We start from the raw sequence: 45,875 nt of genomic DNA on the forward strand, positions 1-45,875 counted from the left end.
ATGGAGGACCAGTACGGCGTCGGCGACGAGATCGACACCGGGGTGGCCACCGGCACCGTGCTGGAGGTCGGCCTGCGGGTGACCAAGCTGCGCGGGGCGAACGGCGAGATCTGGTACATCCGCAACGGCGAGGTGAAGCGGATCGCCAACATGAGCCAGGGCTGGGCGACCGCCTCCGTGGACGTGCAGGTCGGGTACAAGGAGGACCTGGTCCGGGTCGAGGACCTGATCCTGGGGACGGCCGAGGCGATGGCCAAGGAGGCCCCGTACGACGAGCTGATCTGGGCCCCGGTGTCGATCCTGGGCGTGGAGTCGGTCGCCCCGGACTCGGTGGTGGTGCGGATCGAGGCCCGGACCGCCCCGGGCAAGGCCCTGTCCGTCTCCCGGGCGCTGCGCCAGCGGCTGAAGGCGACCTTCGACGAGGCCGGGATCAAGGTCAAGGAGGAGACCCCGGCAGCGGCGGCGGCAGCGGCCGCCGCGGCGACCGGCGTGGTGATCGCGCCGGTGCCGGCCCCCGCGACCGAGCAGGCGGCGCCGTCCGCGCTCGCCGACCCGAACTCGGCCCGCTTCAAGGCCACCGAGCCGATCCCCGCGCCGAAGCCGGAGCCGTAGGCCCCGCCTGCGGACACGGACGAGAGCCCCGCCCCCGCCACCGTGGGGGCGGGGCTTCGCGCTGTCCGGTAACGCTTCGGCATCCTCCGGATCCTCCGGTCCACCGGCCATTGACACCCCGCCGAAGCGGCCCTTACGGTCCTTCCCAAGCGACTGGAAAGTTTCCTAACAGTTCACCCCGAGGCCCGCCCGCGGGCCGTCCCGAGCAGCCGAAGGAGGAGGATTCCGGGCATGACCAAGAGCACCGCCAAGGCCCCCCTCGCCGGCACCCCCAGCCTGCTGCGCGCCATCAACGACCGGGCCGCCCTCGAACTCCTGCTGGAGAACGGACCGCTCTCGCGCACCCAGATCGGCACCCTCACCGGGCTGTCCAAGCCCACCGCCTCCCAGCTGCTGGCCCGGTTGGAGGCGGCCGGACTGGTCCTCCCGGTCGGCACCACGGCAGGCGGTCCCGGCCCCAACGCCCGGCTGTACCAGGTGAATCCGGCCGCCGGGTACGTCGCCGGACTGGACGTCACCAACAGCGAGATCCGGGTCGCCGTCGCCGACATCACCGGCACCACGCTGGCCGAGCACGCCGTGCCGACCAAGGGCGTCCCGGCCGCCGGTACGGTGCCGGCCGTCGCCGCCGCGGTGGCCGAGGCCGTCCGGGCCGCCGGCCTGCCCGAGGGCGTCCTGCGCACCGCCGCGATCGGGGTCGGCGGCGCCCCCGACCCGGTCACCGGCAAGCTGCGCTACGCCTCCCACCTGCCGGGCTGGCACTCGCCCCGGCTGGTGGAGGAGCTGACCGAGGCGATCGGCGCTCCGGTGTCGATCGAGAACGACGTGAACCTGGCCGCCGTCGCCGAGCGCTCCTCGGGCGCCGCGGCCGGCTTCGAGGACTTCGTCCTGCTCTGGGCCGGGGCGGGGGTCGGCGCGGCGATCGTGATCGGCGGGCGGCTGCACCGCGGCTTCACCGGTGGCGCCGGTGAGGTCGGCTACATGCCGCTGCCCGACTCGCCGGTCGAGTGGGACGCCCGCCGGCGCAAGTTCGGCGGGTTCCAGGCGCTGGTCGGCGCACCCGCCGTCCGGGCCCTGGCCCGTGAGCACGGGCTCGGCGCGGCCACCGCGCAGGAGTCCATCGCCAAGGCCCTGGCCACCCCCGGCGCCGGCGACGCCTTCCTCACCGAGTTCGCCGGGCGGCTCGCCGTCGGGCTGGCGGTGATCGTCGCCGTCGTCGACCCCCAGCTGGTGGTCCTCTCCGGCGTGGTGCCGAGCGCGGGCGGCGAGCGGCTGCGCGCCCTCGTCGAGGACGAGCTGGCGCGGATCTCCATCGCCCGGCCGGAGGTCCGCAGCACGGCCCTGTCCGGCTCACCGGTGCTGCTCGGCGCCCTGCAACGCGCCCTGTCCGATGCCCGCGAGGCGGTCTTCTCCACCCACTGACGCCACCCACCGACGCCCCCCGACACCGTCCACCGACGCAACCCACTGACGCTCCCCCTGTCACCTCGCCATCCGCACCCACCTCTCCCCCAACCCCCGAACGCGGGACCCGAGGCAACGAGGCCTGCCCGCGCACCCCCAGGAGGATCCCGAAGTGCACGCCACCACCTCCCGCAGAGGCCGCCGCACCGTGGCCGCCGTCGCCGGCAGCGCCGTGCTCGCCCTGCTCGCCTCCGCCTGCACCGGCTCCAGCGACGCGGGCGGCAACGACGATTCGGCCAGTGGCAAGGACGTCACCATCACCTTCTGGCACGGCTGGAGCCAGGACAACGAGATCAAGGCGATCAACGACAACATCGCCGCCTTCGAGAAGTCCCACCCCAACATCCACGTCAAGGCCGTGGACAGCCTCGCGGACGACAAGGTCAACCAGGCCCTGCGGGCCGGCGGCCCCGACGCGCCGGACGTGGTCTCCTCCTTCACCACCAACAACGTCGGCATGTTCTGCTCGACCAAGGCCTTCGTCGACCTCAAGCCGATGCTCCAGAAGAGCGGCATCGACCCGGCCAAGACCTTCCCGGCGACGATGCTCGACTACACCCAGTTCCAGGGCAACCAGTGCTCGCTGCCGCTGCTCGGCGACGCGTACGGCCTCTACTACAACAAGAAGGCCTTCGCCGACGCCGGCATCGCCAACCCGCCGAAGACCTTCAGCGAGTTCGCCGAGGACGCCGCCAGGCTGACCCTCGCCAACGGCGACTCGTACAAGCAGCTCGGCTTCATGCCGCTGTACCACGGCTACGAGTCCACCACCGAGCACTTCCTCGGCCAGTACGGCCCCGGCTACTTCGGCTCCGACGGCAAGTCGAACGTCGCCACCGACCCGAAGGTCTCCGCGATGTTCAAGTGGCAGAAGGGCCTGGTCGACCAGCTCGGCGGCTACGAGAAGCTGGAGAAGTACCGCGCGACCTTCGGCGAGGAGTTCAGCGCCAAGAACCCCTTCCACACCGGCCAGGTCGCGATGATCCTCGACGGCGAGTGGCGCACCGCCTCGCTCGCCAAGGACAAGCCCGACTTCGAGTGGGCGACCGCCGCCTTCCCCGTCCCGGACGACCAGGCCGACACCTACGGCCGCGGCTACCAGACCGGCACCATCGTCGGCATCGCCAGCACCAGCAAGAAGCAGGCCGCCGCCTGGGAGTTCGTCAAGTACCTGACCACGGACACCGACGCGGTGGTCAACTTCGCCAACGGGATCCACAACGTGCCGAGCACCTTCGCCGCGCTCGACTCCCCGAAGCTGGTGAGCGACCAGAACTTCAAGACCTTCCTGGACGTCGCCAAGAACGCCCACTCCGGCACCACCCCGCCGGCCGTCAACGGCAGCGCCTACATCACCACCCTGCAGAACCTCGGCTACGACTACGAGTCCGGCAAGCAGGCCGACCTCCAAGCGGGACTGGCCGCCACGGCCAAGCAGATCGACACCGACATCGCCCAGGCCAAGTAGCCCGCGAACGGTCCACGGAGCTCCCATGTCACTCGCGTTCGGCACCCGCAAGGGGAACAGCGACAAGGCCGACGCGGAACCGACCGGCCCGGCGGCGCCCGCCACGCAGCACCTGCTGCGTCGCAAGCGCCGCCGGGAGGCGGTCCGCACCCTCGCCTTCCTCTCCCCCTGGCTGATCGGGTTCGGCGTCTTCTTCGCCTACCCGCTGATCTCCACCGTCTACTTCTCCTTCACCTCCTACAACGGCTTCGGTGCCCCCACCTTCAGCGGCCTGAAGAACTGGGACTACGTCTTCGACCAGCTGCCGACCTTCTGGCAGGGCCTGCGCAACACCCTGTGGCTGGTCGTCGTGATGGTGACCCTGCGGGTCGCGTTCGGCCTGGGCATCGGGATGCTCATCACCAAGGTCAAGACCGGCGCCGGCTTCTTCCGCACCGCCTTCTACCTGCCGTACCTGGCCCCGCCGGTGGCCGCCACCGTCGCCTTCGCCTTCCTGTTCAACCCCGGCACCGGCCCGGTCAACCAGCTGCTCGGGGAGCTCGGCCTGCCGCAGCCCGGCTGGTTCGCCTCCGAGGACTGGTCCAAGCCCGCGCTCACCCTGCTCGCGATGTGGGGCATCGGCGACCTGATGGTCATCTTCATGGCCTCGCTGCTGGACGTCCCGAGGGAGCAGTACGAGGCGGCCGAACTGGACGGCGCCGGGCCGTTCCAGCGGTTCCGGTACGTCACCCTGCCCAACATCTCGCCGATCATCATGTTCGCGGTGGTGACCGGGGTGATCCAGACCATGCAGTACTACACCCAGGCGATCGTCGCCGGGAAGGTCGCCAGCGGCATCGCGGGAGGCTCCGGCCAGCCGTTCGAGCCCGGCTACCCGGGCGGCTCCACCTGGACCCTGCCGCAGATGGTCTACAACCTCGGCTTCCAGCGCTTCAACTACGGCGCGGCCTGCGTCGTCGCCCTGGTGCTGTTCGCCATCTCGATGGCCGTCACCTCGATCCTGCTCCGCCGCCGGTCCGGCTTCATGGCGAGCGACGACTAGCGGCCTGTGAGGACCTGATCATGACTCTTGGCAACACGCTCACCGACGCCCCGGCCACCGCCGGCCCCTCCCGCCCCTCCCGCCCCGGCGGCCCCGCCGCCCGGGCCGCCCGGCGCCGCGCGGCGCTCAACTGGGTGGCCGTGCACGCACTGGCCATCGCCGCCGCGCTGTTCTTCCTGCTGCCCTTCGTCTTCGTCTTCCTCACCTCGGTGATGTCGGACCAGCAGGCGCTCACCACCGACTACTGGCCGACCAGCTGGAACTGGGGCAACTACGGCAAGGTCTGGGACACCCCCGGCTTCCTCACCTGGTGGCGCAACACCCTGCTGTACGCCGCGCTCGGCACCCTGCTGACCGTCGTGTCCAGCCTCCCGGTGGCCTACGCGCTCGCCAAGTTCCGCTTCCGGGGCCGCAACCTGGCGCTGATGGCGGTCATCGCGATGATGATGCTGCCGCCGCAGGTCACCGTCATCCCGATGTACCTGTTCTGGGCCAAGCAGATGGGCATGAGCGGCTCGCTCTGGCCGCTGATCATCCCGATGGCCTTCGGCGACGCCTTCTCCATCTTCCTGCTGCGCCAGTTCCTGACGACCATCCCCAAGGAGTACATCGAGGCCGCCCGGATGGACGGCTGCGGCGACCTGCGCACCCTGCTGCGGGTGGTCCTGCCGATGGCCAAGCCGGCCATCGCGGCGGTCGCGCTGTTCCAGTTCTTCTACTGCTGGAACGACTACTTCGGCCCGCAGATCTACGCCAGCAACAACCACGAGGCCTGGACCCTCAGTTACGGCCTGGAGTCCTTCAAGGCCGCCCACCACACCAACTGGAACCTCACCATGGCCGCCACCCTGCTGGTGATGGCGCCGGTGATCATCCTCTTCTTCTTCGCTCAGAAGGCCTTCATCGAAGGCGTGACACTGACAGGGGTCAAGGGCTGATGTCCGCACTGAAGTTGGCAATCGTCGGCGGGGGTTCCACGTACACCCCGGAGCTGATCGACGGCTTCGCCCGGCTGCGCGACACCCTGCCGATCGGCGAGCTGGTGCTGATCGACCCGGCCGCCGAGCGCCTGGAGCTGATCGGCGGCCTCGCCCGGCGGATCTTCGCCCGGCAGGGCCACCACGCCACCGTCACGGTGACCACGGACCTGGTGGCGGGCGTCGCGGACGCCGACGCCGTGCTGCTCCAGCTGCGCGTCGGCGGGCAGGCGGCACGCAACCAGGACGAGACCTGGCCGCTGGAGTGCGGCTGCGTCGGACAGGAGACCACTGGCGCCGGCGGTCTCGCCAAGGCGCTGCGCACCGTCCCGGTGGTGCTGGACATCGCCGAGCAGGTGCGCCGGACCAACCCGGACGCCTGGATCGTGGACTTCACCAACCCGGTCGGCATCGTCACCCGGGCCCTGCAGGACGCCGGCCACAAGGCCGTCGGGCTGTGCAACGTCGCGATCGGCTTCCAGCGGAAGTTCGCCGGGCACCTGGGCGTGGACCCGGAGCTGGTCCGGCTCGACCACGTCGGGCTCAACCACCTGACCTGGGAGCGCGGGGTGACCCTGCTGGACGCCCCCGGCGCCGCCGGCGGGCGCGAGGTGCTCCCGGAGCTGCTGTCCTCGCACGGCAAGGAGATCGCCGAGGACCTCCACCTGCCGCAGGCCGTCATCGAGCGGCTCGGTGTGGTGCCCTCCTACTACCTGCGGTACTTCTACCAGCACGACGCGGTGGTGGCAGAGCTGAAGGAGCAGGGCTCGCGGGCCGCCCAGGTGGCCGAGATCGAGCGTCAGCTGCTGGAGCTGTACGCCGACCCGACCCTGGACACCAAGCCCGAGCTGCTCGGCAAGCGCGGCGGCGCCTTCTACTCGGAGGCGGCCGTCCAGCTGATCTCCGCCCTGCTCGGCACCGGCGGCGGGACCTCCGTGCAGGTGGTGAACACCCGCAACGACGGCGTGCTGCCCTTCCTTCCGGACGACGCCGTCATCGAGGTCCCGGCCGAGGTGGACGCGCGGGGCGTGCGCCCGCTGCCGCAACGGCCCGTCGAGCCGCTGTACGCCGGCCTGATCGCCGCCGTCACCTCGTACGAGCACCTCGCCCTCGACGCCGCCCTGCGCGGCGGCCGCGACCGGGTCTTCGACGCCCTGCTCGCCCACCCGCTGGTCGGCCAGATCGAACTCGCCGACCGGCTGACGGACCGCCTGCTCGCCCACAACCGCGAGCACCTCGCCTGGGCCTGATCCGGCCCGCCACGCGCCCGCCCGGCGACCGGAGGAGGTCGCCGGGCGGGCTCCGCGAGGAGACCGTCCACCCCCGGCCGGGGACCATTCGGCCGGGCTCCCCGGCCGGGACCACGGCCGGGCACCCGGCCGACGACCACGGCCCGGGCCACGTACGAGCCGCGGGAACCTGATGACCCACCAGCCCGAACCACTCCTGCCCGGCGTCCTCGCCATCGACGCGGGAAACTCCAAGACCGACGTCGCCCTGATCGGCGCCGACGGCAGCATCCTCGGCACCGCCCGCGGCGGCGGCTTCGCGCCGCAGAAGATCGGCGGCGCGGCGGCGGTCGCCGGCCTCGCCCCGCTGGTCGAGCAGGCCGCCGCCGCGGCCGGGCACCCGTCCTGGAACGGCGTGCTGACCGGCCACGTCAGCGCCTGCCTGGCCAACGCCGACCTGCCGGTCGAGGAGGAGGCCCTGCGGGTGGCGCTGGAGTCCCACCCCTGGGGGGCCAGCAACACCGTCGTCAACGACACCTTCGGCCTGCTGCGGGCCGGCACCGACGGCCCGCGCGGGGTCGCGGTGGTGTGCGGCGCCGGGATCAACTGCGTCGGCCTGCTGCCGGACGGCCGCACCGCCCGCTTCCCCGCCCTCGGCGAGCTCACCGGCGACTGGGGCGGCGGCTCCGGGCTCGCCGTCTCCAGCATGTGGCACGCCGTCCGCGCGGAGGACGGGCGCGGCGGGCCGACCGGGCTCGCCCGGGCCATCGCCGAGCACTTCGGCCTGCCCAGCGCCGGCGACGTCGCCGAGGCCGTCCACCTCGGGCACCTGCCGAACGACCGGCTGCACGAGATCGCCCGGGTGCTGTTCGCCGTCGCGGCCGAGGGCGACGAGGTGGCGCTGGAGCTGATCGACCGCCAGGCCGACGAGATCGTCCGGCTCGCGGTGGTGGCCCTGCGGCGCCTGGACCTGCTGGACTCCCCGACCCCGGTGGTCCTGGGCGGCGGCGTGCTCGCCTCCCGCCAGCCGCTGCTGCTGGACAACCTGACCGCCCGGCTCGCCGCCGCCGCGCCGCTGGCCGAGCCGCGCGTCGTCGTCGCCCCGCCGGTGCTCGGCGCGGCGCTGCTCGGCCTCGACCACCTGGCGGCGGGCGCGCGGGCGCAGGCCCGGGTGCGCGAGGCGTACGAGACGGGCCGGCCGGTGGCGGCCTGACACCCGTTCGACGACCGCCCTTCCCTGCCGGATCCGCACGTCCGGCGGGGAAGGCGACCCGCGGACGGCGCCGGCGGGAACCGCGGACCGGGCTCCGGTCGTGTCAGTCGGGTACCGACAACCGCCGCCGCCCGGGGAGACTTGTGCCATGGCCACGCCCCGTACCCTCCTCGCCGCCGCCCTGCTGGTCTGCGGCGCCGCCGCCGTCCTCACCGGCTGCACGCCCGCCGACTCCGGCTCCACGGTGGCCGCCGCCTCCGCCGCTGCCATGGCCGACGAGGACACGGACGACCTGCTGGACGAGGACGACCTCTTCTACGAGGAGGAAGAGGAGGACGAGGAGTCGTACTCCTCGGCGGCCGGACCCTCCGTGCCCGCCGGCTCCGTCGATCCTTCCGCGGAGCCCTCCGTGGAGCCCTCCGTGGAGCCCTTCACCGGGCCTTCCGCCGACGCCGGGTGCGCCGCCCCCACCCCGCGCCCCGGACACGAGGTCCTCCTCGTCGTCGCCGCCGGCCCGGCCGAACTCACCGCCCGGCCCGCCCGCTTCAGCTGCGGCTCCGCCCGCTACGAGCCGGCCGGCAGCCCCGTCCACTACGGCTTCGCGAGCGCCGGCGTGACCGCGAGCCTGGCCGGCGGCCCGCACGACGACCCGGCCGGGACCGTCCCCCTCGACGCACTGCTCGCCCACATCGGCGACTGCCTGGCCGACCGCGAGCCGGCCGACCCGTACGGCTGCCACGGAAACGCCTACGACGTGGTGCTGGACTCCCACGGCCGGATCATGCGGATCGGCGAGGTCGAGGGCGCCTGACGGCGGTCCGGCGGCGCATACGGTGTAAGGACGCCTCTCGACTGTTGGCATTCGGCTGAGCTACGCGCATCGACCGGCCGTCCGCTGGGGAGTTTTGACGTTCGATACGTCCACGGGGGACTTCCTTGGGGCGGGTCTTACCTTCTGCGTCGTTGACCCGGTCTCGGCGGCGGTGCTTTGCTTCCGGCCGTCGGCGGTAACCCGGCTCGCGATCCCCACTCCACTGACGGTTCCTGGCGAACCGTCGGCACCCGCGCGTTGCCGTCGCCCCGTTCGTCCCCCCACAGTGCCGCCCCGCCGTACCCGGGCGCGGTCGGCACCAGAGAGGAACCCTCACGATGGGCATCTCCCCCACCTCCCGCCGGATGCGGCTGCGGGCCCTGACCGGGCTCAGCGCCCTCGCGCTCGCCGCCGCAGGCTTCGCGGCCGCTCCGGCCGCCCAGGCCGCCCAGGACGACCGGCCGGCCGGCGAGTTCGCCGGGCAGCCGCACCCCTACCGGCACGGCGCGCACCCGGTCAAGGAGGCCGGCCGGTCGGCCGCCGCGCGGACCACCAACCTGAGGTACGGCGGCGGCGTCGACGGCATCGGCGTCACCACCGGCGCGCCGAAGGTCTACCTGGTCTTCTGGGGCTCCCAGTGGGGCTCCCAGGGCACCGACGCGAACGGCTACACCACCCTGTCCGGCGACCCGAAGGGCGAGGCCGTCCGGGCACAGCAGCTGTTCAAGGGCCTCGGCACCAACAGCGAGACCTGGTCCGGCGTCATGACCCAGTACTGCGAGGGCGTCGCCACCGGCGCGACCAGCTGCCCGTCCGGCTCCACCCACGTCGGCTACCCGACCGGCGGCGCGCTGGCCGGCGTCTGGGTCGACGAGTCCGCCGCCGCCCCCGGCCAGGCCACCGGCAACCAGCTGGCCGCCGAGGCCGTCAAGGCCGCCGGCCACTTCGGCAACACCACCGCCGCCTCCAACCGCAACGCGCAGTACGTGGTGCTGTCGCCGACCGGCACCCACCCGGACGGCTTCAACACCCCGAACGGCGGCTTCTGCGCCTGGCACGACTGGAACGGCGACACCACGCTGACCGGCGGCGCCGCCCCCTCCCCGTACGGTGACGTGGCGTTCACCAACGACCCGTACGTGACCGACATGGGCTCCTCCTGCGGCCAGAACTACGTCAACAGCGGCAGCGCGGGCACCCTGGACGGCGTGACCATCGTGTACGGCCACGAGTACTCGGAGACCATCACCGACCAGAACCCGGCGGGCGGCTGGACCGACGCGACCGGGTACGAGAACGCCGACAAGTGCTCCTGGAACGGCGTCGGCGGCACGGGCGGTGCCCAGAACGTGGCGTTCGCGACGGGGTCCTTCGCCATGCAGGGCACCTGGTCGAACGGGGTCAGCGGCTGCCAGGTCTCGCACGCGATCGTCCACTGACGACCGGGTGGGACGGGCGCCGGAGCGGGCCGTGCGGGCCCCGCTCCGGCGCCCGTCCGATCACGGCGCGACCAGCCCGAACTCGTAGGCCTGGATGACCAGGTGGACCCGGTCGCGGGCGGCGAGCTTGGTGAACAGCCGGGCGACGTGGGCCTTGGCGGTGGCCACGCTGATGGTGAGCTCCGCGGCGATCTCGGCGTTGGACAGGCCCCGGCCGACCAGGGTGAGCACCTCGCGCTCGCGCTCGGTGACGGCTTCGGCGACGGGCCGGCGGGGCGGGGCCGCGGGGGCGGCCTCCGGGCGGGCGGCGAACTCGCCGATCAGCCGGCGGGTGATGCCGGGGGCGAGCAGGGCGTCACCGGCGGCGACGATCCGGATGCCGTCCAGGATGGTCTCCAGGGCGAGGTCCTTGACCAGGAAGCCGCTCGCCCCGGCCCGCAGCGCGCCGTAGACGTAGTCGTCGTCGTCGAAGGTGGTGAGGACGAGGACGTGGGTGGACAGGTCCGGGTCGGCGGTGATCCGGCGGGTGGCCTCGATGCCGTCCGCGACCGGGGGCACCTCCCGGCCGCCAGGCTGGGGGCGCATCCGGATGTCCATCACGGCGACGTCGGGGCGCAGTCGGGCGACCAGCTCGACGGCCTCGGCGCCGTCGCCGGCCTCGCCGACCACCTCCAGGTCGGGGGCGTCGGCGATCAGCACCCGCAGGCCGGTGCGGATGAGCGGCTGGTCGTCGACCAGGACGACGCGGATCACGGTCCCACCTCCACGGGGGTCTCGGCGGCGGTGTCGGCCGCAGCCGCGGCCGCGTCGGGGAGTGGCAGCCGGGCGTCGACCAGGAAGCCTCCCCCGGGGCGCGGGCCGGCAGCGAACCCGCCGTGCAGCAGGGCGACCCGCTCGCGCATGCCGGCCAGGCCGTAGCCGGCGCCGCTGCCGGCGCCGTTGGCCGGGGTGCCGCTCGCCGCTCCGACGCCCTGGTCGGCCACCGTGACGGTGAGCTCCCGGGGGCCGTACGCGACGGTGACCCGGCAGTCCCGGGTGCCGGAGTGCTTGACCACGTTGGTGACCGCCTCCTGGACGATCCGGTAGGCGGCGAGGTCCACCTCGGGCGGCAGCGGACGGGCCGTACCGCGCCGGGTGAGCGCCACCCGGACCCCGGCGCCCGCCGCCCGCGCCACCAGCCGGTCCAACTCGCCCAGCCCGGGCATCACTTCGAGCGGTGCCGGCTCCCCCTCGCGCTGCCGCAGCGCGCCGAGCATCCGGCGCAGACCGGCCAGGGTCTCCCGGCTGGTGGCCTCGATCGCCTCCAGGGCGTTGCGGGTCTCGGCGGGCTGGGTGTCCATCACCCGGCTGCCCATACCGGCCTGGATCGCGATGATGCCGATGTTGTGGGCCACCATGTCGTGCAGCTCGCGGGCGATCCGCAGCCGTTCGGCGGTGATGGCCTGCTCGGAGACCCGGTCGCGCAGCGCCTCGGCGTGGACGCGGCCCTGGTGCACGGTGTTGCCGACCAGCCAGGCGATCAGCACGGTGGCGGCGAAGCCCGCGTAGGCGAGCGGGTTGACGGGGTATCCGTTGACGGCGCCCCAGGTCAGCAGTCCGGCGAGGGTGGCGAGCGGCAGCGCCAGGGCGGTGAGCGAGACGCGGCGGGAGCGGGTGGCCGCGCAGTAGCCGACCACCGCGTCGGCGATCAGGAACTGGAGCGGCGCGGTCTCCGGGACGCCCCACATCCCGAGCGCGAACATCCCGCCCGCGAGCGCCACCACGATGGCCAGCAGCGGCAGCCGGACCAGCAGCGTCGCGACCAGGGTGGTGACCACCGCGGTGACCACCAGCGGCATGTCCTCGGGGTTGCCGTGGTAGGTGAACAGGTGGCGCAGCTCCTCCTCGCGGGTGAGGAAGCGGAACCCCACCAGGGCCGCCCACAGCGCCCCCACCCACACGCCCGCGGGCAGGCACCTGAGCAGCGGCGGACGGGGTTCGGTGATCATGACGGCGATGGTAGCCGCGGCCCGCGCGGCGACACATCGGCCCGGGGGCGTAATCCCCGGGGCCACGCGGCCGCCCGCGGTTGTGCCCCGCGGCCCGATGCCCGGACCGGGCGCCGACCGGCAGCGTTGGCCCGGTGATCGAGATCGAACGACTGACCAAGCGGTACGGCGCCACCACGGCCGTCGACCAGTTGACCTTCACCGTCCGGCCGGGCACCGTGACCGGCTTCCTCGGGCCCAACGGTGCCGGCAAGTCCACCACGCTGCGGATGATCCTGGGCCTCGACACCCCCACCGAGGGGGCCGTCACCGTGGCCGGCGCGCCCTTCGCGCGCAGGCCGCGCGGCCTGCGGCACGTCGGCGCGCTGCTGGACGCGGGCGACGTGCACGGCGGGCGCACCGCCCGGGCCCACCTGTCGGCGCTCGCCCGCAGCAACCGCATCCCACTGGGCCGGGTGGACGAGGTGCTGGCGGAGGTCGGCCTCGGCAAGGCGGCCGGGCGGCGGATCGGCGGCTACTCGCTGGGCATGAAGCAGCGTCTGGGCATCGCCGGCGCGCTGCTCGGCGACCCGCCGGTGCTGCTGTTCGACGAGCCGCTGAACGGGCTCGACCCGGAGGGCGTGCTCTGGGTGCGCGGGCTGTTCCGGCGGCTCGCGGACGAGGGGCGGACGGTGTTCGTCTCCAGCCACATGATGGCGGAGATGGAGCACACCGCGGACCGGCTGGTGGTGATCGGGCGCGGCCGGCTGATCGCGGACGAGGGCCTCGCCGAGTTCTCGGCCCGCGACGCGGTCTCCTCGGTGGCCGTACGGGCACCCGAACTCCCGGTGCTGGCCGAGGCCTTGCGCGCCGAGGGAGCCGACGTCGTCCTGACGGAGGAGCGGTTCGGGACCGTGCCGTCCGGGATCGTCACCGGGATGCCGGCCGCTCGGATCGGCGAACTCGCGCTGCGGCACGGTCTGGTGCTGCACGAACTGGCCGACCGGACTTCCTCGTTGGAATCGGCCTTCCTGTCCCTGACCGCCGACAGCATCGAGTACCCGGCTGGAGACGCCCGATGAGCACCGCGACCCTCGATCCCGCCGCCGAACCGGCGCCGCGCTTCCTCGACCTGCTCGCCGCCGAGTGGATCAAACTGCGCTCGCTGCGCTCCACCTCCTGGGTTCTGGTACTGGCCTCGCTGGTGGCGATCGCGGTCAACGTGAACGCCGTCCACACCGACCTGACGTACATCGACCACCCGGCGCCGCGGCTGCCCGGGCAGCCGCCGTACACCTACGACCCGCTGTTCCACGGGCTCGGCAGCATCGCGGGCGACCTGATGGCGGTCGCGGCCGGCACCCTCGGGGCGATCACGGTGTTCGGCGAGTACACCACCGGGCTGATCCGCACCACCTTCGCCGCCGTGCCGGACCGGCGCGGCGTGGTCGCGGCCAAGGTGGTGCTGGTCGGCGGCATCACCGCGCTCGCCGGGATCGTGGTGTCGGCGGTCTCCTTCCTCACCGTCAACGCGATGCTGGCCTCCCGGCACCTCGGGCTCTCCCTCACCGACGAGGGTTGCCTGCGGGCCGTGCTCGGCTACGCGGCGATCGTGCCGGTCTGCGCGCTGATCGGGATGGCGCTGGGCGCGCTGCTGCGGCACGCCACCGCCTCGATCGTCTCGCTGGTGATGCTGCTGCTCGTCCTGCCGATGGTGTTCGGCGGGGATCGCTACCGCTGGCTGAAGGAGATCGGCACCCATCTGCCGACGGCCACCGTGCAGCGGCTCACCATCAACCCCGACTCCGCGACCACGATGGGGAAGTACGCGCCGAGCGTGCTGGACTCGTGGATCACCATGGGGGTGTGGGGGGTGGCCGCGGTGGTGGTGACGGTGGCCGCGGTGCGGCGCCGGGACGTGTGAGGGCCCGCGCCGCCCCGGGCCCCGCGCTATCCGACGCCGAGGCGCCGCGCCGTCGCGGTGGGCAGGTGGTACGGGCGCTCGGGCGGCAGCAGCCGCTGGGCCTTCGCCGCCTGCCCGCCGCGGACCAGCGCGGCGATCCGCTGGACCTGCGGGGTGAGGTCAGTGAGTCCGACCACCCACTCCTCGGCGTAGCTGCGGATCAGCGAGCGGCCGATGCCCACCTGGATGCTGTAGTGGTTCAGCGCGGCCCCGCGCAGCGACCGCTCCGGATCCCACTGCACGTGGACCTCGGCACGGGCCACCTCGTCCGGGTGCGCGGTGGTCAGGACGGCGCGGGAGAGCGCCTCCTCCCAGCCCTCCCGGGTGATCCGGACCGCCAGCACCCTGGTCTGTCCGGGCTTCTGCGCCCAGTTGCTGCGGTGCATCAGCCAGCGGAACGAGGGCTTGATCCACGTCATCCGGTGGAAGCCGAAGGGCGCCGTGAACCGGCCCGCCGCCAGCGCCGCGTCGGCGACGGCCGGCGGGTAGGCCTGGTAGAGCACGATCGTCCGGTCGTCGTGATCGGCACGGACCTCGCGCAGTGCGGTCATCTCGGGACACCCCCTCCCGTCCGGTCACGCTGCCAGCGCGGCCGGTGCGGCGCAACGGGATTTCCGGGAGGCGCGACGGGCGGCGCAGCGGGCGGCGCTGCGGGAGGAGCTGCGCGCCGATCAGCCCGTGCCCGGCCGCGGCGGCGGCCCGCCAGGGTAGGCCCGGATACCGACGGGCCCGGCTCAGGCCGCGGCGGCCTTGGCGCGGAAGGCGCCGAGGGTGGCGGCCGGGACGCCGCAGCCGGGGAGGAAGGAGGCCGCGCCGCCGTGGTGGGTGTGGACGCGGTCGAGGAAGACGGACATGGCCTCGGCCGGGGCCTCCAGGAGGGGCGCGGGGATGGTGAGGTTCCGGCCCCGGGAGTCGGTGACCCGGGAGGTGGTGCGGTCGTTGAGGGCGGTGCGGTGGCGTTCGGCGAGGCCGGCGAAGATCTGCGGGAGGGCGTCGGCGGTGCGGGTGTAGTCGGCGACGATGCGCTCGGCGGGCACGCCGAGGAGGTCCAGCAGGAGAGCGGTCAGCAGGCCGGTGCGGTCCTTGCCGGCGGCGCAGTGCAGCAGGACGGCGCCGGGGCGGACGGTGGCGTCGACGGCGGCGGCCACCGCCTCGGGCGCGGACTCGGCCAGCAGGACGTAGAAGTCGCCCAGGTCGGCGGCCGTGGCCATGGTGCTCATCCGCGCGGTGAGGGCGTCGGTGGCGGGGTTCACCGGGGCGGCGACGACGGATATCCCGGCGGCCGCGGCGGCGGCCCAGTCGTCGGGGTGGGTCTCGCGCGGGTCCCGCAGGTCCACGATGGTGCGGATGTCGCAGCCGCGCAGCTGGGCGACGGTGGCCTCGTCGGCGGCCGGGAACGGCTGGGCGGAGCGGTACAGCACACCGGGACGGACCCGACCGCCCTCGGGGTCGCCGAGGGCGGCGGCGTCACGGAAGTTGACCAGGGACATGCGGGAGGCCTTTCGGTGGAGCCGCACCCGGGAGGCGAACACGCGGAGCGGAGACATCTAGACGTCTAAATGTGTAACCCGTTCCGGGGTCCTCGGGCAAGCCTCGATCGGTGCATCCCTCCATCCCACCCCCGCCGGCGGGCCGCCGCGACCCGGGGCGACCCAGGCGGCCACCGGTGGCACGGACGACCCGGGCGGCAGACGCGGGCTCCGTAGGATCGGGCCCGTGGCGACGAACCCCTCGAGCTCCCCGAACACCCCGGTGTACCGCCGCCTGGCCCGCCGGCTCCAGGAGCGCATCGACGCCGGCACCTACCCGGCCGGCACCCGGCTGCCCAGCGAGTCCGAGCTGAGCGCCGAGTTCGGCGTGAACCGGCTGACCGTGCGGCAGGCGGTGGCGGAGCTGGAGCGGGCCGCCGTGGTGGAGATCCGCCGGGGCGTGGGCACCTTCGTCCGCCCGCCCGCCGTCCGGGTCTCGATCGCCGTGGACCCGCGCAGCCAGCGCTTCGACCTCGGCAGCGTGCTCACCGCGCTGCCGAACGAGGAGGGCACCGACGGCGAGTTCGTGGTGGCCGCTCCGCCCGTCACCGGCTCGCCGCAGGACGCGGAGGCGGCCCGCCAGCTGGGGCGCGCCCCGGCGGAGCTGTCCCGGGTGGACTCGGTGATCCGGCTGGGCGGGCGGGCCCGGGCGGCGAGCAGCTACTGGGTGGCGTTCGGCCCGCTGCCCGCCGAGCTGGTCCGGCCGGGCCGCCGCGGGAACCTGGTGCCGGACCTGGCGCGGGCCGCCGGCGTGGAGCTGGAGTACGACTGGCGGGCCTTCGGCGCGGTCGGCGCGGACCTCGCGGACGCCGAGCTGCTGGGCATCCCGCCGGGCACCGCCCTGCTGGTGCGCGAGGGCGTCAGCTGCACCCCGGACGGCACCCCGGCGCTGTACGTGCGGCGCCGGATCGACGGCAGCAGCGCGCGCTTCGTCCTGCACTTCCGCGACCGGTAGCGCGGCCGGTGGCGCGGCCGGTCGGCGCCCCGGCGCCCCTGATAAATTCAGCGCCGGACGACCAGGCCGCACGGGGGTTGACGGAACACGGTGACCGAGGAGATCGACTACGACATACCCGTCGAGCTGGCCGAGGTCTACCTCGTCCTGCTCGCCGACGTCTCCCGCACCGGGCGGCTGCCGCGCCGCGAGGAGCTGGAGCGCCTGCGCAAGCTCGGCGAGCACTGCGCGGAGGCGGGGTACGGGCTGCGCGAGGTGGTGTCGCACTGTCTGGCCGCGGCCCGGCGGGCCTGGCAGACCCTGCCGGGGACGGCCTCCGCGAGCAGCGTCGGCGAGCTGCGCCGGATGGGCGACGCGGTGCTCTCCGCCACCGACGCCGCGCTGGCCGCGCTCGGCGAGGGCCACGAGCGGGCGCAGCGCCTGGCCGTCCGCCAGGAGGAGGCGGCCCGGCGGGAGTTCGTCGACGACCTGCTGTTCGGCCGCAGCGACCTCGGGCTGCTCGCCGAGCGCGCGGAGCGGTTCGGGCTGCGGCTGGCGGGCTCGTACACGGTGGCGGTCGCGGTGGGCGACGAGCCGTTCGCGGACGTGCATCCGCTGGTGCACCGGGTGGAGCGGGACCTGGCCGGGCGGTTCGGCGATCGGGACGTGCTGCTGGCCGGCAAGGACGGCCGGCTGGTCTGCATCGCCCCGGACTCCGAGCGGGCCGTGCTGGAGGCCTTCGCCGAGCTGACGCTGCGCCCGGGACCCGGCTACCGCCCGGTGCGGCGGGTGGCCACCGGCCGCCGGCACTCGGGGCCCAGCGGGGTGCTGCGCAGTTACGAGGAGGCGCTGGACACGCTGGACTACGCGCACCGGCTGGACCTGCCGGCCCGGCAGCTCCGGGCCGAGGAGCTGCTGGTCTTCCCGGTGCTGATGCGCGACCGGGCGGCCATGGCCGATCTGGTGCGCAGCGTGCTCGGCCCGCTGACCGAGGCGCGCGGCGGCGCCCGTCCGCTGCTGGACACGATCGTGGTGCAGGCGGAGGCCGCGTACGTGAACGCGGAGGCGGCGCGCCGGCTGGGCCTGAGCGTGCGCACGCTGGGCTACCGGCTGGAGCGGATCAAGGCGCTCACCGGGTACGACCCGGCGGACGCGCTCCAGCGCTTCACGCTGGAGACGGCGGCCATGGGGGCGCGGCTGCTGAACTGGCCGGAACAACCGCTGTAGTCCCGCCTCGGCGACGGCCCGCCGCCCTGGGAGCCCGCCGCCGAACACGCGCCGCCGAACACCCGCCGCCACAAACCCGCCGCCGCAAACCCGCCGCCGCAAACCCGCGGGGCGGCGGCGGTGCCGTCCGACGGCCGTTCTGTTGCCGAGTCGTTGCAGTGTCACGCGGACCGTGCGTACCAGGGTGTCAAGAGGGCGTAAAGATTGCCGGATCCTGGCAATGTGCGGCGGGCCGCGGCACTGCCATGATCTCCCCGGCGCCGAAGCGCGGCGCCGGCGGAAAGACGGGGAGCGTGGCCGGGGTGGGGGGATTCTTCGCGGCCGCGCTGGCCTTTCCGACGGCGATGTTCAGCTTCGCGCTGGTGGTGGTGGTCGGGTACTGGTTGCTGATGCTGCTGGGCGGCCTGGTTCCCGGCGCCGTGCACGGGGGGCACGGCGGCGGGCACCACGTGGACGTCGGACACGCGGGGCACACCGGGCACCTCGGACACGGGGGACACGGGGGACACGGGGCCGGGGGGCACGCCGGGCACGGTGCCGGGGGACACGGTGCCGGCGACGGGTCCGACCGGCAGGGGGCCGGCCACCACACGGGCGTGCTGGACGCGCTGGGGCTGGGCGGGGTGCCCGTGACGGTGGCGGTGTCGCTGCTGGTCGCGCTCGCCTGGTTCGTCAGCCTGTCCGGCACCGTCCTCACCTCGGGGGCACCGGCGCGCGGCGGCGTGTTCGTCGTCGCGCTGGTCGCCGCCTGGGCGGGCACCCGGGTGCTCGTCCGGCCGCTGTCGCGGCTGTTCCCGCAGGACCGGCCGGTCACCCGGGGGGACTTCGTCGGCCGGGTCTGCGTGATCCGGACCGGCCGGGTGACGGCCGACTTCGGGCAGGCCGAGGTCACCGCGGAGGACGGCTCCACCGCGACCGTCCAGGTCCGTACGGCGACGCCCGAACCGGCCCTGACGGCCGGGCGGACCGCCCTGATCTTCGACTACGACGCCGAGGGCGAGCACTTCCTGGTGGCGCCCTTCGACCCGCCGCCCGTTTCCTGACCCCGCACCACTTCACCTGCATCCGCTTTCCTCATCACCTCTCTTCGCACCAACTCGCCATCTCGTCAAAGGACTCCGTGATGGACACCATCGCCGTGGGTTTCGGCGTGCTCGTCGCCGTCGTGCTGCTCATCGTGCTCGCCATGCTGCTGTTCGTGGGCCGCCTGTTCCAGAAGGTCGAGCAGGGCAAGGCACTGATCGTCTCCCGGACGAAGAAGGTGGACGTGACCTTCACCGGCGCGGTCGTCCTCCCGGTGCTCCACAAGGCCGAGTTGATGGACATCACCGCGAAGACGGTGGAGATCCACCGGGCCGGCCGGGACGGCCTGATCTGCCGGGACAACATCCGCGCGGACATCCGGATCTCGTTCTTCGTCCGGGTCAACAAGACCGTCGAGGACGTCGTCAAGGTCGCCCAGTCGATCGGCACCGCCCGGGCCAGCGACCCGCAGGCGATCCAGGAGTTCTTCGCCGTCAAGTTCGCCGAGGCGCTCAAGACCGTCGGCAAGCAGCTGGACTTCACCGACCTGTACACCCACCGGCACGAGTTCCGGGACCAGATCATCGCGGTCATCGGCACCGACCTCAACGGCTATACCCTCGAGGACGCGGCCATCGACCACCTGGAACAGACCCCGATGAGCCAGCTGGACTCCGACAACATCCTGGACGCCCAGGGCATCCGCAAGATCACCGAGCTGACGGCGATCGAGCACGTGCGCACCAACGAGTACCAGCGCAACGAGCAGAAGGAGATCACCCGGCAGAACGTGGACGCCCGGGAGGCCGTCCTGGAGCTGGAGCGCCGGCAGGCCGACGCGGAGATCCGCCAGCGCCGGGAGATCGAGACCCTGCGGGCCAAGGAGGACGCGGTGATCGCCCGGGTGCAGGAGGAGGAGCGGCTCAACGCCCAGACCGCCTTCCTGCGCACCGAGGAGCTGCTGGGGGTGCAGCGGGAGAACCAGGCCCGCGAGGTCGCGGTGGCGCAGAAGAACCGCGAGCGGGTGATCGCGGTGGAGAACGAGCGGATCGAGAAGGACCGCCTGCTGGAGGTCGTCGGCCGCGAGCGGGAGACCCAGCTCGCCTCGATCGCCAAGGAGAAGGAGGTCGAGTCCGCCAAGCGCGAGGTCGCCGACGTGGTCCGCGAGCGGGTCGCGGTGGACCGCACCGTCGCCGAGCAGGAGGAGGCCGTCAAGACGCTGCGCGCCACCGAGGAGGCCGAGCGGGTCCGCAAGGCCGTCGTGATCCAGGCCGAGGCCGAGGCGCAGGAGAAGCTCGTCAAGGACATCAAGGCCGCCGAGGCCGCCGAGCAGGCCGCCGCGCACAAGGCCCGCGAGGCGCTGGTGCTGGCCGAGGCCCGGCAGCGGGCCGCCGAGCTGGACGCGGCCGCCAAGATCCGGATGGCCGAGGGCATCCGGGCGGAGGCCGCCGCCGAGGGCCTGGCCCGGGTCCAGGTCCGCGAGCAGGAGGCCGCGGCGGTGGAGAAGGTCGGACGCGCCGAGGCCGTCGTGCAGAGCGAGAAGGCCAAGGCCGCCGCGCTGGAGATCGGCGGCCGGCTGAAGGCCGAGGCCGAGGGCCTGACCGAGAAGGCCGCGGCGATGGCCAAGCTGGACGAGGCCTCGCGCGGGCACGAGGAGTACCGCCTGCGGCTGGCCGCCGAGAAGGACGTCCGGCTGGCCGGGCTGGACACCCAGCGGCAGATCGCCGAGGCCCAGGCGGCGCTGGTCGCGGCCGGGCTGGAGAAGGCGAAGATCGACATCGTCGGCGGGGACTCGGTCTTCTTCGACCGGCTGGTGCAGTCGGTGTCGGCCGGCAAGAGCGTGGACGCCTTCGTCGGCCACTCGCAGACCGCGCAGACCCTGGCCGGGCCCTGGCTGGACGGGCGGGCCAGCTTCACCGAGGACCTCACCAGGGTGCTCTCCTCGGTCTCCACGGCGGACGTGCAGAACCTGACGGTGTCCGCCCTGCTGCTGAAGCTGATCGGCTCGGGCGCCGGCGACCAGGCCGGGCAGCTGCGCCAACTGCTGGAGTCGGCGCGGCAGCTGGGCGTCGCGGAGACCCCGCTCGGGGCGCTGGCCGGCCCGCTCGCCGCGGCCAACGGCTCCAGGTGACCCACCGGGCGACCGGTCGGTCCGCCGATCGCGTGATCCGACCGGTCGACCGAGCCCACTGACCAACCGATCCACCGATCCGACTGAGGAACGTGACCGTGACCGTGGACGCCCTCGACGCCCGGCTCGACGCCGGCACCTACGAGGTCCTGCGCGACCGGCTCGCCCGAGCCGCCGCCGAACTCGCCGACCGGGCCCAGGCGTTGAACGCCCGCCGGGTCGCCGAGTTCGGCGGCGGGGAGCTGCGGCTGGCCGGCACCGGGCGGCTCACCACCACCCGGTCCTGCCTGCCGCGGGACCTCACCGCCGTCGGCGGGCTGCTGCTGCTCGGCACCCAGCCGGTCGAACTCATCGACGGCACCGGGGACTTCGACGACGTCTTCGGCCTGCACCACCCCGACCTCTCCCCCGCGCCCGCCGAGGGCACCCTGCTGGACGACCCGCGGCTGCACCAGGACCTCACCGATCTGCGGCGCTACTTCCGCGACGCCCGCCTGGAGCGGCTGCGCCCGGTGGACGGCCGGCTCCTCGCCGTCTTCCGCACCGGCCCGGCCGCCGCCGACGTCCGGGTGCTGCGCTGGCGCCTGGACGGCGACCTCGCCGACGACGCGCAGCCGTCCTACCTGGACGGGCGCGGCGAACGCGACCACACCCCCGCCGACGGGCAGCAGCTGCCGTGGACCCCCCTCACCCGGGACGACCAGCTGCCCGCCGGCCCCGGCCGCCCGCCCCGCGCCGACCTCGCCGGAGAGCTGCTGGTGGGCGTCGACGGCGGTCGGCTGACCATCGCCGCCCCGGACGGCCGGGAGCTGCACCGCGAGCCGCTCGCCGAGGTGCTCCAGACCCTGGCCGACGCCCGGATCGCCCACGCCCGGCTCGGCACCCTGCTGCTGGTGCGCGTGCGCCCGTACCAGGAGGAGACCGAGCGGCACCTGGTGGTCCACCTGCCCACCGGCACCGTCACCCGGATCGACGCGCTCGGCCAGGCCTGCCTGCGGCTGCCCGCCGACCAGGGCGTGGCCTTCCCCGGCGGCTGCCACCTGGTGGACGGCACCGTGCGCGTCTTCGACCAGCCGGTCGACGGCCTGGTGTACGAGCGCACCGTCCTGTCGCCCAACGGCGAGGACGTGCTGTACGAGTTCCGCTCCCCCGCCGACGGCCGCGCCCTGCTCCAGCCGTACAACAGCGTCCGCCAGGAGGCCGCCGCCCCGCTGCCCTGCCAGGGCTACGCGCTGCTCGCCGACGGCACCCTGATCGCCCTGCGCCCGGCCGAGGACGGGCCGACCAGGCTGCACCCCGTCCAGCTCTGGCAGACCCCGTTCAGCAGCGAGCGGTTCGCCGCGCAACAGCCGCCCGGCAGCGGGCCGTTGGCCCGGATCGGCAACGCCGACCTGGTCCGCGGCCTGGCCGACTGCCTGGCCCTGGCCCGGCTGGCCGCGGCCGGCGCCGACACCCCGGCCGGCCACCAAGCCGTCCTCGCCGCCTGCACCCGCGCCGCCGACCGGCACCACTGGCTCGGCCAGAGCGGCCTCGGCGACCTCGCCGCACCGCTCGCCGAGATCCGCGACACCGCCCGGCAGGTCGTCGCCGAGTACGAGGCCGTCGCCCAGCTCACCGCGCACGCCGCCCGGCAGACCGAGGAGGCCGCCGAGCACGTCGAGGGCCTGCTGCGCACCGCCCGCGGCGAGACCCTGGCCGACGCCGCCGAGTGGGTCGACCGGCTGGCGGGACTGCGCCGCGCCCAGGGCCGCGTCGAGGCGCTGCGCGACCTGCCGCGCGCCGACGCGGAGCGGATCGACGCGCTCGCCGCACACCTCGCCGAGGGCCTGGCCGAGGCCGCCGACCGCGCCGTCGTCCAGCTCGCCGAGCCGACCGCCTTCGAGCCGCACCGGCGGCGCGCCGACGAGCTGGCCGAGCGGTGCGCCGCCATCGCCACCGCCGCCGAGGCCGAGCCGCTGGGCCTGCGACTGGCCGCCCAGAGCGAGGCGTTGCAGACCGTCTCGGAGCTGGTCGGCACCCTCGACCTGGCCGACGCCACCACCCGCACCGCCGTCCTCGACCGACTCGCCGACGTGCTCGGGCTGCTCAACCGGGCCCGGTCCGCGCTGACCGTGCGCCGCCGGGAGCTGCGCACCCGCGAGGCCGCCGCCGAGTTCGCCGCCGAGACCGCCCTGCTCGGCCAGGCCACCACCGCCGCGCTCGCCGCCGCCGACACCCCCGAGGCCTGCGACGAGCAGCTCGGCCGGCTGCTGCTGCGGATCGAGCAGTTGGAGACCCGCTTCGCCGACGCCGACCCGGCCCTCGGCGAGCAGCTCACCGCCCGGCGCACCGACATCCACGACGCGCTCACCGGCCGCCGCCAGCACCTGCTGGAGGAGCGGGCCCGGCGCGCCGACCGGCTGGCCGCCTCCGCCGGGCGCATCCTCGACACCCTGCACCGCCGGCTGGCCGCACTGGACACCGCGGAGGAGATCGAGGCGGCCTTCGCCGCCGACCCCACGGCCGTCAAACTCCGGGATCTGGCCGGGCAGTTGACCGCACTCGGCGACCGGGTCCGGGCCGAGGAGCTGACCGGACGGCTGCGCACGGCGCGCGGCCGCGCCCAGCGGGCCCTGCGCGACCGCGCCGAACTCGCCGGGGACGGCCCCGGCACCCTGCGGCTGGGCCGGCACCTGTTCGCCGTCACCACCCAGCGGCCCGAACTCGCCCTGGTGCCCTGGCGCGGACGCCCCGCCTTCACCCTCACCGGCACCGACTACCGCTCCCCCGTCACCGACCCGGCCTTCGCCGCCACCGAGCGGTACTGGGCCCGGCCGCTGCCTTCGGAGACCCCGCAGCTGTACCGCGCCGAGTACCTCGCCGCGAGCCTGCTGCCGGCCGTCGAGGCAGCGGCGCCGACCACCGACGGCGACCTGCTGGAGTACGTCCGGCGGGCCGCCGAGCAGCGCCCGGACGAGGGCTACCAGCGCGGCGTGCACGACCACGACGCCGCGCTGCTGCTCCGCGCCCTGCTCCGGCTCGGCGCCGAGGCCGGGCTGTTGCGCCACCCGGCGGGCGCCCGGGCGGCCGCGCAGCTGTACTGGGCGCACGGCACCGACGAGCGGCAGCGGCTGCTCTGGCACACCCGGGCCCGCTCGCTGGGCCTCGCCCGGCACGCCTTCGGGGGCGCCCCGGCGCAGCCGGCGCTCGCCGCCCTGGACGCGCTGGCCGCCGAACTCTCCGCCGCCGTGGCCGAGTTCGTCCCGGGCACCGAGCCGTCCGGCCCCTATCTGGTGGCCGAACTGGCCGCCGCCGCACCCAGCTTCGCCCACTCCTCGGGCGCCGCGGCACTGCTCGACAAGTTCCGCGCGGCACCCGAGTCGGCCGGCCTCACCGAGGCGCTGGCCGCACTGCCCGAGGACCCGGAGCTGCTGCCCGTACGACGCCAACTGGCCGCAGCCTGGCTGGAGTCCGGCACCGTCGACGCCGACCCGGGCGACCTCGCCGAGGCCGCCGCCGCGCTGCTCTGCCCGTCCCTGCCACGCCGGCCCGCCGAGGGGTCCGTGGGCGCCCGGATCACCGGGCTGCTCGGCGACCACCCGCGGCTCGCGGGCGGCGCGCTCGACCTCCGCCTGGACGAACTGCTCGCCAGGGTAGGGGAGTTCGAGCGGGTCGAGGTGCCCGGCTACCGGGCCTACCAGCGGCTGCGCGGCGAACTGCTGGCCGCCGAGCACGCCCGGCTGCGACTCGACCAGTACCGGCCCGCCCCGCTCAACGGCTTCGTCCGCAACCGGCTGATCGACCAGGTGTACCTGCCGCTGGTCGGCGACAACCTCGCCAAGCAGCTCGGCACGGCCGAGTCCGGCGGCCCGGTCGACCGCAGCGGCCTGCTGCTGCTGGTCTCCCCGCCCGGCTACGGCAAGACCACCCTGGTCGAGTACCTCGCCGAACGGCTCGGCCTGCTGCTGGTCTCCGTCAGCGGCCCGGCGCTCGGCCACCGGGTCACCTCGCTGGACCCCGCCGAGGCCCCCGACGCCACCTCCCGGCGCGAGGTCGAGAAGCTCAACTTCGCCCTGCACGCGGCCGACAACGTGCTGCTCTACCTGGACGACGTCCAGCACACCTCGCCCGAGTTCCTCCAGCGCTTCATCCCGCTGTGCGACGCCCAGCGCCGGATCGACGGCGTCTGGGACGGCGAGGCCCGCGAGTGGGACCTGCGCGGCAAGCGCTTCGCCGTCGTCATGGCCGCCAACCCGTACACCGAGTCCGGCCGGCTCTTCCGGCTGCCCGACATGCTCGCCAACCGCGCCGACGTGTGGAACCTCGGCGACGCCGTCGCCGGACGCGAGGACCTCTTCGCGCTCAGCTTCGTCGAGAACGCCCTGCCCGCCGGCCCCCACCTGGCCCCGCTCGCCACCGCCGAGCGCGCCGACCTCGACACCCTCCTCGCCCGCGCCGGCGGCCTGCCCGGCGGCACCCTGGCCGGCGCCTGGCCCGCCGCCGAGGTCGACCGGATGACCGCCGTCCTGGCCGGTCTGCTCCACCTGCGCACCACCGTCCTGGCCGTCAACCGCGCCTACCTGGCCTCCGCCGCCCAGGACGACCGCACCCGCACCGAGCCCCCGTTCCTCCTCCAGGGTTCCTACCGCAACATGGCCAAACTCGCCCAGCGCCTCGACCCCGCCCTCACCCGCCCCGAACTCGACGCCCTCCTCACCGACCACTACCGTGCCGAGGCCCAGCCCCTCGGCGCCGACGCCGAAGCCCAGCTCCTGAAGCTGGCGGAACTGCGGGGCGTGCTGACGGAGGAGCAGGCCGCGCGCTGGGCGGAGTTGAAGCGCTCCTGGCGGGAGCGCGGGCGAACCCCCGAACGTCCTTGATCCGAAGGGTGCTCGGGATCGGCCGGTCCCACCGGCCCGATCCGATCACCCGACGATTCCTCCGTTCGGGGAAAACGGCTACGGCGGCGGGTAGTCGGTGCGGGTGGGCGGGTAGTTCGGCCGTATGAGCGCTGAGGGACTCGATCTGGGCGGGTTGCGCAGGGTGTACGGGCGGGCGGGGAGCCGGTGGTTCTACACCCGGGTGGCACGCAACGCGCGGCACTGGGGATGGACGGAGCCGGGGCAGTCGAAGTGGCGGCTGTGGCGGGCGCAGCGGCAGTTGCAGGACGTGCTGGGGCGCAAGCTGGCGCTGCCGGCGGGGGCGCGGGTGCTGGACGCCGGGTGCGGGACGGGGTCCGTCGCACAGGCGATGGCGACGCGGTTCGGGCTGACGGTGACCGGGGTCGACGTCCTGGACTTCCACCTCGCCGAGGCGCGCCGGCTCGGCGCCCGGGCGGGTTCGGACGGGCGGGCCACCTTCCACTGGGGCGACTACCACCGGCTCCCGTTCGGCGACGGGGAGTTCGACGGCGCGTACTCGATGGAGACGCTGGTCCACTCCTACGACCCGGCCCGGGCGCTGGCCGAGTTCCACCGGGTGCTGCGCCCGGGCGGGCGGCTGGTGCTGCTCGGCCCGATCAGCGTCGGACCGCTGGACGAACTGGCGCCGCGCCCACGGGCGTTGATCGAGTCGTTCCTGGAAGCGATGACGATGACCGGCGCCAGGATCTACCACGCCGGCAACCTGTCGCGGCTGCTCGGCGAGGCCGGGTTCGAGGTCGAGGAGGCGCTGGACGCGACGCCGTACTACACGCCCACCTTCGAGGCGGTGCACGCCTACTTCCGGCTGCCGTGGGAGGTGGTGCGCCGCATCGGCGATCCGGCCAAGTGGATCAATCTCCGGTCCACGGTGGAGATGTACGAGGTCCGCGAGCACGTCGCCTGGTACGTTCACACGGCCGTCAAGCCAACGAGGTGAACACTGCGGGCCTCGGTGCGGATCATCGAGCAGGACCGTCCGGTGCCGGCCCACGAGCGGTACCCGGAAGCCCGGGGACGGAGCGCCCCTCGGCCCGCCAGCGCCGTACCAGCTCCGCGTAGATGGGCGTCTCCGGACCGGGCTCCGCGATCGGCGTCACCGGTGCCACGGGTACGACCGGCATCACCGGCATCACCGGCATCACCGCCGTCGGAGGCGTCCACGGCTGTTCCGGCGGCCTGTCCGGGACTCCGCGCAGGATCGTTTCCTCACCCGGCCGTCGCTCCGGTACCGGCAACCTCCCGAATCCACTCACACCCACCCAACGCACCCCGCCCGCGCCGGGACACGGTCACGTCAACCCGGCGCGCGGCAGGTCAACCCCCTGCGGGGCGTGGCCGGGTGCGCGGGAAGTCGGCCCACCCGACTTCCCGCGCACGTCCCGCCCTCCCCGCCGCGGCAGCCTCCCGTTACCGCCGCCGCCCCGCCGCCAGCAGCTCGGGCACGCTGGCGAGCTTCACCCGGGGCCGCCCCTCGACCTCGCCCCGCTCGCGTTCCGCGCGCTCCACGGCCCGCAGCTCCCGCAGTCCCACCGCGTCGGGCCGCCGGTGCCGCACCAGCCGTTCGAAGTCCTTGCGCCCCGCCCCGGGGGCCGGCAGTGCCCGGGCCGCCGCGTCGTCCAGCAGCGCGTCCACGGTCTCCCGCGCGCAGGCCCGGTTGGCGCCGATCCCCCCGGACGGCCCGCGCTTGGCCCAGCCCACCACGTACGTGCCCGGCAGCGGCCGGCCGGTCTCCGGGTCGACGACCCGCCCGTCCCGGTGCGCGACCGTGCCGGTCCGCTCGTCGAACGGCAGCCCGGGCAGCGGTACGCCCCGGTGCCCGATGGAGCGCACCACCAGTCCGGCCCGGAGCACGTCCCTCTCCCCCGTGCCCTCGACCAGGCCGTCCGCCGCCAGGGTGGTCCGCTCGACGGTCAGGGCCTCGACCCGCCCGTCCCCGGACAGCTCGACCGGCGCCGACAGGAACCGCAGCACGATCCGCCGCCCCGGCCCGGGCTCCGCGGCCCCGTCGTACGCCACCAGCGGCAGCCCGGCCAGCAGCGCCGCCCTCGAATCCGTACCGGCCGCCGAGCCCGGACCCGCCCCCGAGCCGCCCCCCGCCGCCTCGATCGCCGCCCGCACCTCCGGGTGGTCCTCCACCACCACCTCGACGCCCGGCAGCTGTCGCAGCGCCAGGAACTCCGCCCTGGTCCACGCCGCCTGCTCGGGCCCGCGCCGGGCCAGCAGCACGACCTCCCGGACCCGGCTGCGGCGCAGCGCGGCCAGCGCGTGGTCGGCGATGTCGGTGGCGGCGAGCCGGTCGGGGTCGGTGAGCAGGACGCGGGCGATGTCCACCGCGACGTTGCCGTTTCCGACCACCACCACGCGCTCGGCCGCCGTCAGGTCCACCACGTCGGCGGGTACGGTCGGTTCGGCGTTGTACCAGCGGACGAAGGCGGTCGCGGGCAGGCTGCCCGGCAGGTCCTCGCCGGGGACGTCGAGCCGCCGGTCGGCGGCCGCGCCGACCGCGTAGACCACCGCGTGGTGGTGCGCGGCGAGTTCCTCGTGGGTGACGTCCGTACCGATCTCCACGTTGAGGTGCATCCGCAGCCGGGGGTCGCGGAAGACACTCGCGAAGCTCTCCGCGATCCGCTTGGTGGACTGGTGGTCGGGCGCGACGCCGTACCGCAGCAGACCGCCGGTGACCGGCAGCCGGTCGATCATGGTGATCTCGGCGCTGGTGCTGCGCAGCAGCTCCTGCGCGGTGTACCCGGCGGAGGGACCGGTGCCGACGACGGCGATCCGCAGCGCGCCGAGCTCGTCCGGCAGGCTGCGCGGGAAGGTGGGCGCGCCCCAGGCGTGGTCGCTGGGGTGGTCGCGGAACCAGTCGCGGTTGAGGTCGCCGAACACGGTGTCGGGCCCGCGCAGCCGGTCGACCGGGAACACCGCGTCGACCGGGCAGGCGTCCGCGCAGGCGCCGCAGTCGATGCACGCCCGCGGGTCGATGTACAGCATGTCGGTGGTGCCGAACTCCGGCTCGTCCGGGGTCGGGTGGATGCAGTTGACCGGGCAGACGGACACGCACGAGGCGTCGTTGCAGCAGGTCTGGGTGATCGCGTAGGCCATGGCCGGAGTGGGGTCCTCGCTGCGCGTGGGGGATGGGAGGGCGTCGTCGCGGCGGTCCGTCAGAGCATGTGGATCCGGCGGTAGACGGCCGCCGAGCGGCTGGTGAGCAGCCCGGTCTCGGCGAGGAAGGCCATCAGGTGCCGGGAGCTGGTGCGCATCATCGCCTTGCGGTGCTCGCTGGCCCGCACCTCGGCGAGCGCCCGCTGCACGTCGAGCCCGGCGGCCTTGTAGACGCCGGGGTGCACCATGCTGGTGACGATGACGTACGCGCCCACGGCGATGCCGGTGGCGGAGGCGCGCCGGCGGGCGGGGCTCGCGTGGCGCATCCGCTCGCGGATCTCCTGCCGGGCGAACTTCATGTGCCGGGACTCCTCGACCACGTGGATCCGGGAGGTGCCGCGGACGATCTCCAGGACGTTCTCGCCGCGCATCCAGTCGCGCTGCATGACGTCGAGCACCTCTTCGGCCACCAGGATGCCGCCGTAGGCGAGTTCGCCCTTGGCGAGCGCCTTGAAGGCGCGGCCGGCCTGGGCGATCAGCTTGTGCGGGCGGTAGGCGGGGACGCCCATCTTGGCGCAGGCCCGGGCGAACATGATCGAGTGGCGGCACTCGTCGGCGATCTCGGTGAGCGCGAACTGGAACTCGGCGCCGGCGGGGTTCTTGAGGTACTGGTCGCGCAGCACCATCTGCTGGAGGATCATCTCGAACCAGATGCCGGTGTTCATGATCGAGCAGACCTCGTGCCGGGTGAGCGTGACCCGCTGCCGCTCGGTCATCTCGTTCCACAGCCGGGTGCCGTAGAGGGTGCTCCACTCCGGGTTGAGGCCGTAGTGCTCCTCCGGGAGGGGGGCGTCCCAGTCGATCTCGGTCGAGGGGTCGTAGGAGAGGGCGGCGGCCGACTCCAGCAGCCGCTTCGAGACGTCGTCGTCGGCCTTGGTGTGGCCGCGCCCCGTCTGCCAGGTGAGAGCCATGGCTGCCTCCAGGTGCCTGTTCCGCGGGCTCCCGCTCACCCGCTTATTAGACGGACAGTACAATAAGAGCCGGTTGCCGAGAACCCCCCGTGCGTCAACTACCCGGCGTGCGGACATGCGGTTCGCGCCTCCCTTTCCGGCACGCTCCGAACTCGCCCCCGCCCCCGCGCGGCTCCGCACCCCGCTCAGGTGCCGCGCCGGTCCTCGGCGTCGAAGGCCGCCAGGGCCCGCGCCCCGGGCTCCAGGGCCCGGCGCAGGGCGGCCAGGACATCGGGCTCCAACCCGCCCACCGCTTCGGCGAGTTCCTCCGTGGCGTCATGGGCGATCTCGGCCGCCACCGCCTCCACCGGGGTGCGGGGCCCCAGTTTGCTGACGGCGGCCGCGGCCCGGGCGGGGGTGAGCAGGGCGGAGGCCTGAACCAGGAGCCAGGCCGGGACGCCGGCCGCGCCCCGGGGCGGCGGGAGGTACGGGCGGGCGCCGTCGTAGCGGTCGTCCTCGGCGAAGGTCTGCTGCTTGACCTTCACCAGCGGGCGGGCCGTGCCCGACTCGTGCCACTCGCCCGCGGGTTTGAGGACGCACCCCTCGGCGAGGTTGTCCGGCAGGTCGGGCAGGCCGAAGAGCGCGGGCACCCGGGTGGGAAAGCGCACCGGCAGGTCGTGCAGGGTGTTCAGGGGGCCGTGCCCGAGCAGGGGCACGCAGGTGAGCCCGACGGCCCGCGCGGCCGTGCGCAGGGTGCGGTCGGCGATCCACCAACGGCCTTCGGGCGTCTCGACGGTGGCGTCGAACGGCAACCAGCGCAGGCCGGGGGCGTACCAGACGCCGGTCTGGACCGGTTCGACCCCGGGGACGGCGGGCACCTCGGGGTGCGGGTAACGGCCGCCGGCCAGTTCGCCGTAGATCGTCACCACCGTGGCGGGACCCCGGGGTTCGCGCACCGCGGCGGCGAACCTGGCCGCCGCGACGGACAGTCCGGGCCAGATCCGGCTCACCCCGAAGAAGCCGTCCAGCCCCTCGTCGTCCAGCAGTTCACGCCGCTTCGCGGCCCGCACCGAGCCGCCCTCGCAGACCACCGCGAAGTGCGCCCCGTGCACCTTCTCGGCCGCGGTCCACTCCCGGCTGCCGGGCCCGCCCGAGCGGCCGCGCGCGGGGATCTTCGGGTAGGGCCGCAGCTCGGGCCCGTCGGACACCGTCTCGAACACCGTCTCGGACACGGACGGAATCCTCGCCGCCGGGCCCGCCGCCTGGCAACAGGGATTCCGGGGGCGGGCGACCGGCGGGGACGGACGAAGAACGGGACGGACGAAGAACGGGGGCGGAGTCGACGGGGACGGGGACGGTCAGAGCCCCCAGCCCGCCCGCAGCCGCGCGAAGGCCTCGTGGAACCCCGGGAAGGTCTTCCGCACGCAGCCCGGGTCGTCGAAGGTGATGCCGGGCGTGCGCAGCGAGGTGACGGCGAAGGACATCACGATCCGGTGGTCGGAGTGGGTGGTGATCCGGGCCGGGCGCGGGGTGCCGGGCCGGATCTCGATCCAGTCGTCCCCGGTGGCCACGGTGATGCCCATCGCGCGCAGGTTGTCGGCGCAGGCCTGGAGCCGGTCGCACTCCTTGACCCGGGTGTTGTGGACGTCCTCGATCCGCACCGGGCCGGTGGCGAACGGGGCGATGGCCGCGAGCGTGGGCATGGTGTCGGAGATGTCCCGCATGTTGACGGTGATCCCGCCGAGCGGGCCGTCGCCGGTCACGGTGGTGAGGTCGTCGCCGATGTCCACCCGGGCGCCCATCCGCCGCAGCACGTCCACGAACCGCAGGTCGCCCTGGAGCGCGTCCCGGCCGAGGCCGGGGACGGTGACCGCGCGGCCGGCCAGCGCGGCCGCGGCGAAGAAGTAGCTGGCCGTGGAGGCGTCCGGCTCGATCGGGTGGTCGGCGGCCCGGTAGCCGCCGGCGGGCACCTCGAACACCTCGCCCGCCGGGGTCCGCTCCCGCTTCACCTCGACCCCGAAGGCGCGCATCATCGCCAGGGTGATGCCGATGTACGGGGCGGAGACCAGCCGGGTGACGGTGATCCGCAGGCCGTCCCGGGTGAGCGGGCCGAGCAGCAGCAGCGCGGTCAGGTACTGCGAGGACTGTCCGGCGTCCAGGGTGAGTTCACCGCCGCGGACGCCGTCGGCGACGACCGTCAGCGGGTGGTGCCCCTCGGCCTCCTCGTGCCGCAGGTCCACGCCCAGCTCGCGCAGCGCCCGGGTGAGCGGGGCGAGCGGACGGCGGCGCATCTGGGCGGAGGCGTCGAAGCGGTAGGTGCCGTGGCCGGCGGCGACGAGGGTGGGCAGGAAGCGCGCGGTGGTGGCACCGTCCCGGCAGTACACCTCGGCCTCCGGCACGGCGGGCCCGGACGGGCGGCCCTCCACCTGCCACGCCTGCGCGGCCCGCCCGATCCGGTACCCGAGGGTCTCCAGCCCCTGCGCGAAGCCTTCGGTGTCGTCCGAGGACAACGGGCGGCGCAGGGTGGTCACGCCCTCGGCGGCGGCGGCCAGGAACAGGGCCCGGGCGGTGATGGACTTGGAACCCGGGATCTCCACAGCAGTCACGGCAGGCTCTCCCAACACGAGTGTCCGACAGGTGTCTCCGGTGACGTCGGGCCCGATCCTGCCTCACCCGGCCGCCGCCTTCGCCGACCATCCACGGACCGGACGGTGACGGAACGGACCGGACGGTGACGCGGGCGACAACAGCGGGCGAAGGATCAGCGGTCGGCCCGGTGGGACGGCGGGAGGCCGGCGCGCAGCCTGCGGATCGTCCGCAGGACCTCGTCCCGGTTCTTGGCCGACTTCACCCAGGCGGGCAGCCGGGCGACCAGGCTCAGCGAGCCGGGCACCGAGGTGCGTTCGCGCAGGCCGGCCCCGACGTAGGACTCCAGCAGGTCGAGGTGGGCGGGGTTGTACGCCCACAGCCGCCGGCCGCGGACGTCGGCGTCCAGCCAGAGCGGCAGTCGGAAGTACGGGTCGACGGGCCCGCCGAAGGTCCGGCAGGCCGGGAAGGCGTCCACGGCGTGCCCGCAGCCGCACCGCAGCAGCCGGCGGGTGTGCTCCCGGTCGCCGATCCGCCGGTGCTCGCAGGTGCCGCCCAGCCGCGCGAGGACGACGGCGCAGCCCCCGCACTTCGGGCAGCGGACGAGCACCTCGTCGGCGAACTCGTGGAGCCTGGTCCCGGGGTCGGTGAAACGGCGCTCCACCGCCCCCGCCTCCGTGCCACCCGCCATGCCCGCCTCCGCACTGCCCGCCGCCCTGCTCGTTGATCATCCCATCGGGGCGGGTGCGCGGACCCGCGGCCGGGTCAGCAGCGCGCCCAGAGGCCGGCCAGGTGCGTGTGCAGGACCTCCTCGGCCTCCGCCACCGTCCGGTGCCCGACCAGGACGTGCGTGGTGAGCCCGTCGGCGAGGGCGAGCAGCGTACGGGCCTCGGTGCGCGCCACCACGGCACCGCCGGCGGTCTCCCCGCCGATCACCGATCCGCCGACGACCTCCCCGCCCGCGGCCTCCGCGACCAGCCGCACCATCAGCTCCTCCAGCGCCGCGTAGCTGCTCCGCAGGGTGGCCGCCAGCGCCGGGTTGACGGCGGCTCCGGCGACGAAGGCGAGCCAGATCCGGGCCTCGGCCCGGTGCTCCTCGCGCAGCAGCGCCACCTCGCCCGCCACCAGGCCGAGTTCGACGGCCGCCGACTGCGCCGGGCCGGCCACGAGCCGGCTCCGCACCCGCTCGGCGACCCGCTCGCCGACGTCCGCGAGGGCGAACAGGAGCATCTCCTCCTTGGTGCGGAAGCAGCGCTGGACGGCTCCCATCGAGACCTCCGCCCGGGTGGCGACGTCCCGCAGGGTGACGCCCTCCAGCCCGTGCTCGTCCACCAGCAGACAGACGGCCTCGGCGATCCGCCGGCGCCGGCCCTCGTGGTCCACCTGCTTCGGCATCCCGGTCTCCCTCCGCGCTTCCTTCGGTTCCTTCGGTCCACTTTTTATTCGATGCAAGCGTATCGGTTCCCGGGCTAGGGTGACCTCGTTCCGATGCGACCGCATCGGAACCAGTCGAGGAGAGCCGAGGAGACCGTCATGCCCCTGTGGAGCAAACCCGCCACCGAACTCGCCGCCGCCGTGCGCACGGGCGAGGTGTCGGCCCTGGACGTGGTGGACAGCCACCTGGCCAGGATCGCCGAGGTCAACCCGCACCTGAACGCCGTCACCCGGCTCCTCGCCGACCGCGCCCGCGCGGCCGCCCGGGACACCGACCGCCGCCGGGCCGCGGGCGAGGAGCTCGGCCCGCTCGCGGGCGTGCCGTTCACCGTGAAGGAGAGCACCCCGATCGCCGGCGTGCCCAACACCTTCGGCACCCCGCGCTTCCTCGACCACGTCGCCGACGCCGACGCCGTCCCGGTGGCCCGGCTGCGTGCGGCCGGGGCGATCCCGATCGGCCACAGCAACCTGCCGACCCTGATCCTCGCCGGGATGCACACCCGCAGCGAGCTGTACGGCGACACCCGCAACCCCTGGGACGCGCGCCGCACCCCCGGCGGCAGCAGCGGCGGGGACGGCGTGGCCGTCGCCGCCGGCATGGCCCCGCTCGGGCTCGGCAACGACTCCGGCGGCTCGGTCCGCGTCCCCGCCTCCTTCTGCGGGGTCGCCGCCCTGAAGCCGACCACCGGCCGGTTCCCCGCCGACCAGCGCCTGATCGGCCCGGACGACCCCGGCCCGGCCTCCCAGGTCCTGGTCACCGACGGCCCGTTGGCCCGCACGGTCGCCGACCTGCGGCTCGCCTACGAGACCCTGGCGGGCACCGACCCGCGCGACCCGCGCGCCGTGCCCGTCCCGCTGTACGGGGAGCCGCTCGACGCCCCGGTCAAGGTCGCCGTCGTCGCCGACCCGGGCGGCCACGCCGGTCACGGCGGCCAGGGCGTCCACCCCACCGTCCGCCGCGCCGTCGAGACCGCCGCCGAGGCGCTGCGCGACGCCGGGTACGACGTCCGGGAGGTCCCCGACGTCCCGCGGATGGAGGAGGCGCTCGACACCTACCACCGCCTCGCCGTCACCGAGTTCGCGCCGAGCTGGCCCGTCGTCCGGCAGCTGCTCGGCGAGGGCGGCGAGCGCTACATCGACCTGACGATGCGCAGCGCGCCGCCCGCGGACGCCGCCGGCCTGATCCGGCTGATGAGCACCTGGACGGGCATCCGCCGTTCCTGGACGGAGTTCCTGCACGAGTACCCGCTGGTGCTGGGGCCGGTGTTCACCGAGCCGCCGGTCGAACCCGGGCTGGAGTCCCGCGACCAGGCGGGCCGCGACCGCGTCGCCTCGGCCATGCGGCTCTGCTCGGTGACCAGCTTCGTCGGCGTCCCGGCCGTCGCCGTCCCCACCGGCCTCGCCGCGGACGGCCTGCCGACCGGCGTCCAGCTCATCGGCCGCGCGTTCCGGGAGGACCTGTGCCTGGCCGCCGCCCAGGCCGTCGAGGACCGTCTCGGCACCCTCACCCCGATCGACCCCCGGCCGTAACGGCCCGTCCGGCGGGGACCACCCGGTCGCAGCGGCCGGACGGGAACCGCCGGACGAGAACCGCCGGACAGGAACCACACCCGCCGGCAAGGGCCACCCGCGCCGGCGCGGACGCCCCCGACGCCCGCGGCTCACTCCCGGCCGGCGGCTCGCCTACGCCCCCGGCAGCCCCGGCACCACCAGCCCGCTCTCGTACGCGATCACCACCGCATGCGTCCGGTTCTGCGCGCCGAGCTTGCTCAGCACGTTCCCCACGTGCGTCTTGACCGTCTCCTGGCTGACCGCGAGCGTCTGCGCGATCTCCGGGTTGGACAGCCCGGTCGCCATCAGCCGCAGCACCCCCTCCTCCCGCCCGGTCAGCGCCGCCCGGGGCAGCGCCTCGGCCGAGTCCAGCGGCCGGGCCGCGACCATCCGGCGCAGCGCGGCGGGGAACAGCACGGCCTCCCCGGCCGCCACCACCCGCACGGCCTCGGCGATCTGCGGGACGGGCCGCCGCTTGAGCACGAAGCCGCTGGCACCGGCGCTGAGCGCGGCGGTGACGTAGCCGTCGTTCTCGAAGGTGGTGATCACCACGACCTTGGGCGGGTCGGCGCGCTCCCCCGGCGGGCCGTCCTCCCGCAGCAGTTCGCGGGTCGCGTCGATCCCGTTGCGGCGGGGCATCCGCACGTCCATCAGCACCACGTCCGGCCGCAGCCGCCGGACCTGCTCGACCACCTCGACGCCGTCGGCGGCCTGCCCGACCACCGTGATGCCCGGCTGGGCGCCCAACAGGGTGCCCAGCCCGCTGCGGGTGACGGGGTCGTCGTCGGCGATCAGCACGGTGACGTCCGAGGACGCGTCCGCCCCGGGGCCGCTCACGCCGACCGCCGGATCGGCAGCCGGACCGCCAGCCGCCACTGCCGCTCGCCGTACGGGCCCGCCTCGAACTCGCCGTGCAGCAGCCGCACCCGCTCGGCGAGGCCGGGCAGCCCGTGGCCGGAGGTCGGGAAACCGCGCGAACCCGGCCCGGCCCCGCCGCCGTCCGCCCCGCCGGCCACCCCGTTGACCACGCTCAGCTCCAGCGCCTCCGGCCCCGCCGCCACCCGCAGCTCGATCGGCCCGCCGGCCCCGTGCCGCAGCGCGTTGGTCAGCCCCTCCTGGACGATCCGGTACGCGGCCCGGGAGAGCGTGCCCTGGACGAGCGCCAGGTCCCCCGTGGTCTGCGGCTCCACGACCGCGCCCGCGTGCCGCAGCCGGTCGACCAGTTCGGGCAGGTCGGTGAGGGTGCGGGTCGGGGCGGTGCCGGAATCCTCCTCGCGCAGCACGCCCAGGACGTAGTCGAGGTCCTCCAGCGCGGCCCGGGTGGACTCCTCGATGCTGCGCATGGCGGCCCGCGCCGCCACCGGGTCGGCGGCGAGCACCTCGCCCGCGACGGCCGCCTGGATGGTGGCGGCGGTCAGGGTGTGCCCGATCGAGTCGTGCAGCTCGTGGGCCAGCCGGTTGCGTTCGGCCAGCAGTCGCTCCCGCTCGGCGGCCATCGCGAGCCGCTCGGCCGGCGAGGGCCCGAGCAACCGGGGCGCCAGCGACCGCAGCGCACCCGACACCCCGGCGAACAGGGCCGCCGCGAGGAGCAGGCTGAGCGCCGCGACCACCCAGGCCCAGACGCCCGTCACCTCGGTGGACCACCCGAGGAGGCTCACCCGCGCCTCGCCCGACGCCCACCGCCCCGGCAGTGCCATCCCCATCACGAGCAGCGTGCCGCCGACGATCAGCACCGTCCACCCCAGCGCCACGTGCACGACCAGGAACGCCGGCGTCCGCCACCGGTCCCCTCGCGCGGCGCCCTTCACCGGGGCGGGCACCGCGACACCCAGCAGCCGCCGCGCCCCCGCCGCCAGCACCCGGCGCACCACCCGGGGCAGCCCGGCCACTGCGAGCAGCACCGCCCACACCGGCAGCCCCGCCCAGGCGGCTTCCGGCCGGCCGTCCACGCCCAGCGTCAGCGCGAGCGCCAGCATCGCCACCGGCAGCCCGGCCAGCGCCCCGAGCACCGCGAACAGCACTCCCGTGTACGTCGACCTGCGCAGCAGCAACCGCATTCCCTTGATCATGCTCGCCAGTATCACCGGCCGCCCCGCCCCGGCCCTCCCCCGATCGAGGGAGGATCTCCGACCGCCTCGCACCCGTCCCAGCCACCCCGGATTCGACCGGAACGCGACCACTCGTTCGCATGAATCCGACCCGAAGCCGCCTCCGTCTCTCCGGAGTTCCAGACCATCGCATGAATGACGATCAATCAAAAGCTCTTCCGACAAGGCCTGTTGGCGACAGCGGCCTCCACCCTCACCGCACTGGCCGCGGCGGCCGCCCAGGCCGCACCCGCCCAGCGGGACGACGGACCGCTCCGCTACCGGGTGTCCGTCCGGGCCGCCGGGGCCTGGGTGCCACCCCCCGGCCTGGCCTCCTTCACCGTGCACATCGGAGGCACCGGCGGCGAAGGCGGCCCGGGGGACGCGACCCGGTAGCGGGGGCCCGGACCGGCCGCCGGCCGGCATGCGAACGAGCCGACGGGACCAGGCCGTTCCATGGCGACGGCCGTCGACAGCGCGGGTGCCGCCGTCGGCGACGCGCAGGGCCCGGACCGGAACCGGACCACGGCCCTGCTCCGGAGGCCCGACCGGCCGTCCTCAGCTCCGCCCCGGCCCCGCCGCCTCCCCGAGGGCGTCGCGCAGCATGGTGCGGGAGGTGATGCCGAGCTTCTCGTAGATCTGGTACAGGTGCGCGCCGACCGTCCGGTGCGAGAGGAACAGCCGTTCGGCGATCTGCTTGTTGGTGAGCCCGGTGGCGGCGAGCCGGGCGATCTCCAGCTTCTGGGCGCTCAGGCCGTGGGTGTTCGAGGCGTCGGGCCGCGGCCGGCTCCAGCCCGTCGCCCGCAGCTCGCTCCGCACCCGCTCGGCCCACGGATCGGCGCCCAGTTCCTCGAAGACGGCCAGGGCGGCGCCGAGTTGGACCTTGGCCTCGGCCACCGCCCGGGCCCTGCGCAGCCGTTCGCCGTGGGCGAGCCGGACCCGGGCGTGGTCGAAGCGCCACCGCTCGGCGCCGCGGGTGTCCAGCGCGACGGCGAAGCGGCGCAGCGCCTCCCGGTCGTCGTCGGCGCACAGCGCGGCGGACGCCTCCAGCAGCATGGCGTGCCGGGAGGAGACGGCGCCGAGGCCGGCCTCGCGCATCGCCCGGACGTGCGCGGCGGCCTCCTCGCGCCGGTCGCAGCGGACGGCGGCCTCCACCAGGTGGGCGGCCACCCACAGCGCGTGGGGGACGTGGGAGGCCAGGGTGCCGGCCGGGCTGACGGCCTCGGCGTGCCGGTAGGCGAGCGCGTAGTCCCCGCCGCCCAGGGCCGCCACGGCCGCGGCGTGGTGGGCGTAGTGGGCGGCGCAGGCGGCGCCGTTGCGCGCGGCCCAGTCGATGACGTGCCCGGCCGTCGCGAGGCTCTCGTCGGTCTGCCCGCGGGCACCGAGGACGATGGACCTGATGAACAGGAAGTACCAGGCGAAGGCGCGGTACCCGTGGTCCTCGCAGGCCCGCAGCCCCTCTCCGGCGAGGTCGAGCGCCTCGTCCCACCGTCCGGTGAGGTAGTCGTCCAGGCACAGGTGGATGAGCGAGGAGAGGTAGCGCCGGGCCGGGCCGCCCTCGCGGCCGGAGCGCACCACCTGCCAGGCCGCGTCGCGGACCTCGCCGAGCCGGTCGAGGTAGAGGGCCCCGGTGCCGACCCGGGTGACCAGCACCGGGTCGGCCTCCTCCGCCGACAGGACCAACGAGTCCGTCAGGACGTCGAGTCGGCCGTGCGCGGCCACCCCGGTCCGGGCCGGGTCGGAGAAGGTGCGGCCCAGGACGGTCAGGATGGCCGGCGGCTCGGGGGTGAGGCGTTCCAGGGCCCGGTGGTAGGAGTGCCACAGCTCGGGCCTGGCCCCGAAGAAGCAGACCACCGAGAGGACGTGCAGCGCGTCGACGAGCGCCTTGTCGTCGGCCCGGTAGCCGTGGGCACCGGCGGTGGACTCGATGGCGGCGGTCAGCAGCCGGTGGGCGGTGCCCACGGCGTCGCCCTCGACGCCCCCGTCGGCGCCCTCCCCGGTACCACCGGCGCCCCCGGCGGCACCCCCGGCGCCCGGGTCGTCGCCGCTGTCCCCGTTGAGCACGAGCAGCGCCGAAGCCGTCGCCGAGTGCAGCGAGTCCTCCCCCTCCGGGGCGGCCTGGCGGGCGTCGTCGAGGAGCTTTCGGGCGCTGGACAGCGCCCCGGTGGACTCGGCCCCCAGGTAGGCCGCCTCGGCGAGCCGGCGGCCGCGGTCCGGCCCTTCCGGGGAGAGGGCGGCCGCCCGGATCAGGGTCCGCATGGCCCCGGCGGCGTCGCCGCGCCGCAGGGTGAGGCCGGCCGCGTGCTCCAGCAGCGCGGCGACCTCCTCGTCGGGTTCCAGGGTGGCCTCGCCCAGGTGCCAGGCGCGGCGTTCGGGCTGGTCGGCGAGGGCCTGCGCGATCGCCGCGTGCGCCGCGCGCCGTTCGCCGCTGAGGGCGTGCAGCACCATGGCCGAGCGGATCAGCGGGTGACGGAACCTCAGCCGCTGCTCGCCCTCCTCGATGTCCACCAGCCGGTCCCGCTCGACCGGGCCGAGGTCGTCCAGGCCGTACCCGTCCCCGGCCCGGCGGGCGGCCGCCTGCAGCACGCCGAGGTCTCCGCTGCCCTCCAGGGCCGCGAGCAGCAGCAGTTGCCGGGAGCCGGCGGGCAGCCGGGCGATCCGGGCCCCGAACAGCGTCTCCAGCCGGCTGCTGAGCGGCGGCACGGCCGGGCAGTCGGCGGAGGCGGCCGGCGGCACGACGGTCGGCAGTTCCAGCAGCGCCAGCGGGTTGCCGCCCGCCTCGGCGAGCAGCCGTCGGCGCACGCCGCGCCCGAGGCCGGGGAACCGGTCGGCGAGCAGCCGGGCCGCCGACTCGTCGTCCAGGGGCGGGAGTTCGTACGTCGGGAAGATCCCGGCCTCCCGCGGGCCCAGCTCGCCGGAGCGCGCCGCCGCCACGAAGCCGACGCCCAGGCCGGCCACCCGCCGGGCGACGAAGCCGAGCACCGCCGTGCTGGCCGGGTCGACCCAGTGCAGGTCGTCGACGACGAGCAGCAGCGGCTGCCCGTCGGCGACGGTCTGGAGCAGCCGCAGTGCGGCGTTGGAGACGAGGAGCTGCTCGGGCGGCGGGCCGCTGTCGAAGCCGAGCACCACCCGCAGGGCGTCGCCCAGCCCGACGTCGAGGTGCTCCAGGGCGCCCAGGTGCGGGAAGAGGATCTGGTTGAGGCCCGAGTAGCCGCAGTCGGCCTCGAACTCCACGCCCGAGGCCCGGAGCACCCGGGCGCCGTCCGCGAGCGCGGCCGCGGCGACCGCGTCCAGGACGGCGCTCTTGCCGATGCCGGCCTGGCCGGCCAGCAGCAGCGCCCCGCCACCGGCCCCGACGCCCAGCCGTTCCCGGACCAGCCTCAGGTCGTCGTCCCGGCCGACCAGCGCCCCGCCCCGGATTCCGGGCACAACGGGCCCACCACCGCCCATCACTACCGTTCCCCTCCCGAATCCCCTCCCGAACAATTCCGGCCACCGTCACGCGCGTACCGAAGCCGGATTTCCCTCGGCGGAAAATCCCTTCGGCACGGCCGTGAACAGACCTGGCCGAACCCATTATGACGGTAAACAGTCAGTCATTTTCCAGACCTTTCAGTCCATTTCCGGCCGCCCGCCGCGTCGCATGACGTACGCCTCGACCTGCGCGGATGCGAAAGGCCGTCCGTTCCGTGCAGTCGAATGACCGATGCGCCGACGCCGCACGATCGAACACAGTTGCACCACAGGTTCCCCGTCCCCATCGGCGCTACCGGCCGACCCCGAAAGCGAGTTCCCCCGTGGCCCTCACACCCCTCCGAACCGCCCTCCGGCTGAAGACCGCCGCCGTGGCGACCGCGCTCGCCGGCGCGGCGCTGCTCTCCGTGGCGTCCCCGGCCTCCGCCGCGAACGCGCCCTACGACGGCTGCCCGGCGTGGGCGGTCTGCCTCTACCAGCACGAGGGCGGAACGGGCTCGAAGGCGATCGTCACGCCGCCCCCGGCCGGCGGCAACGCGGCCATCGTGCGGCTCCACTCGGTCCACTTCCTGAACGGGGAGATCGCCGACAACCAGGTCTCGTCCTGGATCAACAACTCGCAGTGCTCGGTCAAGTTCATGGACGACCCGTACGGCGAGCTCCACCCGTCCGACCTGGACTACACGGAGACGTGGCACTGGGGCGCGACCCGCGACTACGGGAACGGCTCCTCGATGTCCTACGTCAACGACCGGATCTCCTCGCTCCAGTTCTGGTGCCCGTAACGGCCGGCTCCGGTTCGAGGGTGCGGCCTGCGATCCACCCCACCGCCCCCGGCACCCGCGAGGAGCCGGGGGCGCCGCCGTGCGCCCTCCCGATTCCCCGGTCCGCCACCAGATCCGTCCGACGACACGGAAGGAAGTCCCGTGAAACGCCTGCGACCAGCGTCCGTCCTACTGTCCGGCCTGCTGCTCTCCGTCTCCCTGCCCACCCTCGCCGAGGCCGTGCCCGCCGTCGAAGCGGCCCCGGCGGCCGTCACCGCGGTGACGGCCGGCCCCGGCGCCGACGGCCCCGACCTGACCTACGCCAACCGCACCGCCCCGGCCGCCGGCATGCCGGACTGGTCCCGCGTCGGCTTCCGGGGCGGCCAGGAGCTGCCCGACGACAACGACCTGACCGACGACGCCGGCTGCCGCATCACCCCGGACGTGCTCGCCGCCAGGTACGGCGTGAAGGCGAACGACGGGGCCGACGACACCACCGGGCTGCAGAGGGCCGTCGACGACGTCAAGGCCAACTGCTCGCCGAACGCCAACTTCAACCGGCTCTCGCTGATCTCCCTGCCGGCCGGCCGGATCGACGTCTCCCGGCAGATCTACGTCGACGCCGACTACCTGGTCCTGCGCGGCCAGGGCTCCGGCGACGGCGGCACCCGGCTGGTGTTCCGGCCGGACGTCGACACCCGCTACGACACCCTGGTCAACGGCCGCTGGGACCAGGACGGCATGAAGGCCGGCAGCGGCAGCGACATCGGCACCGGCGGCTGGATCTGGCCGGGCCGCGGCATGTTCCGGGTGCAGACCCGGGACATCGCGGACCGCTACCGGGACGACTGGGCGGCGGCCGCGGCCAACCGCAAGGACATCTTCGAGGGCAGCGTCAACCAGCACTGGGCCTCCGGCATCAAGGTGGCCGCCCGGGCCGACGACCCCGGCTACGCGGCCCGCCAGGGCCAGGACACCGTCCAACTGGACCCCAAGGCCGACATGAAGAAGTTCTCCCTGGGCGGCTACGTCTGGGTGGGCGCGGCCAACAGCGTCAAGTTCTACGAGCAGCAGGGCGTCTCCGACCGCGGTCAGATGGACAACCTGCACATGCGCCAGCAGATGTTCCGGGTCACCGGCTTCGACGGCACCGCGAAGACCGTCACCCTGGACCGCCCGGTGGAGTGGGACGTGCCGGTGGACTCCACCTCGGACGGCTCCCCCGCGCTGGGCGACAAGCCGTACGCCAGCAAGGTCACCCCGCTGAAGGTGGTCGAGGGCGTCGGCTTCGAGGACTTCGCCTTCACCCAGGACATGAGCGGCCTGCCCAAGCTGGGCGGCGGCACGTACGACCTGACCCCCGCCCAGGCCGTGCACAACTACGGCAACATGGCGCCCGAGTACGCGATGCACGGCATCGTCTTCAAGTGGGCCGCCAACGACTGGGCGCGCGGGCTGAAGGCCGAGATGACCGGCTCGCACCCGATCGTCACCGAGGACGCCCGCAACCTGCAGATCGAGCGCAACAGCTTCGACGGCGCCTGGAACAAGGGCAAGGGCGGCAACGGCTACCTGCGCGGCAGCCGCGTCTGGGACTCGCTGTACGCCTACAACCTCAGCCGCAACCTGCGCCACTTCACCTTCCAGTGGTCGGCCAGCGGCAACGTCGCCTTCCGCAACGACCTCGACTCGGACCTGAACCTGCACGGCGGTTGGGAGCACGACAACCTCTTCGAGCAGAACACCCTGCGGGTCCCGTACGAGCACCGCTCCGGCAACTGCAAGACCAACTGCGGCGGCGAGGGCGGCGAGGTCGACGAGGGAACCTGGTACCCGGTCTGGTGGGCGGCCGGCCCCAAGGCGGTCAAGTGGTCCGGTTCCTCGGGCCCGCAGAACGTCTTCTACAACAACACGATGGTCAAGCAGGCGACACCGGGCGGCCCGTTCGAGCCGTACGCGCCGTACGGCAGCCAGACCGGCACCGCCTACCAGTTCGGCTCCGCCGACGGCGCCCCCGGCCGGTTCCAGCCGCTGACCCAGGGCGGCCAGAACATCCCCGACTGGACCGGCCGGGAGACCTTCGACTACACCGGCCAGGGCGTGGTGCCGGTCGACCTGGGCAAGCGCCCCTCGCTCTTCCTCGCCGACACCGGCGGTCTGGAGCCGCGCAGCGCCAACGAGCGCAAGGTCGCCACCTGGAACATGCAGGGCGCGAACACCGCCGACGCGAACGGCAACAAGTACGCCAACGACCTGCCCCAGCTGTTCGGGCGCGGCAGCCGGCAGGGCGGTGCCGACATCATCTCGCTGCAGGAGGCCGGCGCCCCGCCCGGCGGTGCCACCTTCCAGCAGAACATCGACACCCCCAACATCCACTACTGGACGAACGACGGCCTCCACACCATCCCGGTCCAGGAGTACCGGATGGGAACCGCGAGCCGCCCGACGGGCTGGCTGTACTGGCTGCGCACGGACACCGGCAACGGGGAGTACGGCCGGGTCAACCTGGCCGTCTTCAGCCGCACCCGGGTCGACCGGAACAACGTGTACGTCGCCCGGGAAGGCATCATCACCGACGGCAACGACTCCCGGCCCGCGCTCGGCATCAACGTCGACGGCGTCGTGTACTTCACGGTGCACGGCTGGTCGGGCAGCGGCAACGACGACCCGATGCTGCTGCGCAACATCCAGGACCAGATGTCCCAGGCGCACCTGCCCTGGATCGCCCTGGGCGACTACAACCGCGCCCCGGACAGCCTGCGCGCGGCGATCGGCGCCGATCTCTCCGTCCACGCCCAGGACCGGCCCACGCACCCGACGGACCGGATCGGCAGCGGCACTCCGCGGGTCCTGGACTACGCCGTCGCGCCCAACAACAGCCCCCAGCAGCCCCGCGTCGTCGACATCGAGCGGGCCAACATCAACACGTCGGACCACTACCCCGTCGTGTACACCCTCGACAACCTGCCGGCCCGGCCGTCGGTCACCCCGTCGGCGACGCCGAGCCTGTCGAGGCACGTCGTGCTGCGCAGCGCCACCAGTACCAACGTGGCCTCCCCGACCCGCACCAGCCATGTGGTCAGCGACCAGCCGGTGAACCGGGCCAACATCGCGACGCAGGTGTACACGGTCGAGCCCGACCCGGAGTACACCGGCTACTACCGCCTGGTCAACAACAGCGCGCCCTACTTCGGCCACTACCTCGGCCAGGAGGGCGGCGCCCGCGACGCCCGGACGGTGGTGTGGCCGAACGCGGCCCTGGACCAGCTCTGGGCGCCGGTCGATCAGGGCGACGGCACCTGGACCCTGCAGAACTACGTCACCCGGCAGTTCCTCACCGCGATGACTCAGGGGCAGGCGCTGGCGGGCCGCGACTACAACGGCTCGCCCGACCAGCGCTGGTTCCTCCAGGACCCGCGGGAGGCCGCGGACGTCAACGAGATCGTCTCGCGGGAGAGCGGGACCGGGGCCTCCGCGCTCTCGGTCGACGACCACGCGCCGGCGCCCCGCCCGGTGGTCCTGTCCCCGAACGCGCACCTGGGCACCCAGCAGTTCGGCATCGTCTCCGCGGGGCGGAGCGGCTCGGACAACTGCTTCTACCTGATCAACCAGGGGCAGTACGTGAACTCGACGGCGACCAGCCCGGGGAACCCGTCGAACGGCGGCGCCGTCACCATGGGCGGATTCCGTCCCAACGACGACGGCTACCTGTGGTGCGCCACACCCGACGGCGCGAACGGCACGCTCCTGACCAACCACACGACGCCCGAGGAGCACCTGAACCTCGGCGACGGCGTGTTCAACCACACGACGACGGTCACCGTCCCCACCTCGGGTGCCGCCTGGCTCCACTGGCTCTTCCGGACGGCGACCCAGTGACCCGCCCCCTCCGGTGAGCCCCGGCGGCCGGTCGATCCGAGGATCGACCGGCGGCCCCCCCGGAGGTGAAGCGCGGCCCCGGGGGACCCCCCCCCCACCACGCCTAGATGAAACCCAA

The 45,875-nt window shown here is 74.3% G+C and carries 34 protein-coding genes (1 of these 34 only partly in view); 21 read left to right on the forward strand and 13 right to left on the reverse strand.

Annotated features, from left to right (window positions below; genetic code table 11):
- From ABZ449_RS06355 to ABZ449_RS06395, 9 genes are all read left to right on the forward strand, one after another.
- On the forward strand, positions 1-612 hold the 3' portion of the coding sequence (locus tag ABZ449_RS06355; RefSeq protein WP_360341041.1) for a mechanosensitive ion channel family protein. The gene continues 561 nt to the left of window position 1, outside the view; only the last 612 of its 1,173 coding nucleotides appear in the window; its start codon lies beyond the left edge, outside the window; the stop codon is at positions 610-612.
- A gap of 231 nt (positions 613-843) precedes the next feature.
- Complete coding sequence (locus ABZ449_RS06360) at positions 844-2,034, forward strand: ROK family transcriptional regulator (protein WP_360341044.1); 1,191 nt, start codon at positions 844-846, stop codon at positions 2,032-2,034.
- 154 nt (positions 2,035-2,188) lie between these two features.
- Complete coding sequence (locus ABZ449_RS06365) at positions 2,189-3,544, forward strand: ABC transporter substrate-binding protein (RefSeq protein ID WP_360341047.1); 1,356 nt, start codon at positions 2,189-2,191, stop codon at positions 3,542-3,544.
- Between the two features lie 25 nt (positions 3,545-3,569).
- Positions 3,570-4,586, forward strand: coding sequence for a sugar ABC transporter permease (locus ABZ449_RS06370; protein WP_360341050.1), 1,017 nt, complete (start codon positions 3,570-3,572; stop codon positions 4,584-4,586).
- Positions 4,587-4,606: 20 nt separating this feature from the next.
- Positions 4,607-5,524 (forward strand): carbohydrate ABC transporter permease, encoded by a 918-nt coding sequence (locus ABZ449_RS06375; protein ID WP_360341053.1) that lies wholly within the window; start codon positions 4,607-4,609, stop codon positions 5,522-5,524.
- Positions 5,525-5,532: 8 nt separating this feature from the next.
- A complete protein-coding gene (locus tag ABZ449_RS06380) occupies positions 5,533-6,813 on the forward strand; it encodes a 6-phospho-beta-glucosidase (protein WP_360341204.1) in 1,281 nt (426 codons plus the stop codon).
- Positions 6,814-6,985: 172 nt separating this feature from the next.
- Positions 6,986-8,005: a BadF/BadG/BcrA/BcrD ATPase family protein gene (locus tag ABZ449_RS06385; RefSeq protein ID WP_360341056.1), complete on the forward strand. Its 1,020-nt coding sequence runs from the start codon at positions 6,986-6,988 to the stop codon at positions 8,003-8,005.
- 148 nt (positions 8,006-8,153) lie between these two features.
- Positions 8,154-8,816, forward strand: a complete 663-nt coding sequence (locus ABZ449_RS06390; RefSeq protein ID WP_360341059.1) for a hypothetical protein — start codon at positions 8,154-8,156, stop codon at positions 8,814-8,816.
- Between the two features lie 338 nt (positions 8,817-9,154).
- Positions 9,155-10,255 carry a hypothetical protein gene (locus tag ABZ449_RS06395; RefSeq protein ID WP_360341062.1) on the forward strand — a complete coding sequence of 367 codons (1,101 nt, stop codon included), beginning with the start codon at positions 9,155-9,157 and terminating at the stop codon, positions 10,253-10,255.
- A 60-nt stretch (positions 10,256-10,315) separates the two neighbouring features.
- On the opposite strand, the gene ABZ449_RS06400 is transcribed toward ABZ449_RS06395, so the two are convergent.
- Together ABZ449_RS06400 and ABZ449_RS06405 are read right to left on the reverse strand one after the other, a co-directional pair.
- Positions 10,316-11,008: a response regulator transcription factor gene (locus tag ABZ449_RS06400; protein ID WP_360341064.1), complete on the reverse strand. Its 693-nt coding sequence runs from the start codon at positions 11,006-11,008 to the stop codon at positions 10,316-10,318.
- Positions 11,005-12,243, reverse strand: a complete 1,239-nt coding sequence (locus ABZ449_RS06405; RefSeq protein WP_360341067.1) for a sensor histidine kinase — start codon at positions 12,241-12,243, stop codon at positions 11,005-11,007. Before ABZ449_RS06405 ends, ABZ449_RS06400 begins: the two co-directional genes overlap by 4 nt.
- Before the next feature lie 134 nt (positions 12,244-12,377).
- On the opposite strand from ABZ449_RS06405, the gene ABZ449_RS06410 reads away from it, so the two are divergent.
- Positions 12,378-13,304 (forward strand): ATP-binding cassette domain-containing protein, encoded by a 927-nt coding sequence (locus ABZ449_RS06410; RefSeq protein WP_360341070.1) that lies wholly within the window; start codon positions 12,378-12,380, stop codon positions 13,302-13,304.
- Positions 13,301-14,146 (forward strand): ABC transporter permease, encoded by an 846-nt coding sequence (locus ABZ449_RS06415; protein WP_360341073.1) that lies wholly within the window; start codon positions 13,301-13,303, stop codon positions 14,144-14,146. Before ABZ449_RS06410 ends, ABZ449_RS06415 begins: the two co-directional genes overlap by 4 nt.
- A 26-nt stretch (positions 14,147-14,172) precedes the next feature.
- On the opposite strand, the gene ABZ449_RS06420 is transcribed toward ABZ449_RS06415, so the two are convergent.
- Both ABZ449_RS06420 and ABZ449_RS06425 read right to left on the reverse strand, forming a co-directional pair.
- On the reverse strand, positions 14,173-14,736 hold the full coding sequence (locus ABZ449_RS06420) for a DUF4291 domain-containing protein (RefSeq protein WP_360341076.1): 564 nt from the start codon (positions 14,734-14,736) through the stop codon (positions 14,173-14,175).
- Between the two features lie 183 nt (positions 14,737-14,919).
- Complete coding sequence (locus tag ABZ449_RS06425; protein ID WP_360341079.1) at positions 14,920-15,675, reverse strand: tyrosine-protein phosphatase; 756 nt, start codon at positions 15,673-15,675, stop codon at positions 14,920-14,922.
- A gap of 226 nt (positions 15,676-15,901) precedes the next feature.
- On the opposite strand from ABZ449_RS06425, the gene ABZ449_RS06430 reads away from it, so the two are divergent.
- The 6 genes from ABZ449_RS06430 to ABZ449_RS06455 all read left to right on the forward strand — a co-directional run bounded on the left by ABZ449_RS06430 (position 15,902) and on the right by ABZ449_RS06455 (position 26,867).
- A complete protein-coding gene (locus ABZ449_RS06430) occupies positions 15,902-16,669 on the forward strand; it encodes a GntR family transcriptional regulator (RefSeq protein ID WP_360341082.1) in 768 nt (255 codons plus the stop codon).
- A 90-nt stretch (positions 16,670-16,759) separates the two neighbouring features.
- The gene (locus ABZ449_RS06435) at positions 16,760-17,875 is read left to right on the forward strand and encodes a helix-turn-helix domain-containing protein (protein ID WP_360341085.1); all 1,116 of its coding nucleotides are present in this window, start codon (positions 16,760-16,762) and stop codon (positions 17,873-17,875) included.
- A 293-nt stretch (positions 17,876-18,168) separates the two neighbouring features.
- The gene (locus ABZ449_RS06440) at positions 18,169-18,918 is read left to right on the forward strand and encodes a hypothetical protein (protein ID WP_360341088.1); all 750 of its coding nucleotides are present in this window, start codon (positions 18,169-18,171) and stop codon (positions 18,916-18,918) included.
- Positions 18,919-18,998: 80 nt separating this feature from the next.
- Positions 18,999-21,029, forward strand: a complete 2,031-nt coding sequence (locus tag ABZ449_RS06445) for a flotillin family protein (protein WP_360341091.1) — start codon at positions 18,999-19,001, stop codon at positions 21,027-21,029.
- Between the two features lie 98 nt (positions 21,030-21,127).
- On the forward strand, positions 21,128-25,888 hold the full coding sequence (locus ABZ449_RS06450; RefSeq protein WP_360341094.1) for a DNA repair ATPase: 4,761 nt from the start codon (positions 21,128-21,130) through the stop codon (positions 25,886-25,888).
- A 124-nt stretch (positions 25,889-26,012) separates the two neighbouring features.
- Positions 26,013-26,867 carry a methyltransferase domain-containing protein gene (locus ABZ449_RS06455; RefSeq protein ID WP_360341097.1) on the forward strand — a complete coding sequence of 285 codons (855 nt, stop codon included), beginning with the start codon at positions 26,013-26,015 and terminating at the stop codon, positions 26,865-26,867.
- A 470-nt stretch (positions 26,868-27,337) separates the two neighbouring features.
- Here the strand turns inward: ABZ449_RS06455 and ABZ449_RS06460 are convergent, their stop codons facing one another.
- The 6 genes from ABZ449_RS06460 to ABZ449_RS06485 form a co-directional block, all read right to left on the reverse strand.
- Complete coding sequence (locus ABZ449_RS06460) at positions 27,338-29,032, reverse strand: FAD-dependent oxidoreductase (RefSeq protein WP_360341100.1); 1,695 nt, start codon at positions 29,030-29,032, stop codon at positions 27,338-27,340.
- A gap of 59 nt (positions 29,033-29,091) precedes the next feature.
- Positions 29,092-30,003 (reverse strand): diiron oxygenase, encoded by a 912-nt coding sequence (locus tag ABZ449_RS06465; protein WP_360341103.1) that lies wholly within the window; start codon positions 30,001-30,003, stop codon positions 29,092-29,094.
- A gap of 185 nt (positions 30,004-30,188) precedes the next feature.
- Entirely contained in the window at positions 30,189-31,214 is a 1,026-nt protein-coding gene (locus tag ABZ449_RS06470; RefSeq protein WP_360341106.1) for an RNA ligase family protein, read from the reverse strand.
- Between the two features lie 126 nt (positions 31,215-31,340).
- A complete protein-coding gene (gene aroA, locus ABZ449_RS06475; RefSeq protein WP_360341109.1) occupies positions 31,341-32,588 on the reverse strand; it encodes a 3-phosphoshikimate 1-carboxyvinyltransferase in 1,248 nt (415 codons plus the stop codon).
- Positions 32,589-32,743: 155 nt separating this feature from the next.
- A complete protein-coding gene (locus tag ABZ449_RS06480; protein ID WP_360341112.1) occupies positions 32,744-33,259 on the reverse strand; it encodes a hypothetical protein in 516 nt (171 codons plus the stop codon).
- A gap of 74 nt (positions 33,260-33,333) precedes the next feature.
- Positions 33,334-33,963 (reverse strand): TetR family transcriptional regulator C-terminal domain-containing protein, encoded by a 630-nt coding sequence (locus tag ABZ449_RS06485; RefSeq protein WP_360341115.1) that lies wholly within the window; start codon positions 33,961-33,963, stop codon positions 33,334-33,336.
- 138 nt (positions 33,964-34,101) lie between these two features.
- Between ABZ449_RS06485 and ABZ449_RS06490 the strand changes: the two genes are divergently transcribed.
- On the forward strand, positions 34,102-35,532 hold the full coding sequence (locus ABZ449_RS06490; protein ID WP_360341118.1) for an amidase: 1,431 nt from the start codon (positions 34,102-34,104) through the stop codon (positions 35,530-35,532).
- Between the two features lie 153 nt (positions 35,533-35,685).
- On the opposite strand, the gene ABZ449_RS06495 is transcribed toward ABZ449_RS06490, so the two are convergent.
- Positions 35,686-36,390 carry a response regulator transcription factor gene (locus ABZ449_RS06495; RefSeq protein ID WP_360341121.1) on the reverse strand — a complete coding sequence of 235 codons (705 nt, stop codon included), beginning with the start codon at positions 36,388-36,390 and terminating at the stop codon, positions 35,686-35,688.
- Complete coding sequence (locus ABZ449_RS06500; RefSeq protein ID WP_360341124.1) at positions 36,387-37,622, reverse strand: histidine kinase; 1,236 nt, start codon at positions 37,620-37,622, stop codon at positions 36,387-36,389. Before ABZ449_RS06500 ends, ABZ449_RS06495 begins: the two co-directional genes overlap by 4 nt.
- A gap of 174 nt (positions 37,623-37,796) precedes the next feature.
- Here ABZ449_RS06500 and ABZ449_RS06505 point away from each other — a divergent pair, with 174 nt between their 5' ends.
- Positions 37,797-38,036 carry a hypothetical protein gene (locus ABZ449_RS06505; RefSeq protein ID WP_360341127.1) on the forward strand — a complete coding sequence of 80 codons (240 nt, stop codon included), beginning with the start codon at positions 37,797-37,799 and terminating at the stop codon, positions 38,034-38,036.
- Positions 38,037-38,198: 162 nt separating this feature from the next.
- Here the strand turns inward: ABZ449_RS06505 and ABZ449_RS06510 are convergent, their stop codons facing one another.
- Positions 38,199-41,069: an AAA family ATPase gene (locus ABZ449_RS06510; protein ID WP_360341130.1), complete on the reverse strand. Its 2,871-nt coding sequence runs from the start codon at positions 41,067-41,069 to the stop codon at positions 38,199-38,201.
- A 368-nt stretch (positions 41,070-41,437) separates the two neighbouring features.
- Between ABZ449_RS06510 and ABZ449_RS06515 the strand changes: the two genes are divergently transcribed.
- Both ABZ449_RS06515 and ABZ449_RS06520 read left to right on the forward strand, forming a co-directional pair.
- Entirely contained in the window at positions 41,438-41,899 is a 462-nt protein-coding gene (locus ABZ449_RS06515; RefSeq protein WP_360341133.1) for a peptidase inhibitor family I36 protein, read from the forward strand.
- Between the two features lie 141 nt (positions 41,900-42,040).
- Entirely contained in the window at positions 42,041-45,757 is a 3,717-nt protein-coding gene (locus ABZ449_RS06520) for a hypothetical protein (protein ID WP_360341136.1), read from the forward strand.
- Positions 45,758-45,875: the final 118 nt, after the last annotated feature.

Source organism: Kitasatospora sp. NPDC005856 (genome assembly GCF_040629945.1).
GTDB lineage: Bacteria > Actinomycetota > Actinomycetes > Streptomycetales > Streptomycetaceae > Kitasatospora.

Excerpts from the sequence above, each read along its gene's own strand:
- ABZ449_RS06360 (WP_360341044.1), top strand. The coding sequence starts at position 844 with ATGACCAAGAGCACCGCCAAGGCCCCCCTCGCCGGCACCCCCAGCCTG.
- ABZ449_RS06425 (WP_360341079.1), bottom strand. The coding sequence starts at position 15,675 with ATGTCCCTGGTCAACTTCCGTGACGCCGCCGCCCTCGGCGACCCCGAG.
- ABZ449_RS06490 (WP_360341118.1), top strand. The coding sequence starts at position 34,102 with ATGCCCCTGTGGAGCAAACCCGCCACCGAACTCGCCGCCGCCGTGCGC.
- ABZ449_RS06445 (WP_360341091.1), top strand. The coding sequence starts at position 18,999 with ATGGACACCATCGCCGTGGGTTTCGGCGTGCTCGTCGCCGTCGTGCTG.
- ABZ449_RS06370 (WP_360341050.1), top strand. The coding sequence starts at position 3,570 with ATGTCACTCGCGTTCGGCACCCGCAAGGGGAACAGCGACAAGGCCGAC.
- ABZ449_RS06455 (WP_360341097.1), top strand. The coding sequence starts at position 26,013 with ATGAGCGCTGAGGGACTCGATCTGGGCGGGTTGCGCAGGGTGTACGGG.
- ABZ449_RS06505 (WP_360341127.1), top strand. The coding sequence starts at position 37,797 with ATGACGATCAATCAAAAGCTCTTCCGACAAGGCCTGTTGGCGACAGCG.
- ABZ449_RS06375 (WP_360341053.1), top strand. The coding sequence starts at position 4,607 with ATGACTCTTGGCAACACGCTCACCGACGCCCCGGCCACCGCCGGCCCC.
- ABZ449_RS06415 (WP_360341073.1), top strand. The coding sequence starts at position 13,301 with ATGAGCACCGCGACCCTCGATCCCGCCGCCGAACCGGCGCCGCGCTTC.
- ABZ449_RS06460 (WP_360341100.1), bottom strand. The coding sequence starts at position 29,032 with ATGGCCTACGCGATCACCCAGACCTGCTGCAACGACGCCTCGTGCGTG.
- ABZ449_RS06390 (WP_360341059.1), top strand. The coding sequence starts at position 8,154 with ATGGCCACGCCCCGTACCCTCCTCGCCGCCGCCCTGCTGGTCTGCGGC.
- ABZ449_RS06500 (WP_360341124.1), bottom strand. The coding sequence starts at position 37,622 with ATGATCAAGGGAATGCGGTTGCTGCTGCGCAGGTCGACGTACACGGGA.
- ABZ449_RS06385 (WP_360341056.1), top strand. The coding sequence starts at position 6,986 with ATGACCCACCAGCCCGAACCACTCCTGCCCGGCGTCCTCGCCATCGAC.
- ABZ449_RS06465 (WP_360341103.1), bottom strand. The coding sequence starts at position 30,003 with ATGGCTCTCACCTGGCAGACGGGGCGCGGCCACACCAAGGCCGACGAC.
- ABZ449_RS06420 (WP_360341076.1), bottom strand. The coding sequence starts at position 14,736 with ATGACCGCACTGCGCGAGGTCCGTGCCGATCACGACGACCGGACGATC.
- ABZ449_RS06485 (WP_360341115.1), bottom strand. The coding sequence starts at position 33,963 with ATGCCGAAGCAGGTGGACCACGAGGGCCGGCGCCGGCGGATCGCCGAG.
- ABZ449_RS06395 (WP_360341062.1), top strand. The coding sequence starts at position 9,155 with ATGGGCATCTCCCCCACCTCCCGCCGGATGCGGCTGCGGGCCCTGACC.
- ABZ449_RS06480 (WP_360341112.1), bottom strand. The coding sequence starts at position 33,259 with ATGGCGGGTGGCACGGAGGCGGGGGCGGTGGAGCGCCGTTTCACCGAC.
- ABZ449_RS06405 (WP_360341067.1), bottom strand. The coding sequence starts at position 12,243 with ATGATCACCGAACCCCGTCCGCCGCTGCTCAGGTGCCTGCCCGCGGGC.